Here is a 56,323-nt window from a genome sequence, read left to right on the forward strand (position 1 = left end):
CGCCGAACAGGGCCTCGGCGTGGTCCTGATCAGCCACAACATGGCCGACGTTTTCGAGGTCGCTGACCGGATCGCCACGCTCTACCTGGGCCGGCTGGTCGCCGACCGCCCGGCCCGCGACCTCACCCACAGCCAGGTGGTCGAGCTGATCACCGCCGGTCGCTCCGGCGAGCTCGGCCTGGCCCGACCCGACGCCGTCACGATCTGAAGGGGGCCGCCATGACCGACACCACCCCGGCCACCAACACCAACAGCAGGACGAACGCGAACACCGAGGCGGTCGGCGACTTCGGCATCGACACCACGGCACGCACCACCGCCGAGGCGCTGCGCGACTACGTGGCCAGGGTGCGCGGCGGCGAGCTGGGTTCGCTGCCGGCGCTGCTCGGCCTGGTTGCGCTGGTGGTCCTGTTCTCGCTGGCCTCGGACACCTTCCTGACCCTGGGCAACCTGGCCAACCTGCTGGCCCAGGGCGCGGGCGTGACGTTGATCGCGATGGGCCTGGTGTTCGTGCTGCTGCTCGGCGAGATCGACCTCTCCGCCGGCACCGCGTCCGGAGTGACCGCCGCCGTGCTCGCGCTGCACCTGGTGTCCGGCGGCAACCTGCTCGGCCGGATGGGGCTGTTCGTCTTCCTGACGTTCTGCGTGCTGATGGCGCTGGCCGCCGTGGTCGCTGTCCAGCTGCGGATCTGGCCGGTCGCGGCGGCACCGGTGTTCGCGCTGGTCGTCGCGCTGGCCGGGTTCGGCCCGAACCCGTGGCTGGAGATGCTGCTCGCGGTCTGCGTCGGCGCATCGATCGGCCTGCTCACCGGGTTCCTGGTGTCCCGGATCGGCATCCCGTCCTTCGTCGTGACGCTGGCGCTGTTCCTGGCCTGGCAGGGGGTGATCCTGCAGTTCATCGGCGCCGGCGGGACGCTGGCGCTGCAGGACGAGACGCTGTTCGCGGTGGCCAACGGGAACCTGCCGGCGGTCGGGAGCTGGGTGCTGTTCGTGGTCGCGGCCGGCGGCTACGCGGCGGTGGTGCTCGGCCGGCACTTCCGGCGGATGCGCAAGGGCCTGGTCACCCAGCCCACCCCGCTGGTGCTCACCAAGGTGGGCGTCACGGTGGTGCTGGCCGCGATCGGCACCTACCTGCTCACCCGCAACCGCTCGCAGACCTCGCTGATCGAGATCACCGGCGTGCCGTACGTGGTGCCGATCGTGCTGGTGCTGCTCGTGATCGGCACCTACGTGCTCGACCGGACCAGCTACGGCAGGCACATCTACGCGGTCGGCGGCAACGCCGAGGCGGCGCGGCGGGCCGGCATCAACGTGCCCCGGGTCCGGGGCAGCGTGTTCGTGGTGTCGGCGTCGCTGGCGGCGGTGGGCGCGATCGTCTACTCCTCGAAGGTCGGCTCGGTGGACCCGAACGCCGGCGGCGGCACCACGCTGCTGTTCGCCGTCGGGTCGGCGGTGATCGGCGGGACCTCGCTGTTCGGCGGGCGCGGGCGGGTGAGCAACGCCGTCATCGGCGGCGCGGTGATCGCGATCGTGGGCAACGGACTGGGGCTGCTCAAACAGCCGGCGTCGGTGGTGCTCGTGGTCACCGGCCTGGTGCTGCTGCTCGCGGCCAGCGTGGATGCGCTGTCCCGGCGGCGAGCCAGAACCAGCGGGTGAGGGCCCGCATGCAAGTGTGGTGGCCGTGAGCAGCACGGTCACCGAGGGCGCCAGGCCGGACGACGCCCGTCGGCACAATCGGGGGGCCGTGCTGCGGCGGCTGCACGTGGACGGCCCGTGCACGCGCGCGGTGCTGGCCGCGGAGCTGGGCCTCAACCGCAGCACGATCAAGGCCGTGGTGGACGAGCTGGCCGAGTCCGGGCTGGTCAGCGAGCGGTTGCCGACCCAGCGCTCGGGGGCGGGCCGGCCGTCGCTGCTGGTGCTTCCCCGGGCGGAGGCCGCCGTGGTGCTGGCCGCCGACATCCGGGTGGACCGGGCCGCGATGGCCGTCGTCGGGTTGGGCGGGGAGATCCTCGGGCGGTGCAGCTGGCCGCTGCGGGCGAAGACCTCGAGGCCGGTCGAGGTGGTCACCCGGGTGATCGAGTCGGCCCGGATGCTGGCCGCCGAGCTGGGCTCGCCGCTGGTGGCCGCCGGCGTCTCGGTGCCCGGGGTGATCCGGCAGGAGGACGGGCTGGTCCGCGAGGCGCCGCACCTGGAGTGGACGGACGTGCCGCTGGGGGAGCAGCTCACCGCCGGTCTGCGGATGCCGGTCGCGGTGTCCAACGACGCCGAGCTGGGCGCGCTGGCCGAGCACACCCGCGGCGTCGCGACGGAGGTCTCCGACCTGGTGTTCGTGGCCGGCGACGTCGGGGTGGGCGCCGGGGTGATCTCCGGCGGCGGCGCGCTGCGGGGCGCGGGCGGCTACCTGGGCGAGCTGGGGCACATGGTGGTCCGCCCGGACGGTGCCGAGTGTCACTGTGGCTGCCGGGGCTGCTGGGAGACGCTGGTGGGCGCGGACGCGCTGGGCCGCGCGCTGGGCATCTCCCGGCGGGCCGGGCGCGGCCAGCTCATCGCCGAGCTGCGCGAGCTGGCGGGCGACCCGGCGGCGGCGTGGGACCGGCTCGCGGACTTCGCCGGCTGGCTCGAGCTCGGCCTGATCAACACCGTGAACATGCTCGCGCCCGAGCTGGTCGTGCTGGGTGACCTGCTGGCCTCGGTGCCGCCGGTGATCCTGGACGAGGTGGCCGAGCGGGTACGCACGCGCAGCGTGGTCAGCAGGGCGGTCGGGCACACCAGGGTGGTCCGCTCGGTGCTCGGGCTGGACGCCCACCTGGTCGGCGCCGCCGAGCTGGCGTTCAACCGGGTGCTGGTCTCCGGGGGCTGACGCGCGCGGCGCTACGCCGTTTCGTCGGGCCGGCCGACTAACGTAACGGGCATGGCGGGACGGTCGACCACGGGCAGACGCGGAGCCATACCCCGGGGCCGGCAGGCCTCCTCGGGGGGTGCCGCGCGCCGTTCACCGGCCCGCCGCGCGCCGGCCCGCAGGCCTCCCAAGACGGACATCATCACGGTCATCGGCATGGGCTTCGCGGCGTTGCGCAAGGCCGTCGGCCGCACCCGGGACCTGGATCCGGCCCACCGGCGCGACGGCCTGGGCATCGTGCTGCTGGTGCTCGCGGTGGTGATCGCGGCCGGGGTGTGGTGGAGCGCGGGCGGCCCGGTCGGTGCCTGGGTCACGATCGGGCTGACCACGGTGATGGGGGTCGGCTCGTTGCCGTTGCCGCTGTTGCTGGTGGCGCTCGGGGTGTACCTGATGTGCACGCCGACGCGGCCGGAGGTGCGGCCCCGGCTGGCGTTGGGCGCGCTGCTGCTGGTCGTCGGCGGGCTCGGGCTGGCCCACGTGCTGCTGGGCGCGCCGATGGAGCTGGTCGGCTGGCGCGACGCCGGCGGCGCCCTCGGGTACCTGGCCGGTGCGCCGCTGAAGGCCGGCCTGACCGGCTGGGTGGCGGCCCCGGTGCTCGGCCTGGTCTCGCTGTACGGGTTCCTGGTGCTCACCGGCACGCCGGTGCGCCAGGTGCCGGCGCGGGTGCGCAAGCTGTTCGGCGCCGCCCCGGACGAGGCGGAGCAGCCCGAGTCCGAGGCCGGCAAGCCCGCCGAGGAGAAGCCGGCGGACGTGCGGTTGCGCCGCCCGTCCCGCCGCCGCCAGGCATCCAGCCTCGCCGACGCGGTGGCCGAGGCGTTCGACGACGAGGCCAAGAAGCCGGCGCAGGGTGGCCAGCTGGCCCTGCCGGTCGGCGAGCGCGCCGGCAAGGCGGCCGCCGCGGCGCGCCCGACCACGACCCCGGAGAAGCCGGACAAGGACAAGTCCGCGCCGGCCGGGGACAAGCCGGTGGTCTCCCGCGTGATCGACGGCGACTACGAGCTGCCGCCGGCCGACCTGCTCCCGACCGGCGCCCCGCCCAAGACCCGCAGCGCCGCGAACGACGCCATGATCGAGGCGATCACCGGCGTGCTGGAGCAGTTCAACGTCGACGCCCAGGTCACCGGCTTCACCCGGGGCCCGACGGTGACCCGGTACGAGATCGAGCTCGGCCCCGCCGTGAAGGTCGAGAAGATCACCCAGCTCACCCGCAACATCGCCTACGCGGTGGCCACCGACAACGTCAGGCTGCTCGCCCCGATCCCCGGCAAGTCGGCCGTCGGCATCGAGGTGCCCAACACCGACCGCGAGATGGTCCGCCTCGGCGACGTGCTGCGCTCGTCGAACGCCCTCAAGGAACAGCACCCGATGGTGATCGGGCTGGGCAAGGACATCGAGGGCCACTTCCTCACCGCGAACCTGGCCAAGATGCCGCACCTGCTGGTGGCCGGCTCGACCGGCTCCGGTAAGTCCAGCTTCGTCAACTCGATGCTGGTCTCGCTGCTCTCGCGGGCCACCCCGGACGAGGTCCGGATGATCCTGGTCGACCCGAAGATGGTGGAGCTGACCCCGTACGAGGGCATCCCGCACCTGATCACGCCCATCATCACCCAGCCCAAGAAGGCCGCCGCCGCGCTGGCCTGGCTGGTCGAGGAGATGGAGCAGCGCTACCAGGACATGCAGGCCAGCAAGGTCCGCCACATCGACGACTTCAACCGGAAGGTGAAGTCGGGGGAGATCACCGCGCCGCTGGGCAGCGAGCGCGAGTACCGCCCCTACCCGTACATCCTGGCCATCGTCGACGAGCTGGCCGACCTGATGATGACCGCTCCCCGTGACGTCGAGGACGCCGTGGTGCGGATCACCCAGAAGGCCCGCGCCGCCGGCATCCACCTGGTGCTGGCCACCCAGCGCCCCTCGGTGGACGTGGTCACCGGCCTGATCAAGACCAACGTCCCGTCCCGCCTGGCGTTCGCCACCTCCTCGCTGACCGACAGCCGCGTCATCCTGGACCAGCCCGGCGCCGAGAAGCTGATCGGCATGGGCGACGGGCTGTACCTGCCGATGGGCGCGTCCAAGCCGGTCCGCATGCAGGGCGCTTTCGTCAGCGACGAGGAGATCTCCGCCGTCGTCGGCTTCACCAAGGACCAGGCGCAGCCCGAGTACACCGAGGGCGTCACCGTCCAGAAGGCCGGCGAGCAGCGCGAGATCGACCCCGACATCGGCGACGACCTGGACGTCCTGCTGCAGGCCGCCGAGCTGGTGGTCACCTCCCAGTTCGGCTCCACGTCGATGCTGCAGCGCAAGCTGCGGGTCGGGTTCGCCAAGGCCGGCCGGCTGATGGACCTGCTGGAGAACCGGGGGGTCGTCGGGCCGTCCGAGGGTTCGAAGGCGCGCGACGTGCTGGTCAAGCCCGAGGAGCTGGACGGCCTGCTCTGGTCCCTGCGCGGCGGCGGCCCCGCCGAGGACGACGACGATCCCGAGGAGCCCTAGCGGCCGCCTCCCCCGCCGCCCCAAAACCCCAGGTCACCGCCCGTGAGTGGTTAGGGGTGTCATAGCACCGCTAACCACTCACGGCCTCTGACCAGGCACGATGGTCACCGGTTGGGCGCCGGTCCAGAGGATCAGCGGCGACGCGGGGCAGCCGCGACCGGCGCCACGAACACCGCGCCCCAGCGTGGCGCGCCCGCCCTGCTCAAGGTCATCAGGCCGTCACGGTTGCTATAGCACACTCTGAACAACCGTGAGGACCTGATGATCTACGAAAGCGCGGCGGTTGCACCCCGGCGTGGCACGCACGGCCACAGGGGCGGGACGTGGGAGCTGGTCTCGGTCATGCCGGTAACCGGGTCCGACCCGGGATGGCCATCGTCGTGGAGGCTGGCGAACGTGGGCGTGCCCGTCAGGATGATCAGCGGTGACGCCGGTCAGCCGCGATGCTGGTCAGCCGCGACCGCCGCCGCCAGAACCACCGCCGTGGCCACCGCCACCGCCGCCGCCGGAACCGCCGCCGTGACTGCCTCCACCGCCGCCGGACCCGCCGCCATGGCTGCTGCCGCCGCCGGACCCGCCACCCGAGCCGCCGCCGTGACTGCTTCCACCGCCGCCGCCGGAACCGCCGCTGTGACTGCCGCCGCCGCCCGAGCCGCCGTGATCGCCACCGCTGGAGCCTCGGCCGCTGCTGCTGCCGCCGCCCGAGTTCGATCCGCCGCCGCGGGAACCCGAGCCGGAGCCGTCCGAGCCGGAACCACCGGAACCCGAGCCGCGACCGCTCGTACCCGAACCGCCGTCCGAACCACGCCCCTGACTGGAGCCGCCGGAGCCCGTTCCGCCCGCACCCGGCCCGGGACGGCGCTCGCCGCCCCCACCGCCCGAACCAGGACCGCCGCCCTGCTGTCCCTGCTCACTCCGGCCAGACTGACCGGGCTGACCAGACTGACCGGGCTGACTCGGCTGGCCGGACTGACCCGACTGACCCGACTGACCTGGCTGATTCTCCCGGCCTGGCTGGCCTGACTGACCGGGCTGGCTCGGCTGACCAGGGCGATCTGGCTGACCGGCCTGGTCCGGCTGACCGGACTGACCTGGCCGGCTCGTCTGACCTGGCTGGCTCGGCTGACCGGGCTGGCCTGGCTGATTCGGCTGGCCTGGCTGCCCAGGCTGACCGGATTGGTTCGGCTGACCGGCCTGACCCGGCTGCCCGGGTTGCCGTGGCTGCTCACCAGGGCCGACGTTACGGAGCTGCTCCCAATTGGCAACCGGTTGCGGTGCCCCGTTACCCGGCGCTGGGGCCGGAGCGGGAGCCGGAGCTGGGTTCCCGCCGTTGTTCGGTGGCGGCAGGGGCGGGTCCCACGGCCAGTGCGGCCACGGCCACGAGCCTGGCGGGCTGGGCGGCTCGTGCTGACCGGGATCGGGCCGGCCGGGATGGTGGTCCGACCTGTGACGGTGGGGGTGGCCATGGCCACCCCCACCGTCGTCGTCATCTCCCGAGTCCTCGTCGGACCCTCCGCCGGGATCGTCCGCCTCGGAACGCCCGACACCCGGCGGCACCAGCACCGACGGCTGCGGACCGATCAAAGGCGAGGGCGCCACCACAGACCCCACCGTCTGGTTTCCGGGAACGGCGGCCGGGGGAGTGGGCGGCGGCAGCGCGCCCGGCTCCGGCCCCGCCTGCCCGGATCCGGTGCCCGGCAGCGTCGACGACGGCCGGTTGGTGGACACCGCGGCCTGCCCGCCCCCCGCCGAGCCGATGGACAGCGCGCCCGCGATGGACGCGCCCAACCCTCCGACCAGCACCACGGCGGCCGCCGCCAGGGTGGTCGCGCGCTGGCGCCGCAGCGCCTCGGTGAAGATGACCGAGATCGGCTGGATGTCCGACGCCGGAGTCAGGCCGTACGCGAGATATGCCAGCTCGCGCCCGGCCCACTCCTCGATCCCGCCGCTGGTCCACCGCACGTTGTCCGGGATGCCGTCCATGTCGCCGCGACGGTCCGCCCCGAGCCAGCGGGCCAGCGCCAGGTGCCCGTGCGCCAACCGGGTCCGCACGGTGCCGACCGACACCTGCTCCTCGGCGGCCAGCTCGACAGGGCCGAGGCCGGCCATGTGCCGCAGCACCAGCGTGCGCCGCTGCACCTCGGGGAGCCTGCCCAGAGCGGTGAGCACCGCCAGGTTGGACGGGTTGAGCGCGGGCTGCGGCACGGGTTCGAGGTCGGGGTTGCCGACCCATTCCCGCTGCCGGCGCGGGCTGGCCGCGCGCCTGGCGGCCTGGCGCAGCCAGCTGGTCGGGTCGGGTAGGGAGCGGACGGTCTTCCAGTGCAACCAGGCGCGGGTGAAGGCGTCCAGGGCGGCGAGGTGGGCCTGCTCGCGGCTGCCCAGTACGGCGTGCTGCTGCGCGACCAGCCGGGGATAGGTCGAGCGGTAGTACCTGTCGAACTCCGCCTGCCTGCTCGATCGCGCCATTTTCCGGGATGCCGAATGTGCCGCCGGGTCGGTCGCCGCGTGGCGGTGACCCAGCGGGACGGTGAGACCGTTGCGTTCCAGTCCGTGGAGCATGCCCGGTGACTCTCCTTGCTCCGCCGTATCTCGCCTGGGTGACGAGTTCACACTTCGACCTCTTGCTCACCGGGTCGGTGAGCAAGAGGTCAGGTGCTCGGGCCGGTTGGGTTGGTGCCGGCCCGAGCGCTGCTCAGCCCGCCTCGCGCTGTTCCTGGGGGAGCGACTCTTGTTCGGTGAGGCGGTGTGAGACGGGGTTCCGAGGGTGCGGCCGGGGTTGGGGCCGCGCCTGACCGGACTGTTGCGACTGCGTGCGCATCGGACGCTCGCCGAACTCCCCGGCAAGGGAGTCGAGCAGCCTGGCGAGCTGGCCGCGCACCTCGTCGTGCAGCGAGCGCAGCCGACCGAGCTCCTGCTCGGCGGCCTCGTGGCGCTCGCGGATCGCTTTCTCGGCTTTCAACAGCTCCTGCTCGGCACGTGCCCGAGCATCCTGCCGGAGCTGTTCGGACTGGCGACTGACCTCGGAGAGCATCCGCTCGGCGTCTTCCCGGGCGGCGTCGGCCTGCTCGGCGATCTGGCGCTCGCGCTCGTCCAGCTCGACCTTGCGGTGGGTCGCCTCCTGCTCGAGCATCGCGGTGCGCGCGATCAGCGACTGCTCCACCTCGTGGCGGTGTGCCTCGGCGTCCTCGCGGGCGCGCTCGAGCAGTGCCGTTGCCTCGCGGGTCGCGCTGGAACGGACCTCGGCGGCTTCTTGTTCCGCCGTGCGGAGCAGCTTCTCCACCCGGTATCCGAAGCCCTGCGCGGCACCGCCACCGTCACGACCGTCGGCCAGCTCGGCGCTCTGTTGCTCGAGCTGCGTCTGGACGTTCCTCAGTTCTCCTTCGGCCCAGTCGGCCCGCCGGCGCTCGCGCTGATGCGCGTTCTGCGCGTCGGCGAGCGCGGCGTGCAGGGTCCGTATGTGCTCATCGACCTGCTGGCGGTCGTAACCACGACGCGCGAGGTCGAAGACATTGCCCTGGGGCGGCTCCGCCGGCGACTCAGACACGGCCAGCGGGGTACTGCTGTTGGCGGGACACAAGGACTCCCCTTTGTTCACGGTCCGTAGTAGATGTACGGCTCAGCTTCAGCCCAACGGAGAGTTCGATTCTAACCTCGTTCGAGTGAACCCCCGAGAGCGCCCGCAGACTACCGGTACGTCCACATCACGATGCAATCACGACCACCCGATGGGATGATCTCGGACACTGTGTTGACATTATCACGTTCGGTCTGAGCTGCGAGTTTGCTTCGCTGTACCGCTGGATGAAGTTACCCCTTGACAAATCAGAATCCGTATGCCGAACAGTCGTCAAGAGGCGATGTGTCCATTAAGGAATTTATCGTAAAGTATATCTCATCGCTCATCCGTGTGCGCCTGATAGAGGTAGACGGGCTTCGGTGGACACACGATGCACACGCGAAGAACGAGGCGAATGTGAAAGTCGTGGGCCAGGGCGCGGTCGTGAGGCATCGGCGCGGAGAGCGCCGTCACAGTTCGAGCAGCATCCGCACATTGCCGAGGGTGTTCGGCCGGACGTAGGCGAGGTCGAGGAACTCCGCGACGCCGGCGTCGTAGGAGCGGCGCATCTGCTCGTAGACGCCGGGGGAGACCGGGGTGCCGTCGATCTCCACGAACCCGTGCCGGCCGAAGAAGTTCTTCTCGAAGGTGAGCACGAACACCCGGCGCACGCCGAGCTCGCGCGCGGTCCGCAGCAGCGCCTCCACCAGCCGGTGCCCGATGCCCCGGCCGGCCATGCGCGGGTGCACCGCGATGGTGCGGATCTCGGCCAGGTCCTGCCAGAGCACGTGCAGGGCGCCGCAGCCGACGACTCGCCCGTCGTGCTCGACGACCCAGAACTCCTGCACGTCCTCGTAGAGCGTGATCAGGTCCTTGGCCAGCAGCACGCGCCCGGCGTACTGGTCGACCAGGGCCTTGATGCCCTCCACGTCGGCGGTGCGCGCCCGCCGCGCGACAGTGCTTGCCGGAGTGGCCGTCACGTCGCATCACCTTATGTCATCTGGCGCCGATACCCTGGGTCCGTGCTATCGGGTAGACCAGCGGACGAGACGGAACCGAGCCGGGCGGAGACGCGCCGGGCCGCGCTGGTCACCTTGGGGTGTGCGCGCAACGACCTGGACTCCGAGGAGCTGGCCGGCCGGCTGACCGCGCAGGGCTGGTCGCTGGTCGACACCGAGGGCGGTCCGGCGCCGGACGTCATCGTCGTCAACACCTGCGGTTTCGTCGCCCAGGCGAAGAAGGACTCGATCGACACCCTGCTGGCCGCCTCGGACACCGCGCGCGAGACCGGCGCCAAGGTGGTGGCCGTCGGCTGCCTGGCCGAGCGCTACGGCGCCGAGCTGGCCGACGAGCTGCCCGAGGCCGACGCCGTGCTCGGTTTCGACCAGTACCCCGAGCTGGGGGACCGGCTCGCCGAGGTGGTCGCGGGCAAGCACGTGGAGTCGCACAAGCCGGTGGACCGGCGGACCCTGCTGCCGCTCAGCCCGGTCCAGCGCCCCGCCGCCGCGGCCGAGGTGGCGGTCCCGGGCCACGGCTGGGTGCCCGACATCACCCGCCGCCGGCTGCACGACAGCCCGGTCGCCTCGCTCAAGCTCGCCTCCGGGTGCGACCGGCGCTGCGCGTTCTGCGCGATCCCGTCGTTCCGGGGCGCGTTCGTCTCCCGGCCGCAGGCGGAGATCCTCGGCGAGGCGGCGTGGCTGGCCGGTCAGGGCGTGCGCGAGCTGGTGCTGGTCAGCGAGAACTCGACGTCGTACGGCAAGGACCTCGGCGACCTGCGGGCGCTGGAGGCGCTGCTGCCCCGGCTGGCCGAGGTGGAGGGCATCGAGCGGATCCGGGTCAGCTACCTGCAGCCGGCCGAGACCCGCCCCGGGCTGATCGAGGCGATCGCGCGCACCGACGGCGTGGCGCCGTACTTCGACCTGTCCTTCCAGCACGCCAGCGAGCCGGTGCTGCGCCGGATGCGGCGGTTCGGCTCGACCGAGTCGTTCCTGGACCTGTGCGCCCGGATCCGCGCGCTGGCCCCGGACGCCGGCATCCGCAGCAACGTGATCGTCGGCTTCCCCGGCGAGACCGAGGACGACGTCGCGGAGCTGGAGCGGTTCCTCACCGAGGCGCGGCTGGACGCGGTCGGCGTGTTCGGCTACTCCGACGAGGACGGCACCGAGGCGGCCGGGTACCCGGACAAGGTGCCGGACGCCGAGATCGCCGCGCGGGTGGAGCGCATCTCGACGCTCGCGGAGGAGCTGACCAACCAACGCGCCGAGGACCGGATCGGTTCCCGGGTCCGCGTCCTGGTCGAGGAGCTGGCCGACGGCTGCGACGACAGAGCGGACGAGGGCGAGGCCGTCGGGCTGGGCCGGGCGGCGCACCAGGCCCCGGAGTCCGACGGCGAGTGCGTGCTGACCGGTGGCGGCTGGGTGCGGGGCGAGCTCGTCGACGCGGTGGTGCTGGACACCGAGGGCGTCGACCTGGTGGTGGCGCGCGCGGGGCACACATGAGCACCGAGGAGAAGCCGACCAGGCCCCCGGACGAGCCCGAGCGCAAGCCCGAGCCGTCACTGCTCAACGCCGCGAACTTCCTCACCGTGCTGCGGCTCGCGCTGGTGCCCGTCTTCCTCGGCGCGCTGTTCGTCCAGGAGGGGCAGCACACCGGCTGGCGGCTGGCGGCGACGGCGGTGTTCGTGGTGGCCTCGCTGACCGACCGGTTCGACGGCGAGATCGCCCGCCGCCGAGGCCTGGTGACCCGGTTCGGCATGATCGCCGACCCGATCGCGGACAAGGCGCTCACCGGCGGCGCGCTGGTCGGCCTGAGCGCGCTGGGCCTGCTGCCGTGGTGGGTCACGATCGTGATCGCGGCCCGCGAGGTGGGCGTGACGCTGCTGCGGTTCTGGGTGATTCGTCACGGTGTGATCGCCGCCTCCCGGGGCGGCAAGCTCAAGACGCTGGCGCAGGCGGTGGCGATCGGGCTGTACGTGCTGCCGCTGGCGCAGCTGGGAAACTCGGCGATTCTGGTCGACGCCCGCTGGTGGCTGATGATGCTGGCGGTGGCGTTGACGCTGGTCACGGGCGCGGACTACGTGCTGCGAGCGTTGCGGCTGCGAGCCCGGGGGCTGGCCGCCGCGCGGACGGTCACCGGAGCGGGCTGAGCGCGGTGCCCGCGCGTGTTCGCCGTGAGCGAACAGGCTCCCGGCGGCGCCACCGGCCAAGCACCGGCCGGAATCGGTAACGTGAGGGAACCGAACACGCTGTCACGAAAGTGCTCGCTGCCGCGGGCTGGGGAGGTATAAGGCCGATGACCCTGTTGCTACGTGAGGCCATCGGCGACAGCCTTCGCCGTGCCCGCACCAGCCGCCACCGCACCCTGCGCGAGGTTTCCCACCAGGCGCGGGTCAGCCTGGGCTACCTCTCCGAGGTGGAGCGCGGGCGCAAGGAGGCCTCCAGCGAGCTGCTGGCCGCCATCTGCGAGGCGCTCGACCTGCCGCTGTCGGAGCTGCTCGACGAGGTGGCCGAGTCGATGCGCCCGGTTCCGGCCGCGCAGCCGCTGGTCCCGATCGGCACCCGGCACGCCGACATCCGCCGCGCCGTCGTCACCCGCCAGCCGGCCGGACCCTCGCCGTCGCCCGCCACAGCGCTCGTCCGGATGGCCGCCTGAGCCCCGTTCGTGCCGCCGTCGACATCGCTGCGTGACCGGTACCGTCAGGGTAGGCCCGGGGGAAGCCGGTCAGGGGGTTCCCCGATATCGTTCAAGTTCAGTGGATGCGACGCACCGCAACTGACACCATGGATCCAGGGCCGGTGCATCGCGTGCACCGTTCCCGGCGCAGACTCGGTTCGATGACAGGCAGGCGGAGGAGATGGCCAACGGTTTCGTGAAGGCCTTTAAGTACCTAGGGGCGCTGTTCTCGTCGAAGGTCGACGAATATGCCGATCCGAAGGTCCAGATCCAGCAGGCCATCGAGGACGCTCAGCGGCAGCACCAGTCCCTCTCGCAGCAGGCCGCCGCGGTGATCGGCAACCAGCGGCAGCTGGAGATGAAGCTCAACCGGCAGCTCGGCGAGATCGAGCGGCTGCAGTCCTCGGCCCGCCAGGCCCTGGTGCTCGCCGACGACGCCCGCTCCAAGGGCGACGTGCAGAAGGCCCAGCAGTACGAGCAGGCCGCGCAGGTCACGGCCACCCAGCTGGTCAGCGCGGAGCAGTCCGTCGAGGACCTCAAGGTGCTGCACGACCAGTCGCTGGGCGCGGCCGAGCAGGCCAAGCAGGCGGTCGAGCGCAACTCGATGATGCTCCAGCAGAAGATCGCCGAGCGCACCAAGCTGCTCAGCCAGCTGGAGCAGGCGAAGATGCAGGAGCAGGCCGCCAAGTCGCTGCAGCAGATGACCGAGATCGCCGCCCCCGGTTCCACCCCGTCCCTGGACGAGGTGCGGGACAAGATCGAGAAGCGGTACTCGAACGCGCTCGGCGCCGCCGAGCTGGCGCAGAACTCGGTGCAGGGTCGGATGCTGGAGGTGCAGCAGGCCAGCATCGACATGGCCGGCGCGTCGCGTCTCGAGCAGATCCGGGCGTCCATGGGTGGCGGCGGCACCGGCCAGCAGCAGCTCGGTGCCAACGCGCCCAAGGAGGTCACCTCGGGCAACACCGGGTCGGGCCAGGAGCAGCAGACCGGCCAGCAGGCGCAGCAGCCGAACCAGGGCTGACGGGTCAGCGCGGGGTCGGACCGGGTTGGCAGTGCGGGCAGTAGTACGCGACGCGGGCGTACACGCCGTCGCCCTGCTCGCCGGTCCGGATCGTGGTGCCGCAGCGGCGGCAGGCTCGCCCGGTCCGCTGGTACACCCAGTGCTGGCGGCCCCGGGCGGTTTCACCGGTGGTGGACTGCTCGGGGTGGTCGGCGTTGCGCAGCAGCAGCTTGCGGGCCAGCACGATCGCCCGCTCCGGGTCGGGCACGTCCCGCACCGGGGTCCACGGCGAGAGCCCGAGCAGGAAACACACCTCCGTCTTGTAGAGGTTGCCGATGCCGGCCACCACGCGCTGTTCGAGCAGGGCCAGCCCGAGTTCTGCCCGCGCCCGCGCGGTGAGCCGGCGCACCGCGTCGGCCTGGTGCCGCTCGCCCCACTCCGGGCCGAGTAGGTCCGGGCCGAGGTGGCCGACCAGCTCGTGCTCGTCGTCGGTCGGCAGCAGCGCCAGGTCGTGCAGCCGGAACCCGACGGCCGCCCGCGCCTCGGTGGCCAGCACCGCCCGGGCGTCGTGGCCGGGCAGCCGCCAGCGGTCACCGGGGCGGTACAGGTGCCAGCTGCCGTCCATCCGCAGGTGGCTGTGCATGCTCAGGCCGGCGTCGAACCGGGTGAACAGGTGCTTGCCCACGCTGCGCACCTCGACCACGGTCCGCCCGGCGAGGTCGTGCTCGGCCCAGCGCGGGTGGCGCAGCTCGCCGGTCTCGAGGCGGTGGCCGGCGAGCGCGGCGTGCAGGCGCTTGGCGGTCAGGTAGACGGTGTCGCCTTCGGGCATGGAAGGTTGGTCACGCTCCTGGCACGGGGGCGGGCGGGATGCTCGTCATAGTGCACGATCGTGCCAGGGAAAGAGGGGAGTGCACATTGCTTCGTACGGTGGCCGGGTTCGACCGGCTCGGTGAGGAGAACGCCTTCACCGTCCTGGCCAGGGCGGCCGAGCTGTCCGCCCAGGGCCGCGATGTGATCAACCTGGGCATCGGGCAACCGGACTTCCGCACCCCGGAGCATGTCGTGGAGGCGGCGGTCCAGGCGCTGCGCGACGGCCATCACGGCTACACCGAGACCACCGGCATCCTGCCGCTGCGCGAGACCGTGGCCGGGTACCTGGCCGCCCGCACCGGCGTGACCATCCCGGCCGACCGCGTGATGATCGTGCCGGGCGGCAAGGTGACGATGTTCGCCGCGATCATGATGTTCGGCGAGCCGGGCGCGGAGATCCTCTACCCGGACCCGGGGTTCCCGATCTACCGCTCGATGATCGAGTTCACCGGGGCGCGGCCGGTGCCGGTGCCGATCCGGGAGAGCAACGACTTCGCGTTCTCCGCCGAGGAGCTGCTGTCGCTGATCACCCCGGCGACCCGGTTGGTGATTCTGAACTCACCGGCCAACCCGACTGCGGGGGTGACCCCTCGGCCCGAGGTGAACCGGCTGGTCGCCGGGCTGTTGGAGCATCCGAACGTGGCGGTGCTGTCGGACGAGATCTACGACCGGATCATCTACGGCGGCGCCGAGCACGTGTCGCTGCTCGGGTACCCGGAGATCCGCAACCGGCTGATCCTGCTCAACGGCTGGTCCAAGACGTACGCGATGACGGGGTGGCGGCTGGGCTGGTCGGTGTGGCCGACCACGCTGGTGGAACGGTTCCGGAAGTTCGCGGTGAACGGGTGGAGCTGCGTGAACGCCGCCGCCCAGTACGCGGGGATCGCCGCGCTGGAGGGGCCGCAGGATGCTGTGGACACCATGGTGTCGGAGTTCGACAGCCGCCGGCAGGTGACCGTGGACCTGCTCAACCGGCTGCCCGGGGTGTCCTGTGTGGCGCCTCGGGGTGCGTTCTACGCCTTCCCGAACATTGCCGAGACGGGCTGGGCGGCGAAGTCGCTGGCGTCGGCGTTGTTGGAGCGGGCCGGCGTGGCGCTGATCGGCGGCCCGGATTTTGGCACCCTGGGCGAGGGGTACCTGCGGGTGTCCTACGCGAACTCCGAGGACAACATCCGCAAGGCGCTGGCCAGGGTCGGGGACTTCCTGGCCGAGGCGCGGCCGCGGTAGGAGCGCTCGTCCGCACCCCTTGCCGGGCCGACCTCGCAGGCGGGGCGTGCACCTCGCAGGTGGCGCGGCGTCTGCGAGGTGGTGGTGTGATGTGCGAGGACGGCATCGTCAAGGTCATCAGGTCGTCAGGGCTGTAGCAACCGTGAGTATCTGATGATCGGGCCGGCGGCGGCCCGGTCAACTTGATCGGGTCGGCAGGCCGGCCAACCTGATCGGGTCGGCGGCCCGGCCAAATCCTTGATAGATCGTTCTAGCTCTTGATAGATCGTTCTATTGGCGACGGCGGGCGGCGGGCGGCGGCCACTACGAACGGCCAGACGAGAGCTGGCACGCGGGCCGCCTGCGCGGTGGGATCGGCCGGGCGCGGACGACGGTCGGTTCGGTCCGGGTGTGGACGCGGGCGCGGCTATGCGGTGGTCGTCTCGCCCGGGGGCGGCATCGGCGTCATTGGTCGGGGTCGTCCTGGAAGGCTTCGACGTCGAACTCGCCGTCCTTGGCGCCGAGCACGAACGCGTTCCATTCGGCCTCGGTGAAGATCAGGATGTCGCCGTCGGGGTCCTCGCCGTTGCGCATGCCGATGAGATCGTCGACGAACGCGATCTCGATGGTGGAGCCTTCGGCACGTTGCCAGGTGGCCCGGGACTCGTCGAAGTGACCTTTGAGCGGGTGGTCGGCCATCGGGTCGCCTCAGCTCCCGGGGCGGTCGAACGCGCCGCGCTTCACGGCCGCGACGAACCCGCACCAGGACGCGTTCGAGAACACGAACGCCGGACCGTCGGGGTCCGTGGAATCGCGCACGGCCCGACGGTCACCCAGCCCGGCGGCCTCGACGCAGCCACCGCCGCCGGTCCCACTGCCGCTGCCGCTGTGGCTCGACTTGAACCAGCGGAGCCCGGTCAGCTCCTCCATAGCTCGTTCCTTACTGTCTGTATTCGCTCCAGCGAGCGGGCTGGCGCGTCCGCTTCACCCAAGAGACGATCGTAGACGACCTCCAACTGGTGCAGATCCCACTCGTCCGTGAGGACTCTCGTTCGGATGGTCGATTCCTCATAGGCCACCGTTCGTCCGTTGACGCTGGCCAAGGCGAACGCGCCGCCGACGCCGGGCAGAGCGCCCGTCGGGACTACCTGCACGTGCGCCAGCCCATCGGCCACGACTTGTTCGAGATACTCCAACTGGCCATCCATCGTGCTCGGGTCGCCGACTGGGTGCCGTAGTACGTACTCGTCGATCACGAAGCGAACTACTGGGGGTAGTTCCTTGGTGAGGATCCCCTGCCGGGTGCGTCGGGAGTCAACGGCCTCCGGGCCGTCCACGCGCAGGATCTCCGCCATGTAGCTGGGCGTCTGGAGCAGCCCGGGTACCAACCTCGACTCCCAGCCACGAATCATGGTCGCTTCATGCTCCAGCTTGGACCACTCCTCGAAGCCCGGCATGAAGCCGCTGTGTCCGAGGAACATCGTGAAGAGGATCGTCAGGGTGCCCTCGGCGCCTGTGGCTCTGTCGCAGAGTCGGGCGAGTTCTTCGCTCGGCTTGCGCCGTCCGGTCTCCACCGAAGCGATTTGCGCCGAGCTGTAATTGATTCGCTGCGCGAGCTTCTCCTGGCTGAGACCGATGCGTTCGCGGTAGTGCTTGAGCAGGGCGCCCCACACCGTGGGAGGACTGGACGGCGGCATTGAGTGAACTCCTCTTGTACTTATGCCCGTACAGGTCGGTCCAGGCCGTCGGCCTGGCCGCTGTACGCGGACAGTGACGAATCCCTTCCCGCCGACGTTCCGGCGGACCAGGATCTTTTCCGGGACAGCGATCCGCCACTTCGCGGTCCCTGATGTGGCCCTTCCCCCTGCGAAAGAACCGGGCGCTTACGGCTGGACCCCTCGGCGCCTGGTCCTTCGACGGGTCGCATCGATTCGGCGGCTCAGCCCCCGGGCTTTCTCCCCGCTCCCCCGGGGGCTGAGCCGTCCGCACCAACTCTTCACACCGGGAGAATAGCGATGTCGGCCGCCCGACCACGCGACTACGGTCAACTCAGCTGGCACGATCTCGCCGCCTACTACCTCGCCCGCTGGCGCGGCAGCCGTACCGTCTCGCGCGCACGCCGCAACGCGCTCGACAATCGTTTCCGAAGATCCGACAAGCTCCGGTCGCTGGCCGGATTGCCCGTTCACCGCCCGGCCAGCGACCGGTTCCACCCGCCCGCGAAACGAAAGAGCGGTAATCACTCCGGTGAAATCGCGTCTGGCGACAATGAATCCGCTACTCGCCTCGCGTGAGCGCCATGATCTCGTCAGTGGTCAGGGGGACCTCGCCCTTGCCGGTCAGCGCCTCGACGATCCGTTCGCCTCGGGTGCGGGAGCCCAAGGGCACGATCGTTGCCATGCCGTCATCTCCGACGATGACGTCCACTTCATCGCCCGGCTCCAGGCCGAGCTGTTGACGTACCCGCAGCGGGATGGTGATCTGGCCTTTGCGGGTGATCCGCATGTGATTCTCCTTCCCGCGGTGTGCTGAAATCCGCGACTCACCCTGACAAAATCCCCGACTCGCGGGTGGTTTTAGGCGCGCAGGCGGAGGCCTTTGGGGGTGGCGCGGAAGCCGGCTTCGGTGAGGACTTCGGTGAGGTGGCTGGCCAGGGAGCCGATGCCGTCGGCGCGTTCGACGGCCAGGGTGCCCAGCCAGCCTTCGCGGACGGCGGTGGCCAGGGCTTGGGCGGCGGGGCGGAGGGCGGCGTCGTCCTCGGTGAAGCTGAGGAGCGAGCGGCCGCCGCGTTCTACGTAGAGGGCGGGTGAGCCGTCTACGAGGACGGCCAGTGCGCCTGCTTTGCGGGCGGGGCGGTGTTTGGAGTCGCCGACGGTGGCCGGCCAGGGGAGGGCGGCGCCCCACGGTTGGGCGGGGTCGGCGGCGGCTAGTACGACGGAGGTTGGCGGGCCGGTGGGGTGGTCGTCGCGGGCTAGGGCTCGGAGGCGGTCGATCGCGCCGGGGACGGCGAACTGGGCGGCGCCGAGGCCTTCGACGACGTAGCCGCGGCGGCAGCGGCCGGACTCCTCCATGGCGCGCAGCACGCGGTAGGTCGCGGCGAAGCCGCCGTCGACGCGCTCGGTGGCCAGGGCGCCCCTGGTCAGGACGCCGTGGCGTTCCAGGAAGGCCTCGGCGCGGGCGTGCGCGCGGCGGGTGGTGTCGGGTTCCCGGGGGGCGGCCAGGGACCAGCGGCCGGCGACGGTGGGCGGGCCGGTGCGGGAGGGCATGGCGGGGCGGCCGGCGCGCAGGCGGGCGTATCGGCCTCGGGGTGCCGAGCGGCGGGGTTTGTGCGCGGCGCCCTTGCCGGTGGTGAGGGCGCGGACGGGGCCGAGCGTGTCGTTGGTCAGCAGGCCCGCCCAGGTCAGGTCCCAGAGGGCGGCGATGAGCGCGGAGTCGTCGGGGTTGGGCTGGCCGGCCTCGGTCACGGCGGCACCGAGCTGGCGGAAGAACAGGGCGCCGCCGCCGTCGAGGGTGGCCAGGATGGCGGCGTGCAGGGGGGTGGCGGGCGGTTCGGGGTCGGCGTCGGGGAGGAGCAGGTCGGCGACGTCGGCGGGCGCGAGCGCGAGCCATCCGTCCGAACCGGGCAGCGTGCCGCAGCCGGTCCAGGTGACCTCGCCGGCGGCGGTCAGCTCGTCGAGCAGCGCGGGGTTGTAGCCGGGCAGCCGGGCGGGCAGCACCAGCGACTCCAGCGCGCTGGCCGGGATCGGCGCGCCGGCCAGCTGTTCGACCACGGACAGCACGTCGTCGGGGCCGGGCGCGCGCCGGATGCGGGCACCGATACCGTGCCAGGCCGGCAGGAACCGCCCGAGCGCGGCCGGCTCCACCGGCTCCACCTCGGCGCGCAGCCGGGCCAGCGACGCCCGCCGCAGCCGCCGCAGCACCTCCCCGTCGCAGTACTCGACGCCCCCGGTGTGCTGCTCGCGCACCGGGCGCAGCTCGCCCTTGACCAGCCGTCCGGAGCCCACCAGCCGGTCCAGCACGCCGCGCACCACCGCCACGCCGAGCCCGAACCTGGCCGCCGTGTCGGCCGCGTCGAACGGGCCGTGGGTGCGGGCGTAGCGGACCAGCAGCTCGCCCAGCGGGTCGGCCACCGGCTCGGTGAACACTTCGGGCACCCCGACCGGCAGCGCGGCCCCGAGCGCGTCGCGCACCTTGCCGGCGTCCTCGATGGCCAGCCAGCGCTGTTCGCCCGCGATCCGCACCCGGATCAGCCGCCGGGCCGCCTCCAGCTCGGCCAGCCATTCCTCCTGGACGCCGCGCTGGGCGGCCTCGTCCGTTGTCAGGTCGCCGAGGAAGCGGAGCAGGTCGGCGGCCTGTTCGGCGGTGCGGGCGTGCCGTCCGGGGGCCAGGCGCTGCAGCTCAGACTCCACCTCGGCGAGGACCTCGGGGTCGAGCAGCTCGCGCATCGCCTCGGAGCCGAGCAGCTCGGCGAGCAGCGTGGAGTCCAGCGAGAGCGCGGCGGCGCGGCGTTCGGCCAGCGGGGCGTCCAGCTCGTAGAGGAACATGCCGACGTAGCCGAACAGCAGGCTGCGCGCGAACGGCGACGGGGACGGGGTGGTGACCTCGACGACCTTGACGCGGCGGCCGGCCACGTCGGACATCAGCTCGCGCAGGCCGGGCAGGTCGTAGACGTCCTGCACGCACTCCCGCATGGCCTCCAGGGAGACCGGGAACTGTTCGTAGCGGCTGGCCACGGTGAGCAGCTGGGCGGATCGTTGCCGCTGCTGCCACAGGGGGGTGCGCCGGCGCGGGTCACGGCGGGGCAGCAGCAGCGAGCGGGCGGCGCACTCCCGGAACCGGGCGGCGAACAGCGCGGAGTTGCCGAGCTCGTCGACGACTATGCGCTCCACCTCGTCGGGGTCGAGCAGCACGTCCTCGGCGGTGGGCTGTACCTCGGCGCCGGCCTCGTCCAGGGCGTCGGGCAGCCGCAGCACGATCCCGTCGTCGGCGCTGGCCGCGCTGACCTCCACGCCGCGCCGCTCGCGCAGCCGGGCCGCGATGGCCAGCGCCCACGGGCCGTTGACCTGGGCGCCGAACGGCGAGTGCACCACCAGCCGCCAGTCGCCCAGCTCGTCGCGGAACCGCTCCACCACGACCGTCCGGTCGCTGGGCACGTGCCGGGTCGCGTCGCGCTGTTCGTCCAGGTAGCCGAGCAGGTTGTCGGCCGCCCACTCGTCCAGGCCGGCGGCGGTGATCCGTTGGCGGGCGGCGTCGGCGTCCAGCGCGGACAGCTCGCGCACGAACGCCCCGATGGCCCGCCCCAGCTCCAGCGGCCGGCCCACCGCGTCGCCCTTCCAGAACGGCATCCGGGCGGGCTGGCCGGGCGCGGGGGTGACGATGACCCGGTCGTGCGTGATGTCCTCCACCCGCCACGACGACGTGCCGAGCAGGAAGGTGTCGCCCACCCGGGACTCGTAGACCATCTCCTCGTCCAGCTCGCCGACCCGGGAGCCTCGGCCGTCGGCGCCGCCCGGGGTCATGACGGTGAACAGGCCCCGGTCCGGGATGGTGCCGCCCGAGGTGACCGCCAGCCGCTGCGCACCGGGCCGGCCGCGCAGCTCGTCGGTCACCCGGTCCCAGGTGATGCGGGCGCGCAGCTCGCCGAAGTCCTCGCTGGGGTAGCGGCCGGCCAGCATGTCGAGGGTGGCGTTCAGCGCGGAGTCGGGCAGGGCGGTGAACGGGGCGGCCCTGCGTACCAGGTCGGCGACCTGTTGGACGGTCCACGGCTCCATGGCCACCATGGCGACGACGTGCTGGGCCAGCACGTCCAGCGGGTTGCGGGGGTAGCGCAGCTTCTCGATGGCGCCCTCGGCCATCCGCTCGGCCACCACCGCGCAGGACACCAGGTCGCCCCGGTACTTGGGGAACACCACGCCCCGGGAGATCGCCCCGACCTGGTGGCCGGCCCGGCCCACCCGCTGCAGGCCGGACGCCACGCTGGGCGGCGCCTCCACCTGGACCACCAGGTCGACCGCGCCCATGTCGATGCCCAGCTCCAGGCTGGAGGTGGCCACCACGCAGGGCAGCTTGCCGGCCTTCAGCTCCTCTTCCACCGTCGTGCGCTGCTCGCGGGACATCGAGCCGTGGTGCGCCTTGGCCACCACGGCCGGGACGCCGGTGGTCAGCCCGGACTCGGCGATCAGCTCGGCGGGGTACTGGTCGCCGGGTTCGAGATCGGTCTTCTCCGCGACCAGCTCGTTGAGCCGGGCGGTCAGGCGCTCGGCCAGCCTTCTGGAGTTGGCGAACACGATCGTCGAGCGGTGTGCGGTGATCAGCTCCAGCACCCGGCGTTCCACCGCCGGCCAGATCGAGGGGCGCTGGGCGTGGCCGGCCGCCGAGCCGATGACCTCCTCGTCGGAGCTGCCGGGATCGGGCGTGACGTCCAAAGCGCCCAGGTCGGGGACCGGGACCTCGACCTTCACCTCGATCGTCTTGGGGATCTTGGGGCGGATCACCTCGACCGGGCGGTTGCCGGCGAGGAACGCGCTGACCTCGTCGACCGGGCGGACCGTCGCGGACAGGCCGATGCGCTGGGCGGGGCCGTCGGCGAGGATGTCGTCCAGGCGTTCCAGGGACAGGGCCAGGTGGGCGCCGCGCTTGGTGCCGGCCACGGCGTGCACCTCGTCCACGATGACCGTCCGGACGCCGCGCAGCGAGTCCCGCGCGGACGAGGTGAGCAGCAGGAACAGCGACTCCGGGGTGGTGACCAGGACGTCGGGCGGGGTGCGGCCGAAGCGGCGGCGGTCCTCGGCGGGAGTGTCGCCGGTGCGCATGCCGATGGTGATGTCCGGTTCTGGCCGGCCGAGGCGGTGCGCGGCCTGGCGGATGCCGGCCAGCGGGGAGCGGAGGTTGCGCTCCACGTCGACGGCGAGGGCCTTGAGCGGGGACACGTAGAGCACCCGGCAGCGGCGCTTCGGGTCCTCGGGGGGCGGCTCGGTGGCCAGCCGGTCCAGCGCCCAGAGGAACGCCGCGAGCGTCTTGCCGGAGCCGGTGGGCGCCACGACCAGCGCGTGCTTACCCGCGCGCGCGGCGGCCCACGCCCCGGCCTGTGCGGCGGTGGGCGCGGCGAAGGCGCCGGTGAACCAGCTCCTCGTGGCGGGGGAGAAGCCGGTGAGCGCGCTGTTCTCGTCCACGCCTTCCATCATGGCGCGGCCCACCGACAGTTCTGGTGGCCTGGCTAGCCTTGGCCGACGGCGAAGCCCTCCTCGACGTCCCGGCTGCGGTACGAGCGGAACGCGATGTGGGTGTCGGTCTCCAGGACGCCGGGCACCTTGCTCAGGCCGCCCGCGATGACGTCGGCGAGCTGCTCGTGCTCGCGGACCTTGACCACGGCGATCAGGTCCACGTCGCCGGCGCAGGAGTACACGGCGTCCACCCCGTCCAGGTCGGCGATCGCCTGCGCGGCCTCGGGAATGTGGTCCGCGACGGTGTGGACCATGACGAACGCGGTGATCACGGTAGCTCCTTCGCTGACTAGTGGGCCCCGATCTTAGACGCGGGCGCCGCGCGGGCCTTGGCCAGCCAGCCGCCCCAGCGGCCGGCGCCGAACGCGGGCTCCGCCCAGCCGCCGCTGGCGCGCACCAGCCGGGTGCCCGGGCGCTCCAGCCAGCGCAGCAGCACGCCGATCTCCTCGGCCGGCGCGCCGCGCAGCGGACCCGGGCCGGGGCGGACGGTCTCCGCGCCCGCCCGCAGCGCCTCCACCACCGGCATCGGCGCCACCCCGCGCCTGGCCACCCCGGCCGAGGCCAGCCGTCCGTGCCGCACCACCGCGAACTCCCAGCCGCCCGAGCCGTCCGGGCGGGCCGCCACCAGCTCGGGCAGCGCGGCCAGCGCCGCCAGCCGCTGGCCCGTCCGCAGCGCGGCGATCAGCCCGGCCAGCCGGTCGCGGCGGGTGGCCGCCGACTCGTAGCGCCCGGCCGCGCCCAGCCGGTCCACCTCGGCGGCCAGCGACCGCAGCGGCTGGTCGGCGTGCCCGGCGAGCAGGTCGAGCACGGCGTGGACCGAGGGCGCGTACTCCGCCACGCTCTGCCGGCCGGCGCACGGGGCGCCGCAGCGGCCCAGCTCGGCGAGCACGCACGGGGTGGCCTTCGGGTCGCGCGCCGGGATCCGCTGCGTGCAGCGCCGTACCGGCACCGCGTCCTGCACCGACTCCATCGCGGACACCGCGTCCTGCCGGGACCGGAACGGGCCGAACGCGCCGTCCCGCGCGGTCCGGACCACCGACAGCCGGGGGAACGGCTCGTCGGTCAGGGTCAGCCACCAGGCCAGGTACGGGGTGCGCGAGCGGCGGTTGAACCGGGGGCGGTGCGCGCCGAGCAGCCGCAGCTCGCGGACCTGCGCTTCCAGGGCGTGCGCGCACTCCACCACGTCGACCCGCTGGGCCAGGGCGACCATGTCCCGCACCCGGCGCCTGCGCTCGGCGGCCGTGAAGTAGGAACGGACACGTTTGCGCAGGTCGCCGCTGGTTCCGACGTAGAGCACCTCGTCGCGGGCGCCTCGGAACAGGTAGACGCCCGGAGTGTTCGGCAGCCGCTCGGCCAGGCCGCGCTTGCGCCGCTGCGCGTCGGTGGGGCGGGTGCCGGCGGCGCTGGCGGCCAGCGCGAGCAGCTCCTCCAGGCTCTGCACGCCCAGGTTCCCGACCCGTTCCAGGAGCCTGTGCAGCACCTCCACGGTGGCGCGCGCGTCGTCCAGTGCGCGGTGCGTGGGACGTACCGAGGTGCCGAACAGCTCGGCCAGCGCGCCCAGCCGCACCGACGGCGCCTCGTCTCGGCTCAGGACCGCTCTTGCTAGCCGCGCGGTGCACAGCACGGCCGGGCGCGGCCAGGCCAGGCCCTGGTCGCGGCAGGCGGCGCGCAGGAACCCGGTGTCGAACGGCGCGTTGTGCGCGACCAGCACGGCGCCGGCGCAGAACTCCAGCACGCTGGGCAGCACGGTGGCGATCCGGGGCGCGCTGGTGACCATGGCCTGGGTGATGCCGGTCAGCGCCACCACGGCCGGCGCGATCGGTCCGCCCGGATCGACCAGCGTGGCCAGCTCGCCCAGCCGTTCGCCGCCGCGCACCTTCACCGCGCCGACCTCGGTGATCGCGTCGGCGCCCGCGCTGCCACCGGTGGTCTCCAGGTCGAGCACCACGAAGGTCACCTCGCGCAGCGGCGTTCCGAGCTCGTCGAATGACAACTGTGGCATTTTGGGGACGGTAGGGCCCGGGACCGACGATTTCGGATGACAGGGCCGGCCCGCCGGCGACTTGACTACTAGCCTGTATTAATGGGTGACCAGGGCTGGGCCGCGCTACCGGAGCCGGTGCGCGTACGGCTCGCCGAGATCGCGTCGGTCGCGGTCGGCGAGCTGCCGCCCTCGGACGTGCCCTCCGCGCTGCGCCGGCTGGCGCGGTTCACCCCCGGCAAGCGGGCACGGTTGGGCGCTCGGGCGCTGCTCGGCGAGCTGCGCGAGTCGTCGGCGTTCCGGTCCGCGGTGGTCGCCTGGTGGACCGAGCACCGCGCCGGCGACGAACCCGGGACGGACCGGGTCACGGCGGCCGCCGTCGCGGTGCTGACCGGCGCCGAGGACGCCACCGAGCTGGTCGCCTCGGTGGCCGAACGGGTGGACGTGGGGGCGCTGCGCGCCGAACGGGACGCCGCGCTGGCCAGGGTCGACAAGCTCACCGCCGAGCTGGAGCGGCTGCGAGCCGAGCTGGCCGAGGCGCGTTCCGGCGCCCGCCAGGTGGTGCCGGAGATGGAGCGGGAGCTGGAGAAGCTGCGGCGCCGGATCCGCGAGCAGGGCATGCGGGTGCGCGCCGCGGAGGACCGCACCCGGGCCGCCGAGAGCGAGCTGGCCGAGCTGCGCCGGACCAGCGCCGAGGAGCTGGCGGTGGCGGTGTCGGAGCGGGACAGGGCGCGGGAGCGGGCCAACGCCGAGCGGGCGCGCGCGGCGCGGGCCGGTGAGCAGGCCAGCGGCGCGCGGGCGGCCGCCAGGGAGGCGCGCAAGGCCGACGAGGCACGGCTGGAGCTGCTGCTGGACACGCTCGCCGGGGCGGTGGCCGGCATCCGGGGGGAGCTGGCGCTGGGTGGCGGCGGCCGTGGCGGTCCGCGCCCGGCCGACCTGGTGCGCGGCGCCCGGCCGCTGCGGCCCGAGGCGGCCAGGGTGAGCGACCCGTCCGGGCTGGACCGGCTGCTCGCGCTGCCGTCCGTACACCTGATCGTGGACGGCTACAACGTGAGCAAGACCGGCTACCCCGAGCTGACCCTGTTCGACCAGCGGACCCGGCTGGTCGGCGCGCTGGGAGCGCTGGCCGCGCGGACCGGCGCCGAGATCACCGTGGTGTTCGACGGGGCGGCGGTGGCGGGCGGGCCGAGCCGGCAGCCCCGTGGCGTGCGGGTGCTGTTCAGCGACCCCGGGGTGACGGCCGACGACGTGATCCGGGAGCTGGTCGGGTCCGAGCCGTTCGGGCGGCCGGTCCTGGTGGTCAGCTCGGACCGGGCGGTGGCGGAGTCGGTGCACCGGGGCGGGGCGCACCCGCTGGCGTCCTCGGTGCTGTTGGACCTGTTGTCCCGGGGCTGAGCCCGTTCCCGCCCGAAGATTGTCGGGGGGTCGCCCTACCGTCCGTCGTGTCGCTACCGAACCGACAGACGGGAGACCACGAAATGATCATCGACTGCGACGGATGCGCGGTGCGAGGGGACGCCTGCGAGGACTGCGTGGTGGGGGTGTTCCTCGGCATGCCGGGTGCCGCCGACGAACCGAACCTGCCGTCCGGCGCTCGAACACTGCAGCTCGACGCACCGGAGTGCCGCGCGCTCAGCGTGCTCGCGGACCAGGGGTTGGTTCCGAGGTTGCGACTGGTGGCCACCGACCTGCGGCGAGCATCACCCACGTCGCCTACGAACGACGATTTGAGCAACGCAGGGTAACCAGATGCTGTTACAAAACGACGATCGGACACCTCCAGTGACGATTGAGTTTTCGTTGTGACCGCGCCACGCCGGAGGGGGGTGCTTCTGGACCTTGCCGCCCCACCTCCGTAATCTCCCCGAGACCTTGCGGGGCGTCTGCCTTTCGCTCCCCGATTGGCGCCGTGAGGTCGCCGCCATACGGCGGCCGCGCGAGTCGAGTCGGGTGCGTCCAGTCCGGCTCCGCACCCTGGCTGCGCGCGCCGCCCTGGACGGTCTCAGGGAAGGAGATTGGTGTCGTGGCGTCCAGAGGACACCTGCGTTCGTTCGTAGGCGCACTCTCCGCGACCGTGATGGCACTGATCCTCGGCGTCGTACTGGTGGGCCCCGCATACGCCGACCCGCCGCCGCCTCCCGGCGCTCCGAAGCCCTCGGACGCCGCCGCCCAGCTCGCGTCCGCGCAGCACGAGGCGGAAGCGCTCACCGAGCAGTGGCACGCCGCCAAGGACCAGCTGGATGCGCGCAACGAGCAGGCGCAGCGGGCACAGGCCGCCGTCGAGCCGTCGCGCCAGGCCGCCGAGCGCGCGCAGGCCGCCGAGGAGAAGTTCCGCGTCCAGGTCGTCGACAAGGTCACCAGCGAGGCCATGGAGAGCGGCCGGCTGGACGAGCTCAACGCGCTGGTGCTCAGCGACTCGCCGAGCGACTTCCTGGACCAGATGACGACGCTCGAGTCGTTCACGTCCGACCAGAAGGCGATGTTGGACCAGGCGCAGGCCCTGGTGGCCGCCGCGACCGAGGCCCGGACCGAGGCCGGCAACGCCGTCACCCGCGCCCAGGAGGCCGCCGCGCAGGCGCGCACGGCGCTGGACGAGATCGGCGTGCGCAAGCAGCAGGCCGACACCCGCATCGCACAGGCGCAGCAGCTGCTCGGCCGGCTCAGCCCCGCCGAGAAGGCCGCGCGGACCGCCGACGAGGGTTCGCCCCTCGGCGTCGTGCTGGGCACCAGCAAGGGCGCGCTGGCCCTCAAGGCGGCCATGAGCCGGATGGGCGGCCCCTACGTCTGGGGCGGCACCGGGCCGAGAGGCTTCGACTGCTCCGGCCTGGTCTACTGGGCGTTCAAGCGGGTCGGGATCACCATGCCGAGATCGGCGGCCTCGCAGGCCAGCGTCGGCAAGCCGGTGCAGAAGAGCGACCTACAGCCCGGTGACCTGATCTTCTTCTACAGCCCGATCACGCACGTCGGCATCTACGCCGGCAACGGCAAGGTGCTCAACGCGGTCCAGACCGGCGACACGGTGCGGTACTCGGACCTGTCCAGGATGAAGAGTTACGCCGGCGCCCGGCGACTCTAGCTGCCCTCGGATTTCTCCGCTCCCCAGCAGCGGGCGGCGGCCGGTGTTGTTCGAACCCGGCCGCCGCCTTTTCTGTCTCCGGGCTGGGTTAGCCTGACCGGGCGATGCCGACCCTGCTGGTGACCAACGACTTCCCGCCTCGGGTAGGAGGGATCCAGGGGTATCTGGCCGAGCTGGTGGCGCGGCTTCCGGCCGGCGAGGTCGTGGTCTATGCGCCGGCGTGGCCGGGGGCGGAGGAGTTCGACGCCGCGGCGCCGTTCCCGGTGCACCGGCATCCCGGTTCGCTGATGCTGCCGGTGCCCGCCGTCGCGCGCCGGGCGGCGGAGCTGGCCGGGTATTACGGGTGTGACGCGGTGTGGTTCGGCGCGGCCGCCCCGCTGGCGTTGCTCGGGCGGGGGTTGCGGGCGGACCGGGTGGTGGCCAGCACGCACGGTCACGAGGTCGGGTGGTCGATGCTGCCGGGGGCTCGGCAGGCGCTGCGGCGGATCGGTGCGGACGCGGACGTGGTCACGGTGGTGTCGCGGTACACCAGGCGCCGGCTCGCCGCCGCGTTCGGGCCGATGGCCGCGCTCGAACACCTGCCGCCCGGGATCGACAGCGACCGCTTCCGCCCGGATCCGGGTGCGCGCGCCGAGCTGCGTGCTCGGTATCGGCTGGGGGGACGGCCGGTGATCAGCTGCGTGTCTCGGCTGGTCGCTCGTAAGGGGCAGGATGCGTTGGTCGCCGCGCTGCCGTTGGTTCGGCGGGAGGTGCCGGGGGCGGCGTTGGTGCTGGTCGGGGACGGGCCGGATGCCGGGCGGTTGCGGCGGCTGGCGGCTTCGTACGGGGTGGGTGAGGACGTCGTGTTCACCGGGGCGGTGCGGTGGGGCGAGTTGCCTGCGCACCATGCGGTTGGGGATGTGTTCGCGATGCCTTGTCGCACCCGGGGGCGGGGGCTGGATGTGGAGGGACTTGGCATCGCGCTGTTGGAGGCGGCGGCGTGCGGGCTGCCGGTGGTGGCCGGCGGGTCTGGAGGGGCGCCGGAGACGGTTCGTCCCGGGGAGACCGGTGAGGTGGTCGACGGGCGGGATGTGGCCGGGGTGGCCGGGGTGCTGGCGGGGCTGTTGGGGGATGGGGATCGCGCGCGGGCGATGGGTGCGGCCGGGCGTGCGTGGATGCGCCGGGAGTGGGGGTGGGAGCGGTCCGCCGGGCGGCTCGCCGGGTTTTTGTCCGGGGGTGCGTGGCCGACCGTTCCGAGACAGACCGACCGTCGGTCTGTTTAGTTCGTGGGTGCGGCGCCGGTCCGTAGTGGGCGGGCGGTTTGTCTAGTTCGTGTGCGGCACCGGCGGGGACCGACCGACGGTCGGTCTAGTTCGTGTGCGGCGTCGGCGCGAACCGACCGACGGTCGGTCTAGCTCGTGTCCGGCGTCGATGCGAACCGACCGACGGTCGGTCTAGCTCGCGGCCGGGGCGTAACCCCGTGTGACCGTTCACCACGGCGTTGCCCGCCCGCCGGCCGCACCCGGCCCATGGAGATCGACAGGAGCGGCGGTGTCCAGCCGCTATACCACCACCGGCGTCGATGTCGACGAAACGGCCGCAACCTCCGAAGTCACACTCCGTAAACGACCCCGCACCAACCGCCAACCACGACCAAAACCGACCGACCGTCGGTCTAGCTCCGGCCGGCGGCCGCGTCCCGGTACAACGCGTCGATCTGGTCGGCGTATGACTTGGCCACCACGCCGCGCTTGAGCTTGAGCGTCGGCGTGAGCTCCCCACCCGCCTCGGTGAAGTCCACCGTCAGCACCCGGTACTTCTTGATCGCCTCCGCGTGCGAGACCGCCTGGTTCGCCTCCGCCACAGCCTGGTCGATCTCCGCGAGCAGCTCCGGATCGTTCACCACGTCGGACGGATCGGCCGGATCGGCGGGCACCGGCTTGCCGTGACGTTCCCGCCAGCCAGGCAACGCCTCCGGATCAAGCGTGATGAGCGCCCCGATGAACGGCTGCCGGTCCCCGACCACCATGCACTGGCTGATCAGCGGATGCGCCCGCAGCCGATCCTCCAGCGCGGCCGGGGCGACGTTCTTGCCGGCCGCAGTGACGATCAGCTCCTTCTTCCGGCCGGTAATCCGCAAGAACCCGGCATCGTCCAGCTCACCGAGATCACCCGTGTGGAACCAGCCGTCCGCGATGGCGTCCTCGGTGGCCTCCCGGTTGTGCCAGTACCCGCGGAACACCACGTCGCCCCGGATCAGCACCTCCCCGTCGTCGCCGATCCGCACCCCCGTGCCGGCGATCGGCCGCCCGACGGTGCCGATGCGCTGCGCGGCCGGGGTGTTCAGCGTGGCCGCCGCCGTCGTCTCGGTCAGCCCGTACCCCTCGTACACCGGCAGCCCGACACCCCGGAAGAAGTGCCCCAGCCGCTCGCCCAGCGGCGCGCCGCCCGACACCGCGGCCACGCACCGCCCACCCAGCGCGGCACGCAGCTTCCCGTACACGAGCTTGTCGAACAACGCGTGCCGCAGCCGTAACGGCAGCCCGGGCGACGGCTGCGCCCGGCTCCACTCCTCGGCCGTCGCGGCGGCCGCGTCGAAGATGGCCCCCTTCCCCGACGAGTGCGCGCGCTGCTGCGCGCCGTTGAAGACCTTCTCGAAGACCCTGGGCACGGACAGCACGAACGTCGGCTGGAACGAGGCCAGCTCGTCGACCAGGTTCGATGTGTCGGCGACGTGCCCGATGGTGGTCCGGCTGTACACCCCGCCGCACTGGATGATCTTGGCGAGCACGTGCGCGAGCGGCAGGAACAGCAGCACCGAGCCGTCCGAGGCGAGCAGCTCGGGGAACGCGCGGGTGGCCGCCTTCAGCTCGGCGAGCAGGTTGCGGTGCGTCACCTCGCAGCCCTTCGGGCGCCCGGTCGTGCCCGAGGTGTAGATGAGCGTGGACAGGTCGTCGGCCCGTATCCCGGCGCGTCGCTCGTCCAGCTGCGAGGCCGTCACCGACGCGCTGTCGGCGGCCAGCCGCTCGACGTCCGGCTCGATCTGCCAGACGTGGCGCAGCGCCGGCAGCCGGTCGCGCAGCTCGGCCACGGACGCGCCGTTCGCCTCGGACTCCACGAAGACGGCGACCGCCCCGGAGTCGGACAGGATCCAGGAGATCTGCTCGTCGGAGGAGCTGTGGTAGATCGGCACGGTGGTGGCGCCGACCGCCGCGATGGCGTAGTCCACCAGCGTCCACTCGAACCGGGTGCGGGACAGGATCGCCACCCGGTCGCCCGGCTCGATGCCCGAGGCGATCAGGCCCCGGGCCACCTCGCCGACCTGGTCGGCGAATTCCTTGGCGGTGACGTCCACCCAGCCGTCGCCGACCTTGCGGCGGAAACTGACCGCCTCGGGGAAGCGGTCGGCGTTGTCGAAGACGGTGTCGGCAAGGCTCTCGTTGTCGGACACCTCCTCCACCGTCGGCACCACGTACTCCCGCATCCGAAGCCTCCCGACCCCTGTGTCCGTCATCGCGTGGCGCCCAACCTATAACGGCTACCCGCCAGTAGGGGAGGGCTTGATCACAGATCGACGGGCGAGCCGCCGCACCGCGCCGCGCCGGGCCCGGATACGGTCGGGGCCGTGGGCACGGTGGACGTGGTGGACGAGACGTTCCTCGCCGTCCCGCCGCCCCGGGTGGCGGCCGAGTTCGCCGACCCGGCGAGCTGGCGGCGGTACTGGCCCGACCTGCGGTTGAGCGTGGTCACCGACCGGGGCGAGCGGGGCTTTCGGTGGACGGTGCACGGCGCGCTGGTCGGCAGCATGGAGGTCTGGCTGGAGCCGGTGCTGGACGGCACGGTGCTGCACTACTACCTGCGCGCCGACCCGCCCGACCAGGCCGGGCGCCCCAGCCCGCTGCGCCCCCGGCGGGCGATGGCCGAGATCTCCCGGCGCCAGCGCGCGGCCAAGTCGATAGCGCTCGGCCTGAAGGACCTGCTGGAGCAGGGCCGCCCCGCCGGCGAGCCGCCGCCGTGACGCGGGTCCACGTGGTGGCGGACGTGCATGGCAACAGCGCCGCGCTGGCGCGGGCCGGGGAAGGGGCGGACGCCCTGCTCGTGCTCGGCGACCTGCTCAACTTCGTGGACTACGACGACCACTCGAAGGGCATCCTCGCGCAGGTGTTCGGGCCGGAGGCGGTGGCCCGGTTCGCCTGGCTGCGGATCAACGGGGAGCCCGGCGAGCTGGGCGCCTACGCCCAGTCGCTGTGGGCCGGCCTGCCCGACCCGAAGGCCACCCTGGAGGACGCCGCCCGCGAGCAGTACCGGCGGCTGTTCGACGCGCTGCCGGTGCCGACGTTCCTGACCCCGGGCAACGTCGACCTGCCGCACCTGTGGCCGGAGTTCCTCAGGCCCGGCGTGCGGGTGCTGGACGGCGACGTGGTCGAGCTGGACGGGCTGCGGTTCGGCTTCGTCGGCGGGCTGCCGTGGGCGCGGCCGAGGGACTCCGCGCGCGGCGGTCCCTGGCGGCCGTACGTGCGCCACCAGGACGAGTACGACGCCGCCTGCGCCGCGCTGGGCAGCGTGGACGTGCTGTGCAGCCACGTGCCGCCCCGGGTGCCCGAGCTGGCCTACGACGTCGTCTCCCGGCGCACCGAGGTGGGCAGCGACGCGCTGCTGGGCGTGATCGAGCGCGAGCGGCCACGGGCCGCGCTGTTCGGGCACGTGCACCAGCCGATGGCCGCCAGGGCGCGGGTGGGACGGACCGAGTGCGTGAACGTCGGCCACTTCCGCCGCACCGAGCGCCCGTACGTGCTCACCTGGTGAGCGAGCCGGGCTTGCCGCGCCGGTAACCTGCCGCCATGGCCGACTCCACGACGCAGTCCATCACGATCGACGCCGCGCCGGAGCGGATCATGGCGGTGATCGCGGACTTCCCGGCCTACCCGGAGTGGGCGGGGGCGGTGCAGAGCGTCGAGGTGGTCGCCGAGGGGCCGGGTGGCAGGGCGGCCGAGGTGCGGTTCGGCCTGGACGCCGGTGTGTTCAAGGACACCTACACGCTGGCCTACGACTGGGCGGAAGATGGGTTGTCGGTGCGCTGGCGGCTCACCAAGGGACAGATCCAACGGGCTCAGCAGGGCTCCTACGTGTTGGAACCGTCGGGCGTGGGTACCAGGGTGACTTACTCGCTGAGCGTCGAGCTGAGCATTCCGATGATCGGCATGCTTCGCCGGAAGGCCGAGAAGATCATCATCGACACCGCGCTGAAGGAGTTGAAGCGTCGGGTCGAGGGCTGACCGGCGCGCGGGGGTCTTTCGTCGAAACACAGCGAAGGTGGGGACGCGGTGCGCATCCTGCTGTTCACCGGAAAGGGCGGCGTCGGTAAGACCACGCTGGCCGCCGCCACCGCCGCCAGGGTGGCCCGCGCCGGCCGCAAGGCGCTGGTGGTCTCCGCCGACCCCGCGCACTCGCTCGGCGACGCCCTGGACGCCCCGCTGGACGCCGAGCCGACCGAGGTGGGGCCGGGCCTGTTCGCCGCGCACCTGGACAACCGGGCGCTGCTGGAAGGCGCCTGGGGCGAGCTGCGCGGGCACCTACGGACCGTGCTGGCCGGCGCCGGGGTGGACGAGCTGGTGGCCGACGAGCTGACCTGGCTGCCCGGCGTGGAGGAGCTGCTCGCGCTCGGCGAGGTGCAGCGGCTGGCCGGCACCGGCCTGTGGGACGTGGTGATCGTGGACTGCGGGCCGACGGCTGAGACGCTGCGGCTGCTCGGCCTGCCGGAGGCGATCGGCGGGTACCTGGAGCGGCTGTACCCGGCGCATCGGCGCGCGGTGCGCGGGCTGCTGGCGGGCATTGCGTCCGGTAAGACGGGCGCCCCCAACGGGTCGCTGGACTGGGACGGCGCCGCCGATGCGCTGGGACGGCTGGCCGAGCAGGTGGCCGCGCTGCGCGCCATGCTCGCCGACCACGACAGCACCAGCATCCGCCTGGTGTTGACGCCGGAGCGGCTGGTCGCCGCCGAGAGCAGGCGGACCATGACCGCGCTGGCGCTGCACGGGCTGCGGGTGGACGGGATCATCGCCAACCGAATGGTGCCGCCCATCGCGCCGTCCACCTGGGGGCCGGCCGCCCGCTGGGTGCGCGCCCGGCACGCCGAGCAGCAGGAGGTGCTGGGCGAGCTGTCCGCGCTGTGGAGCGGTTGTGACGGTGGTGCCGTTCGGGTGGTGCCGTACACCGCCGCCGAGCCGATCGGGCTGACCGCCCTGGCCGAGCTGGGCGACGAAGTGTACGGCGAGGACGAGCCGCTGGCCGGGGCGGACGCGCCGCCGTTGCTGTCCGTGCGCCGGACCGGCGGTGACGGTATCGCGCTGGACTCGGAGTTCGAGCTGGCGCTGCGACTGCCAGGGCTGGACCGGCGCACGCCGCTGGAGCTGACCCGCATCGACGACGACCTGGCGGTCACCGTCGGCGGGGTGCGCCGGCTGGTCGCGCTGCCCTCGGTGCTGTGCCGCTGCGAGGTGCTCGGCGCCCGGGTCGGCACCGACCGGCTCGCGGTGATGTTCCGTCCGGACCCCTCGGTCTGGAAAACGCGCGGCGCGACCCGCACCGGACCGAAAGCAACCCCGTGAAGAGCGCCTGTCCAGCCCGCCGGCGAGTGAGGCGAGAGCGATGACGGACTGTTCCGGGCACGCCACGCTGGCCGACGAGTGGCGCGGCTACGCCGGTGACGCGCTGCGGCTGCTGGAGCCGCTGGTCGAACGCGTCCGCACCCAGCCGCCCGACCCGGACCACCCGGAGCCGAGCAGCTGCGCGGACTGCCCGGTGTGCGCGGTGATCACGGTGCTGCGCGGCGGGCGCTCCGAGCTGGCGGTGCGGCTGGCCGACCAGGCGGCCGAGCTGCTCGCGGTGCTGCGCACGGCGCTGGACGAGGGCGTCGGGGCGCCCGAGCGCGAGCCCCGCCCGCCCGGCACCTCCCACCCGCCGAGGGTGCAGCGGATAGCGGTGGCCCGCGACGACCAGCCGGTCGGGCCGCGCACCGGCCCGTGCTGACCGTCGGGGTCGACGTCGGTGGGACCAGCGTGCGGGCCGGAGTGGTGGACGCCGACGGCACCGTGCTGGACACCGCGCGAGCGGCCACCCCCGGCCAGGACACCGCCCTGGAGTCCGCGATCGTCGGCGTGATCGCCGAACTGGCCGCCCGCCACCCCGTCTGCGCCGTCGGCCTCGCGCTGGCCGGGTTCGTCACCCCGGACCGGCGGGTGGTCAGGTTCGCCCCGCACCTGCCCTGGCGCGGCGTCCCGGTGGCCGACCGCATCGCCGAGCGCTGCGCCCTGCCCGTGGTAATCGAGCACGACGCCAACGCCGCCGCCCTGGCCGAGCGCCGGTTCGGCGCCGCGTCCGGCTCCGGCGCCCGGGCCCGCTCCATCCTGTTCATCGCGCTCGGCACCGGCATCGGCGCCGCGCTGCTGATCGACGGCCGCCTCTACCGGGGCGCGCACGGCGTGGCGCCCGAGCTGGGGCACCTGCGGGTCGTCCCCGACGGGCGGCCCTGCCCGTGCGGCAAGCGCGGCTGCTGGGAGCGCTACTGCAGCGGCACCGCGCTGGTCACCACGCTGGTCGAGCTGCTCGCCGCCGACCCGTCCGCGTCCCCGACGCTGGCCCGGATGGCCAAGCTGGAGGCGCGCGGCATCACCGGCCGGCAGGTGGCCACCGCCGCGCGGGACGGCGACCCGCTGGGCCGGCGCGCGATGGCCGAGCTGGCCCGCTGGCTCGGCGAGGGGCTGGCGCTGGTCGCGGACGTCTACGACCCGGAGCTGGTGGTGATCGGCGGCGGGGTGTCCGGCTCCGCGACGCTGTTCCTGGACGACGCCCGCGAGCACTACGCCCGCGTGGTCACCGGGGGACAACACCGCCCGCTGGCCCGCATCCGCACCGCGCAGCTCGGCGAGGAGGGCGGCGTGATCGGTGCCGCCGAACTGGCCAGGGAAGCCCGCTCCCGCCGCTAGCGGTTACAGCACGGCGCCGTCGTCGTGGCCGTCGTCGTCGGGTTTGGACGGCCAGGCGCGCAGGACCAGCCAGCCCAGGCCCATGGCCAGGGACACCAGGCCCAGGGGGAAGGCCAGGGACGCGCTGCTGCCGAGCAGGCCGGGCACGACCAGCAGCACCAGGCCCAGCCCGAGCAGCGCAAGGCCGATCGAGGTGCTGGCGCGCAGGCGGGGCAGCGGGGGCGGCTCGGGCGGGACGTAGTGCTCCTCGTCGTCCGCCCCGGCGCCTCGGTCTCGGTCGACCGCGGCCAGCGGCTCGGTCGGCGCGGGCCGTTGGGCGGGGGCGGCGGGAGCCGCGTCGTCGTCGGTCAGCCCGTCCGGCCACTTCGGCACCGATCCCTCGGCCACCCACCCGGCGACGATCTCGTCGAAGGCGGTCGCGCGTGCGGACGAGTCGGCCGCCCGGCCGTCGTCCTCGTGGTCCGCCTGGCTCACGACGCCCATCGTGACATGAACGACCCCCCGAGCGGGAGTGGTGACCTTCCCGCGATCTGTTTGTCCCGCGTTGTCCGGGGTATGGACGGCTCCGTAGGCTTGGGACGCGGTCTGCGGAGGAGAGGCGGCTTCCACGTGCTCTACTGGGTGCTCAAGTTCGTGCTGCTGGGGCCACTGATGCGGATGTGGTGCCGGCCGACGATCGAGGGCGAGGAGAACATCCCCGAGCGGGGTGGCGCCTTGCTGGCCAGTAACCACGTCGCCGTGGCCGACTCGTTCTTCCTGCCGCTGCTGGTGCGCCGCCGGATCGCGTTCATGGCCAAGCGGGAGTACTTCACCCAGCCCGGCTTCGTCGGCTGGTGCAAGAAGCAGTTCTTCACCGCGGTCGGGCAGGTGCCGATCGACAGGGGCAGCGGCTCGGCGGCCAGGGCCGCGCTGGACACCGGCAACCGGCTGCTCGGCGAGGGCTGGCTGGTCGGGATCTACCCGGAGGGCACCCGCTCGCCGGACGGGCGGCTGTACAAGGGCAAGACGGGCGTGGCCCGGATGGCGCTGGAGTCCGAGGTCAAGGTCATCCCGGTGGTCATGATCGGCACGCTCAAGGTCAACCCGATCGGCTCCCGGATGTGGCGCCCCGCCAAGGTCCGGATCAAGATCGGTGCACCCATCGACTTCTCCCGCTACTACGGGATGGCCAACGACAGGTTCATCCAGCGCTCGATGACCGACGAGATCATGTACGCGCTGATGGAGCTGTCCGGGCAGGAGTACGTCGACGTCTACGCGGCCAAGGTCAAGGAGGACATGGCCTCGGCGGCGCGGTCCGGTGACGGCCGGCCGGCGGCCCGGATCCCGTCGGCCAAGGCAAGCTGACCAGTGCCCGCGCGCTTCTTCTACGACTGCGAGTTCATCGAGGACGGCACCACGATCGACCTGGTCTCGATCGGCGTGGTCGACCTGGACGGCCGCGAGTTCTACGCCGTGTCCACCGAGTTCGACGACCGCCGCGCCGGGCCGTGGGTGCGCGCCAACGTGCTGCCCAAGCTGCCGTCCCCGGCCGACCCGGCGTGGCGCTCGCGCCGGGCGATCCGCGACGAGCTGCTCGACTTCCTGACCGCCCCCGGCGAGGAGATCGAGCTGTGGGCCTGGATCGCGGCGTACGACCACGTGGCGCTGTGCCAGCTGTGGGGCGCGATGCCGGCGCTGCCCCGGCCGCTGCCCCGGTTCACCCGGGAGCTGCGCCAGCGCTGGGAGGACGCCGGCCGCCCGCCGCTGCCCGCGCCCCCTGAGGACGCCCACGACGCCCTCGCCGACGCCCGCCACAACGCCTCCCGCTGGCGCGCGATCGAGGCGCATCTGGCGAGACGGGGCGGCTTGGTGCACCGATTCAGTCCGTGAGAACCTTCAGGCCGTGCGAATCGGAGTGCTGACCGGCGGTGGTGACTGTCCAGGGCTGAACGCCGTGATCCGGGCCATCGTGCGCAAGGGGATACCGGAGTACAACTACCAGTTCGTCGGGTTCCGGGACGGCTGGCGCGGCCCCCTGGAGGGCCACACCAGGACGCTGGACATCCCGGCCGTGCGGGGCATCCTGCCCCGGGGAGGGACCATCCTCGGTTCGTCCCGAACCAACCCGTTCAAGATCGATAACGGCGTCGAGCGGATCCGCCAGACGCTGATGAACCTCGGGGTCGACGCGCTCATCGCGATCGGCGGCGAGGACACCCTCGGGGTGGCCACCAAGCTGCACGAGCTGGGCGTGCAGGTGATCGGCGTCCCAAAGACGATCGACAACGACCTGTCCGGCACCGACTACACGTTCGGGTTCGACACCGCCGTGGGCATCGCCACCGAGGCGATCGACCGGCTGCACACCACCGCGGAGTCGCACCACCGGGCGCTGATCGTGGAGGTGATGGGCCGGCACGCCGGCTGGATCGCGCTGCACTCCGGGTTGGCCGGCGGCGCGAACGTCATCCTCATCCCGGAGATCCCGTTCAGCATCGAGAAGGTCTGCGACTGGGTGAACAGCCGGTTCCGCACCCAGTACTCGCCGATCATCGTGGTGGCCGAGGGCGCGACCCCGATCAACGGCACCATGGAGCTGGTCACCAGGGAGACCGACGCGTTCGGCCACCCCCGGCTGGGTGGCATCGGCGAGTCCATCGCCCGCGAGATCGAGCAGCGCACCGGCAAGGAGGCGCGCACCACAGTCCTCGGCCATGTCCAGCGCGGCGGCACCCCCAGCAGCCGGGACCGCTGGCTGGCCACCCGCTTCGGCCTGCACGCCATCGACGCCGTGCACGACGCCGCCTGGGGCTCGATGGTGGCCCTGCGCGGCACCGACATCGTCCGCGTGCCGCTGTCCGAGGCCACCGAGAAGATCAAGACCGTGGACCCGTCCCTCTACGCCGAGGCCGAAGTCTTCTTCGGCTGACCAGACCCGTGAGTGGTTAGCGTTGTTATGGCAACGCTAACCACTCACGGGCACTGCTCTACCCTTGGCGATCGTGAACTGGTCAGTGGACGCACCGCTGGACGACCTGCCCGAACTGCCGCCGCTGCCGCCCGAGCTGCGCTCCCGGCTGGACGCCGCGCTGGCGCTGCCCGCCGCGCAACAGCCCGAGTGGCCCGACCAGGCGGTGGTGCGCCAGGTACGGACGGTGCTGGAGAGCGTGCCGCCGGTCACCGTGCCCGAGGAGGTGGACCGGCTGCGCGGGCGGCTGGCCGCCGTGGCCCGCGGGGAGGCGTTCCTGCTGCAGGGCGGGGACTGCGCGGAGACGTTCGCGGACAACACCGAGCCGCACATCAGGGGCAACATCCGCACGCTGCTGCAGATGGCCGTGGTGCTGACCTACGCGGCGAGCATGCCGGTGGTCAAGCTCGGCCGGATCGCCGGGCAGTACGCCAAGCCGCGCTCGTCGCCACTCGACGCGCTCGGGCTGCCGTCCTACCGGGGCGACATCGTCAACTCGATCAAGGCCACGCCGGAGGCCCGCGTCCCCGACCCGACCAGGATGATCCGCGCCTACGCCAACGCCAGCGCGGCGATGAACATGGTCAGGGCGCTGACCGCGGCCGGGATGGCCGGGCTGTCCTCTGTGCACGACTGGAACAAGGACTTCATCCGCAACTCCCGGGCCGCCGAGCGGTACGAGGCGCTGGCCACCGAGATCGACAGGGGCATGCGCTTCATGGAGGCCTGCGGGGTGGACGACCCCAGCCTGCACAGCGTGGAGTTCTACGCCAGCCACGAGGCGCTGCTGCTGGACTACGAGCGGTCCATGCTCCGGCTGGACACCCGCGACCCGGCCGAGCCCAAGCTCTACGACCTGTCCTCGCACTTCCTGTGGGTGGGGGAGCGGACCCGCCAGCTCGACGGCGCGCACATCGCGTTCGCCGAAGGGCTGGCCAACCCGATCGGCCTGAAGATCGGCCCGGGCACCAGCCCCGAGCTGGCGGTGGAGTACGTCGAGCGGCTCGACCCGCACGGCGTGCCGGGGCGGCTCACGCTGGTCAGCCGGATGGGCAACGGCAAGGTGCGCGACGTGCTGCCGCCGATCGTGGAGAAGGTCACCGCGTCCGGGCACAAGGTGGTCTGGCAGTGCGACCCGATGCACGGCAATACCCACGAGTCCACCACCGGCTACAAGACCCGCCACTTCGACCGGATCGTGGACGAGGTGCAGGGCTTCTTCGAGGTGCACCACGCGCTGGGCACCCACCCCGGCGGGCTGCACGTGGAGATCACCGGTGAGGACGTCACGGAGTGCCTGGGCGGCTCCCAGGAGATCTCCGACGCCGACCTGCACGGCCGCTACGAGACGGCCTGCGACCCCCGGCTGAACACCCAGCAGTCCCTGGAGCTGGCGTTCCTGATCGCGGAGATGCTGCGCGACTGATACCTTTCCGCCAGGCCGTGCGAGGCAACGAGGAGGTGGTACCCGTGAACGTTTCGACATGGGTGCTCCCCTCAGGGGTCACGGTCGGACGATAGGTCGTCCGGGAGCGCCGTTCACGAGCACTCCCGAAAGGCACGACCCATGCGCTTCACGTCCGAACGGCGCCTCGACGACGGCGTACTCGAACGCAAGTTCACCCTCGGCGAGATCCCCGGGATCCTCTGGACGCCCGGCGCCGCGCCCGCCCCGCTGATCCTGCTCGGCCACCCCGGCGGGCTGACCACGATGTACGCCCGCGTGGAGGCCCGTGCCCGGCATGCGGCGGCGGACGGCTACGCCTCGGCCACCATCGAGCTCCCCGGGTGTGGTGACCGGCCCCGTTCGGCGGCCGCCGAGGAGGCACGCGCCGACCTGCGCCGGGCGGTGGCGGCCGGTGAGCCGGTCGACGGCGAGATCGTCGACCGGCTGGTCCTCCCGCTGGTCGAGCGGGCGGTCCCGGAATGGCGGGCCACCCTGGACGCCCTGCTGTCGCTGCCCGAGATCGGCGGCCCGGTCGGGTACTCGGGCGGGGTGATCGCCATCGGGGTCCGGCTGGCGGTGTTCGAGCCGCGCATCGCGGCCGCCATCCTGTTCGCCGGGAGCTTCGTGCCCCGCGCCCTGTTCGAGGAGGCCCGGCGGGTCGCCATCCCGCTGCTGGTCCTGCTGCAGTGGGACGACGAAGGCAACGACCGGCAGTCCGCCCTGGACCTGTTCGACGCCTTCGGCTCCACGGAGAAGACGCTGCACGCCAACATGGGCGGGCACACCGGCGTCCCTCGGTTCGAGGGCGACGACGCGGCCCGGTTCCTCTCCCGGCACCTGACGTGAGTCACTGGCCGTAGGAGAACCGGAGGTCGGCAAAGAGCAGTTGGTTGAGCCGCCGCCGCAGGTGTCCGGTCTTGCTCTGGTCGGGGGCCTCATCGGGAGTGAGCAAGGTGAACCTCAGCGAGGTCTCCCCGCGCTGGCCCTCGGTCAGCTCGAAGTGCACCTGGTCATGGGGTCTGCTCGGCCACAGCGATGACCACACGACTCGATGGGGCTGCTCTGCCTCCAGGACCTCGGGTTCGACCTCGTCGGATAGCAGCTTCAGCCAAGGCCGTGCCCCCGGTCGACGAGGTTGCGTGAGCGACTCCCAGACAACGAACGGGGGCGCGGGCAACGTGCGTGCCCGCGAACCGATCTCGATCACGGCGGCGGCCCGGTCAGCCGGGGAGGCCGCCGAGGACGTCCTCGAGCTGGCGCTCGATCTCGTCCGCCCAGCCCCGGCCGATGTCGCGCGGGTTGAACTCGCGGCGCGGCGGCGGGCCGGAGCTGATCACCACGGTCACGGTGCTGCCCGAGGCCAGCTCGGTGCCGGCGGCCGGGCTGGTGCCGATCACCGCGCCGGCCGGCACGGTCGGGTGGTACCTGCGGGTGGAGCCGCTGGACCGGGGCACCAGCTCGGCCGCCCTGATCAGCCGCTCGGCCTCCGGCACCGTCGTGCCGGGCTGGATGAACGGCACCCGGGGCCGGCCGGTGGAGACCATCAGCGTGACGGTGCTGCCGCGCTTGACCTCCGAGCCCGCCTTCGGCACGGAGTCGATCACGGTGCCGACCGGGACCGTGTCGTTGGGCAGCTCCCTGGCGGCCGGGACCAGGCCCGCGTCGGTGACCGCCCGCTCCGCGGCCGCCCGCTTCAGCCCGGCCAGGGCGGGCGTCGCGGTCCAGGCCTTCGCGCCGGCCGTCCAGGCCAGGATCCCCACCAGCACGCCCAGCAGCAGCACGCCGGTGATCCAGGCGGCCAGCACCCGGCGGCCCCGGCGGCGGCGCAGCTGGTGGTCGGCCGGGCCGGTGTCCGGCGCCCAGGCCTCGTCCTCGTCGAGGGGGGTCATGGCGGTCAGCGCCCGGGTCGGGCGGTGGCCGGGGCGGTGCTGGGGCCGCGCCGAGACGGGCTCGGTGGCCTCGAGGTCCCGGGCGGCGACCGGGACGGTGGCGGCGTCCCCGTAGTGCGGCAGCGGAACGGCCACCCTCGGTATGCCGAGCGCGGCGCGCACGCCCCGCACCGCGTGCAGCAGGGTCTCGGCGTCGCGGGGGCGGGCGTCGCGGTCCCGCCGGGTCGCGGAGGCCACCAGCGCGTCCAGGTCCGGCGGCAGGCCGGGGACCAGCTCGGACGGGGGTGGCACGTCCTCGTTCACGTGCTGGTAGGCCACGGACAGGGCGTGCTCGCCGCCGTACGGCGGCCGGCCGGTGAGCAGTTCGTAGAGCAGCACGCCGGCCGCGTAGACGTCGCTGCGGGCGTCCACCGAGGACCCGGTGACCTGCTCGGGGGACAGGTAGGCGACCGTCCCCAGGATCACCCCCGCCGCGCTCGCCCGCGAGTGCGCGACCGCCGTGACCAGCCCGAAGTCGGCCACCTTGACCGCCCCGGAGTCGCTGATCAGCACGTTCTCCGGCTTGACGTCGCGGTGGGTCAGCCCCTGCGAGTGGGCCGCCGCCAGCGCGCCGAGCACCGGTTCGAGCACGGCCAGCGCCGAGGGGACGTCCAGGGCGCCGCGCTCCACCAGCACGTCGCGCAGCGTCCCGCCGGTGACCAGCTCCATCACCAGGAACACCAGCGGCTCGGGCGGCTCGCCGTGCTCGCCCTGGTCGTAGACCCCGATCACGCCCGGGTGGTCGATGCGCGCGATCGCCCGCGCCTCGCGCTCGAACCGGCCCCGGAAGGACGGGTCGGAGGCGAGCTGGGCGTCCATCACCTTGATCGCGACAGCCCTGTCCAGCCGGGTGTCGGTGCCCCGGTAGACCTTGGACATGCCGCCGATGGCGAGCAGCTCGTCGATGCGGTAACGCCCCTCCAGGAGCGTCCCGGTCAGCTCATGCTCCGCGGCGACCACGCGGGCGATGGTACGAGGTGAGTGTCAGCCGGTTAGTTTGAGCCACGACGAAGGCTGCCATTTCATGGGTGAGCTGTGGCATGGTGTGCCGCGTGAGCGAAAGAAGCGTCGCGCCCGTGATGCTGGCCGACGATGTGAAGGCGTTGTCCATCCCGGAGGTCGCCCAGCGGTTGGGGGTGCCGGTCAGCCGGGTCCACCAGCTGGTCAGGGACGGTCACCTGCTGGCGATGTCGCGGGACGGCGCGCTGGCCGTCCCGGAGGACTTCCTCGTCGACAAGGCCGTGGTGAAGGGCCTGCCCGGCACGATCACCGTGCTGCGGGACGGTGGGTACGCCGACGAGGAGATCCTGCGCTGGCTGTTCGCCGAGGACTCCTCGCTGCCCGGCACGCCGATCGCCGCGCTGCGGTCGAACCGGGGCCGCGAGGTGAAGCGGCGCGCCCAAGCGATGGCGTTCTAGGCGGCCTGAGAGCGTCCTCGGGCCGTTCCGTGGCGGCCGTGCCGTCGCTGGGCCGTGTACGCGGCGGGTAGCGCGCGCAGCGCCACGGCGGCCCGCCGGCGGGGCGGCACCGTCACCCGGCGATACAGCACGTCGTAGTCGGCGTCCGCGATCCGGTCCAGGATGGCGGCGTAGAGGGCGTACGCGGTGGCGATGCACGGCCGGGAGACCGGCGCCAGCAGCTCGATGCCGGGCGCCGCGCGGCGGTAGACCGCACAGGTGCGCGCCACCAGATGGGCCAATGCCCGGCGCACCCGGGAGTCCTGGCGGCGGCGCCGGCGGCACCAGCGCAGCAGCTCGCGGTCCACGCCGAACGCGGACAGCTCGTCGGCGGGCAGGTACAGCCGGCCCCGGTCCAGGTCCTCGCCGACGTCGCGCAGGAAGTTCGTGAGCTGGAACGCGACGCCCAGCGCGGCGGCGGTGGGCTCGGCGGTCGCCGGGGGACCGACGGTGCCCAGCACGGGCAGCATCTGCAGCCCGATGACGGCCGCCGAGCCGTGCATGTACCCGTCCAGGTCGGCGAACGTGGCGTACTCGGTGACGTGGGTGTCCATCCGCATGGACGTCAGGAACGCGGTGAACAGCCCCGGGTCCAGCCGGTAGCGCCGCGCGGTGTCGGCCACCGCGAGCAGCACCGGGTTCGGCTCCGGCTCGCCGGCCAGCGCGCGCTTGAGGCCCGTCTCCAGCTCGTCCAGCGCCGCCGCCTTCTCGGCGGGGGAGCGGCCGTCGGTGACCGAGTCGACGATCTCGTCGGCGTGCCGGGCGAAGCCGTACAGGGCGTGCACGGCCGGGCGCTGGGCCGGCGCCAGCAGTCCGGTCGCCCGGAAGTAGCTGCGCCCGTGCGCGGCGTGCAGCGTCCGGACCTGGGTGTAGGCGTCCCGCAGCGAGGGATCGTCGACGCCGGCGGCGTCGAGCTCGCGGGACGCCCGGTCAGCCACCGGCCGTGGGCACCCGTCGGGTCCGCCACAGCGAACGCAGCCGCAGCGGGTCCGGCGAGCGCAGCGACTTGGCGGCCACCGCCGCGCCGGCCATCACGATGATCAGGTAGCCGAACGCGTACAGCGACACCTCGCCGGACGGGAAGGCCGCGATGATCAGGAAGATCGAGTAGAAGATCGCCCTGGTCATGCCCTTCTCGGACCAGGTGGTGGCGGCCAGGATCGCCATGCCCCAGGTGAAGTACCAGGGCAGCACCGCCGGCGAGAGCAGCACGAACACCATCAGCACCACGCCGCCCCGGCGCACCGCGTCCGGCCCACCGCCGCGGGCGGCCAGCCACTGCTTCACCGCGACCGTCAGGAAGATGATCACGCCGATGGCCCGCGCGACGCTGATGAACACCGTCATGTTCCCGGCGCCGAACATCCAGCTCCACACCGTGTAGGTGAGCTGGCCGACCCCGGTCGGCAGCGACAGCCAGTTGACGATGTTGGTCGGCGCCAGCACGGCCGGAATCCAGCCCAGCCCGACGCCGGCCACCACCGAGGTGACCGCGAACGTGGCCAGGAAGGCCGCGATGCCGGCGGTGGCCGCCTTGACGATCCGGGCGCGCTCGGTGCCGCTGAGCCGGGCCGCCCACACCAGCACCAGGAACGGCAGCGCGATGCCGGCCGTCGCCTTGACCGCCGCCGCGCACGTGACCAGCGCGATCCCGGCGGCGTGCCGGCGGTTGAGCACCAGCAGGCTGCCCATCGCGATGCAGCCGACCACCAACAGGTCGTTGTGCGGACCGCCGATCATGAGCACGACCATCACCGGGTTGGCCACCGCCAGCCACAGCGCCACCGGCATCCGTCCGCCCAGGTGGCGGCACAGCCCGGGCAGCGCGGCGACGAACAGCACCAGCCCGGCCAGCATGGCCAGCCGGATCAGGATCACGCCGACGATCAGGTTCTCGCCGGTGACCGAGACGACCGCCTTGGCGAGCGCGACGAACAGCGGCCCGTACGGCGCCGGGGTGTCCTGCCAGAACCAGTGCACGTTGTCCGGGATCGGCCCGGTCAGCACGTTGGGGCCGGCCGCGTACGGGTCGATCCCGCGCAGCGCCATGGCGCCGTCGGCGAGGTAGCTGTACGGGTCGCGGCTGAACAGCGGCGGCGCGACCAGCATCGGCAGCATCCACAGCACGGCGCTGCTCAACACCGCCCGCCCGCCGGCGCGGCGCGCCAGCACGTCGCGGCCGAGCAGCACCCAGGCCCAGACGGCCAGCGCCAGTCCGATGTAGGTGACCGTCACCGCGAGGTCGTAGCCGTGCCCGAACCGCCACGCGACCAGCGGCGTCCCCTCCAGGACCGGGTCGTGGATCAGCACCCCGCCGGCCCCGAGGCCGCCGACGGCCATCACCACGCTGCCGAGGAACCCCAGCAGCAGCGGCTTGCGCGCGGGCCTGCCCAGCCGCGGCCACCAGCCCGGCGGGGCGGGCTCTGACGGCGGCGTAGCGGTGAGCTCGCGCTCGATCAGGTCGGTCGTGGTGCCGACCCCACTGTCCTGGACGGGAGTAGCGCGAAGCGCCGCCTCCGTATCCTCGGCGGTGGCTGGTGTCGACAGCTGCGGCTGGGACGTCATCTTGAGCCCTATGCTCGCACGGGGCGTTTCGGCGGGTTGTGCCAGGGGCACCCGCGAGATCGTTCGGTTACCGACCGGTGATGCGCTGCGCGGCCAGCCGCCCGGAGATGAGCACCGGGGGGATCCCGACGCCCGGGGTGGTGCCGCAGCCGGCGAGCACCACGTTCGACCAGCCCCGGACCAGGTTGGCCGGACGGAACGGGCCGGTTTGGGCGAAGGTGTGCGCGGCGGAGAACGGGGTGCCGGCGGCCATGCCCTGCTCGGTCCAGTCGGCCGGGGTGGACAGCCGGGCGGCCTCGGCGCGGCCGTCGAAGCCGTTGATCCCGCGCGCGGCCAGCACCGTCAGCAGCTCCTCGACGTAGGCGGGACCCAGCCGGGGCCAGTCGAACGCGGCGCGGGTGGTGTTCGGGCAGGGTGCGAGCAGGTAGTTCAGGTCGTGGCCGGGCGGCGCGAGCGAGGCGTCGGTGGCGGTCGGGCGGGTGAGCAGGACGGACGGGTCGGACATCAGCTGGCCCCGGCGTTGGATCTGGTCGAACGTGGAGCGCCAGGCGGTGCCGAAGGACAGGGTGTGGTGCGCTTTGTCGTCGGTCTTGACGGCGCCGTGCGGGCCGCCGGCGTGGTAGACCAGCGCGGACGGCGCCCAGCGCAGCCGCACCGGCCGCCGGGGGGTGCGCCGCAGCAGGGCGTACGCGGCGGGCAGGTCGGTGGTCAGGACCACGGCGTCGGCGTCCAGCCTGGCCGGTTCGCCGGCGGCGTCGAGGTAGCGCACGGCGACCGCCCGGTCGCCCCGGCGGGCCAGGCCGGTGACCCGGGAGTTGTAGTGGATCCTCGCGCCGGCCTCGGTGGCCGCGTCGGCCAGCGCGGTGGGCAGCGCGCGCATGCCGCCGCGCGGGAAGTACACCCCGGCCACGGTGTCCATGTACGCGATGACCCCGTACGCGGCCAGCGCGCGGTGCGGGGCGACGCCGGCGTAGAGCGCCTGGAAGGAGAACAGCCGCCGCAGCCTCGGGTCGCGCACGAACCGCCCGATCCGCCGGCCCCAGCGGCCGAACCCGCCCAGCGCGGCGAGCCGGGCCAGGTCGGGCGTGAGCAGCCCGAGCGGGGAGTCGAAGTTCGAGCCGATGAAGGTGTCGATCTCGGCGCGGTACAGGGCGGTGAGCCAGTGCCGCAGCCGCTGGTAGCCGGCCGCGTCGCGGGGGCCGACCTTGTCCGCGATCTCGGCCTCCATCGCGTCCGGGTCGGTGTGCACGTCGATCGTGGAGCCGTCGGCGAAGCTCGCCCGGTAGGCGGGGTCCAGCCTGACCAGCTCGACGCGGTCGGCCAGCTTCTCGCCGACCGGCGCCAGCGTGGCGTCCACCAGGTCGGGCATGGTCAGCACGGTCGGGCCGGTGTCGGCCAGGTAGCGGCCGGCGGGTCCGTGCAGGTCCAGCCGGCCGGCGCGGCCGCCGGGGTGGTCGGCGCGCTCCAGCACGGTCACCGAGCGGCCGGCGCCGAGCAGGTGCAGCGTGGTGGCCAGCCCGGCCAACCCGGCGCCGACCACCACCACATGGTTGGCAGGTCCCCGGATCGTCCGCATGGCGGGATTGTGACCCATGCTGTCACACGCGCCTCACTCCGCTCGGCTTGACGCGCGTTCGCGCTGGTCGTGCTGGGTGCTTCTCGTTGTGGGCTCACTCACGACAAGCGTCTTGCGGCCGCCCTGGCCAGCTCGGGCAGCCGGGTGTCCGAGGGCGGGGTCAGCTCGACGGCGTCCAGGGCGGCCAGCGCCGAGTCGGTGAGCCGCTCGATCCGCCGCTCCAGCTCCTCCGGGGTGCCCAGCTCGTGCAGCACCTCGCGGACCCGCGCCACGCCCGACTCGTCCAGCTCCGGGTCGCCGAGGGCGCGCTCCAGGGTGGCCGCCGCCGTCTGGTTGCGCCGCTCGCGCGCGGCCTGCCCGGCCAGCGCCATCAGCACCGTCCGCTTGCCCTCCCGCAGGTCGTCGCCGGCCGGCTTGCCGGTGACGGCCGGGTCGCCGAGCACGCCGAGCAGGTCGTCGCGGAGCTGGAACGCGATGCCGATGTCCGAGCCGAACCGCCGGTACGCCGCGACCAGCTCGGGGCCGGCGCCGGCCAGCGCGGCGCCCAGCTCCAGCGGGCGCTCGACCGTGTAGGCGGCCGTCTTGAAACGGTTCACCCGCAGCGCCGCCTCGGCCGATCCGTTCCCGGTGGCCTGGCCCCACACGTCCAGGAACTGGCCGCCGATCATCTCGGTGCGCATGCCGGCCCACACCGGACGGGCCCTGCGCAGCGCCCGCTCGGGCAGCGCCGCCGAGTCGAACATGTCGTCGGCCCAGGCCAGCGCGAGGTCGCCGAGCAGGATCGCGGCGGCCGCGCCGAACCGCTCGGGGTCCCCGAGCCAGCCGTGCTCGCGGTGCCGCCCGGCGAAGTCCACGTGCACGGTCGGCCGGCCCCGGCGGGTGGCGGAGGCGTCCATCAGGTCGTCGTGGATGAGCGCGTTGGCCTGCACCAGCTCCAGCGGGCTGATCGCGGTGAGCACGGCCTCGGCTCGCTGCCCGCCGGGGTCGCCGCCGGCGCCGCGCCAGCCCCACCAGGCGAACGTGGGCCTGACCCGCTTGCCGCCTTTGACGAACCCGGCGAGCGTGGCGGCGGCGTCGTCGACGACCGGGTGGATCGCCTCGGTCAGCTCGCGGCGGCGGGCGAGGTAGTCGGCCAGCGTGGCGTCCACCCGCTCGACGAGGTGATCGTCGATCGGCCCGGTGTTCATGTCGTCGCTCCTCGGTCGGGGGCTCAGGGTCCCCGTCCGTTGGAGCGTACGGGTGGGTTCCGATGCGCCTTCGCGAGCAGCACGACGCCGACCGCGGCGGCGGCCACCACGGCGCCGAGCAGCAGCGTCCAGCGACCCACCGACGGCGTGTTCGGATCGTTGGCGTTGACCACCGCGTGGAACTCGCTGACCTCGCCGGGGGAGAACACCCAGCTCACCGCGTCGGAGTCCAGCTCGCCGTCCGAGCTGGTCACCTCGCCGGGGAAGGCGATCTTGAGCTGGATGTCGGCCCGGTCGACCGGGAGCGCGGTGAGGTCCACGTGCCCGTTCAGCATCACCGTGTTGCCGGACCGGCGCAGGTTGAACTTGAACCTGCCCTTGGCCTGCGGCGCCACCGAGGCCAGCGCGTTCACCTCGTCGAACCGCAGCCCGCTGAACTGCAGCTGCGAACCCTGGTAGCCCTCGGCGTGGTAGGGGGTGACGGTGACCCTGCTGGCCATCTGCGGGGGGATCGTGACGGTCGGCGGTGGCGCGTCGGCGGTGGCGATCACGATCTCGCCGGCCACCGTGTCGTCGCCCTGAACGGCCAGCGCGGTCCGCACCCGGGTGCAACCGCCGAGCACCATCAGCACCCCGAGCACCATGAGTATCAGCGCGGCCGCCGTCCGGCGCGGACGGTTTCGGGGCGGGAGCGGCACCCCGTCATCCTGCCAGCAGCCGGCCCGAGGTCGTGTCGCGGCACGCGGGGGTGGGTTGCCTCAGGGGTGGCCGAGCGGGGGGAGGTCGGGTCCGGGCAGCGGCAGCGACCTGCCGAGCACCGCGAACGGACGGGGGTCGCCGGCGAACCGGTGCTCGCGCAGCACGTCGACGAAGCCCAGCCTGCGGTAGAGCCGCCAGGCGCGGGCCGGGCGCGCCGGGTCCAGCTCGGGGGTGGAGAGCAGCACCGAGGCCTGCTCGCAGCCGGCGAGCAGGGTGCGCAACAGCTGCTCGCCGAGGCCGGCGCCCTGCGAGCGGGGGAGTACGTGCAGCTCGGTGAGCTCGAAGTAGTCGGCCAGCCAGGGCAGGCCGTTGGGGCTGGCGTCGAGCAGCCCGCGCCTGACCTCCTCGTGCCACCACTGGCCGCGCGCGCCCCGGTAGCCGTACCCGAGCCCGACCAGGACATTGCGCTCGTCCAGCGCGCCGACCGCGCGCCAGCCGGGGCGGAAGGTGTGCTCGCGCCACAGCGGGGCACGCTGGCGGATCGCCGAGCGCGGGTAGCGCATCGCCGTGACGTACACGCCGAGCGCCTCGGCGAGCCGGTCGACGAGCTCGCTGGGGGTGAACCGGACGACCCGGATCCTCGGTGGCGCGGCGGTCATCCGGCGGCCGCCGGATGGCACCTCTGGGCGCTCCGGTGTGGAGCGTCCGGTGGCTGGGCGGGCGCTGCGGTGAGCGCGGCGGGCATGCCACCATGACATCACATTCGTGCCGATCGCGAGCAGTCCGCTCGGCGCTCCAGCCGGCCGCACGAAGATCGGCTGGCGGTCCCCGCTGCTACTCGGCGGGCGCGGCCGCTCGGATCTTCCCGGCGAGGTGGGTCGGGTCGTAGTCCTCGGCCACGCCTTCGACCAGGATGATGTCGCCCTCGATGTGCCGGGAGCGCAGCGGCGCGATCTCCTGGTAGGCGGGCGAGTCCCACCAGGCCCGCGCCTCGGCCAGCCCGGGGAAGCCGATCATGACGATGTCCCCGGTCCAGCCGCCCTCCTTCACCTCGTGCCGCCCGGGGCCGTGCACCAGGAAGCGGCCGCCGTACGGCTCGAAGGTGGCCGTGATGCGCTCCATGTACTCGGCGATCTCCGGGTGCGGGTCGGCCGCTTGCAGGTTGGCGATGACGTAGGCGGGCATGGCGTCCTTCTGGTCGGTCCGGTTCGTGGTCTTGCTCGATGTCCTGCTCGATGTCTTGCTCGATCGTGGCAGGTCGGCGCGGTGGGGTCGATGACGTGACAGGTAAGCGGGTCGTCCGCGCGGCGCCGTCTGATGTGGGGCCGTCTGATGTGGGGATGCGCGTGACATTCGGCGGGCCGCGCTGGTATCGTCGAACATGTGTTCGATGTCGGTGGGTCTGGCCGGGTGGCGGACCAGGCGTACCGGAGCCGGAGGAGGTGTGGCGTCTGTGGGTGTGCTGACTCGCGGCTTCAGTTCGAGGCATCCGACGCCGGTGCAGGTGCGGTGGCAGGACGGGGAGCCCGTGGAGTTCCAGCGGCGTCCGGTGCGCGGCAGCGTCCGGTTCCTGGTGACCGACGTGCGGGAGCGGTGGATCGAGGAGTCGCCGTGGCCGTTCCCGTCGCCGATGCCGGTGGGCGGGGATCGGCTGCGCTGCTGGCGGGTGCTGGCCCAGTCGGCGACGGACCCTCGACGCCCCGCCCAGGAGTTCGTGCTGCGCATGCGCGCCGGCCCCGGCGTGTGGGACCTGATCCGAGTCGCCGACTAGGGAGGGCTAGATGACTGCGACGTTGCCGCTACGGATGCCGACGATGGCCCATCCACCCCCGCCCCCCGCCGCGCTGGCGCTGCTGCGCCATGCCGAGGCGGGGCTGGCCGAGGCGGAGCGGCTGGCCGACCCGTCCCGGCGCTACGCGGAGGCGCACCTGGCGGCGCTGCGGGCCGGCGCGGCGGTGCTGGCGGTGCGGGCACAGCCCGACGGTGGTCGCCGCCGGGGCGGGCGCAGCGTGTGGCACCTGCTGACCGGGGTGGCGCCGGAGCTGGCCGAGTGGGCGGCCTTCTTCGCGGCCGGCTCGGCGACCAGGGCCGCCGCCGAGGCCGGCATCACCCGCCTGGTGACCGAGCGGTCGGCGGACGACCTGGTCCGGCAGGCCGGCCAGTTCATCGAGGTCAGCCGTTCGCTTGTCTGCCCCCGCTGACCGCGGCCCGGTCGGCCGGGTCGGCCGGGTCGGCGATGTCGGCGTCCGGGCCGGGTCGGTGAGCGGTGCGGATGATGCGCCCGAGCAGCGTGTTGAACACGGCGGAGACCTCCCGGGCGCCCGGGGTGTCCCAGTGCTGGATGGGCACGCAGGCCCCCTGGGCCTGCTGTATCGCGGAGCGGTCCGGCACCGCTCCCGGTAACACCAGCGGGCCGAACAGCTCGCGCAGCTCGGCGATGCGGAAGGCGTGCTCGGCCGAGCGGGAACGGACCCGGTTGATGAGCACGCCGAGCGGCTGCAGCCGAGGGTTGTGCTGCACCCGCTCGGTCTGGACGGCCTCGAAGGCGCGCTGCACGCCCGCCACGGCGAAGATCGTCGGATCGGTGACCAACACCGCCCGGTCGGCCGCGACCAGCGCGGATCGGGTCAGCTGGCCCAGGGAGGGAGGGCAGTCGATGATGACCAGGCCGTAGTCGTCCTCGACCGGGTAGTCGCCGGTGTCGTCCTGCTGGGCCAGCCTGCTCAGCGCCCGGTCCAGGCGGAGCAGCTGCTTGGCGGTCGGGCTCGGGTTGTTGTGCCGCTCGTTGCCCTCCGAACCGACCAGGACGTCCAGGTCGTCGCCCCAGGTGCTGGCGGTGATGGCGCGGCGCAGGACCAGCCTGCGGGGCTCGTCGAGCAGCTCGGCGATGGTGGTCGAGGTGGGGCCGGGTTGCAGCGCGACCGTGGCGTTGGCCTGCGGGTCGAGGTCGACGACGAGGGTCCGCAGCCCGCGCTGCATGGCGGCGCCGGCCAGGCCGAGCGCCACCGTCGTCTTGCCCACGCCCCCCTTGAGGCTGAGCACGGCGATCACCTGCACGGTGGACAACCTACCGTGGGTGTGACCGGTGGGACCGCCAGATCCGGCCACGGCCGACATCTACCCGACATCCCATCGCCGGATCACGATCGCCGGATCACTGGAGCGATTCCACCGGACACGCTCTAAGCTGCGGCCGTGCTTGGCCCGCCGCGTGACGGCCCGATGAGAACGGCCCATGCCGATGACGGCGATGTCGCCGGCATGTCGACCGAGTCCGGCCTGCCGGCGTCGAGCAGCGCCGTCCGGTCGGCGTTGCGCGCCGAGCTGGCCAGGGCTCGGGAGCGGCGAGGTGACCGACCCGTGCGGGTGCTCGACGCCGGCGGCGGGAGCGGCGCATGGGCGGTCCCGATGGCGGTCGCCGGCTGCCAGGTCACCGTGGTCGACACCAGCCCGAACGCGCTGGCCGCGCTGCGCGGCCGGGCCAGGGACGCCGGCGTCGAGGACCGGGTGACCGCGGTCCAGGGGGACGTCCAGGCCCTCACCGACGCCGTCCCGGCCGGGGGCGCCGAGCTGGTGCTCGGGCACGGGCTGCTCGAGGTGGTGGACGACCTGGCCGCGACGGTGCGCCAGCTCGCCGAGGCCACGGCGCCCGGCGGCGCGGTGTCGGTGCTGGTCTCCGGCCGGTACGGGGCGGCGCTCGGGCAGGTGCACGCCGGCCGGCTGGCGCAGGCCAGGGCGATGCTCACCGACCCGGCGGGGCGGTCCGGGCCCACGGACGCGTTGCAGCGCCGGCTGGACCTGTCCGCGCTGCGCGGGCTGCTGGAGTACGAGGGCCGGCTGACGGTCGAGCTGGTGCAGGGCGACGGCGTGTTCGAGGGCTGGCCGCCGGCCGCGGTGTCGGATGCCGAGTCGGGCGGGCCGGACGGCCTCGGCGAGCTGGAGGAGCTGGCGGCCGGGATCCCCGAGCTGCTGGTGCTGGCCGCGCGGCTGCACGTGCTGGCCCGCGCGCCGGGGGCCTGACCCGTCACCGGTCACGGGTTTGGGCGCTCCCGTTCGGCTGTCACACGATCCGGCGACTTTGTGCTGTGCCGGTTCGCCGGTGGCGGGGGGTGCGGACGGAGCGGACGCGCGTTGTTGAGCTGGACTTGGCGCCGGTCGGCGGGGTTCTGGCACAGGTCGGGGCGGGTCGTCGATCCGGGCGGGCGCCGCGTCGGGCCGAGCACCTTGTGGCGTATCTTCGACGGCACTTTGCCGGTCCGGGTAGTACCAACTTGCCGAGGCTCGTATCCTCGACAGTACCGCCCGCTTCTGGGCGCTCGTTGGGTGCTGCTGGCACGGGGTGGCACCCGACGCCCGACCCTGTGCCGGAGGCGAAGACATGCCCCTCTCCGAGCACGAGCAGCGGCTGCTCGACCAGATTGAGCGCGCGCTCATCGCGGAGGACCCCAAGTTCGCGTCGACCGTGCGCGCGGGCCGGCTGCGTCGGCCGACCCGGCGGCGTCGCCTGCAGGGCTTGGTGCTGTTCCTGCTTGGCTTGGTGCTGCTGGTCGTGGGCGTGGCCATCCGCTCCATCTGGCTGCAGAACGTGCCGGTGGTCAGCGTGGTCGGCTTCATGGTCATGCTGACCGGCGCGGTGCTGGCCATCACCTCGATCGGGGCCAGCAAGAAGACCCAGGGCGGCAAGGCCGCCGAGCCGGAGCGCAACAAGTTCGGCGGCAAGATGGAAGAGCGCTTCCGCCGCCGCTTCGACCAGGAGTAGTTCCCGCGAGTCGGGCGTTTCAGCACATCGAGTCGCGCGTTTCGGCACACCCCGTCGCGGGCGGCGAGGCGGGTAGCGCGGCGCTCACGGACGCCGGAACCGCCGCCGGGATCACCTCGGTGAGCCGGTCCGTTTCGGGCGGACCGAGCGGGGCCAGAGCCGTCCCGACATCGTCAGCGGCGTGCTGCGGTCCAGGCCGGCGCGGACCGATGCGACCGCCTTGACCAGCGTCGGCCCCAGCCGGGGATCGGCGCGGGGGGCGTACCAGCCGTGTTCGACGGCGCCGACCACCGTGCGCATCCCGGTGACGGCCTCGGAGTCGAGCCGGTGTGTCCGCGCGAGCCGGCGGGCGGTGCGGCGGACCGTGGAGTTCTTGGGCGGGGTGCCGCCCCGGTCCTGGAACTCGGCGAGCAGCTCCCGCCAGGCGGCATCGGCACCGCCCGCGCCACCGGCCGCCGCCTTGGCGAGCCGCCGCCGGCGGGCCAGCGAGCGGAGCCCGGCGGGCGTGGCCAGCAGTCCCACCAGCACCAGCAGCCCGAGCATCATCCACAGCAGGATCCAGAGCGCGGTGCTGAGCCGCAGGCCGAGCGGGTTGCCAGGGCCGTCCTTGTCGCCGGAACCACCGCCACCGGAACCGTCGGACCCGTCCTTGCCGCCGCCGGTGCCGTCGTTGCCGCCGCTCGAGCCGCCGCCGGCCTGGTCGCCGCCGGGCCCGGCGGCCGCACCGGACTGGTTGCCGCCGGCTCCGGGGCCGGACTGGTTGCCCCCGGGGCCGGCGCCGGCCTGGTCGTTCGGGCGGTTGCCCTGACCCGACTGGTTCGGCCCGCCGGTGCCGTCCGAGTGCGGCGCCTCGGGTCCGTTCGGCGAGGGCTTGGGCTGGTCCTGGGGCTGCGGGCCCTGGCCGGGCGCGGGCGGCGGCGGGATGCTTCCGTTGGGCGAGGGCGGCGGGGGCTGCTGCGCGGAGCCCGGCCCCGGGGCGGCGGCCAGCAGCGAGGGCGGCGTCGGGCCCTGCGGCACGTTCGGCGCGTCGGCCACGTAGTTCGGCGTGATGTTGCGGCCGTCGCGCAGCGGCGTGGGGTCGAACGTGAGCCAGCCCAGGCCGGTGAAGTTGGCCTCCACCCAGGCGTGCGCGTCGGCGGTGCCCACCGAGCGGTAGTCCTCGACCTGCACGCCGCCGGTGAACCCGACGGCCACCCGGGACGGCACGCCCACCGCCCGCAGCATCACCGCCATCGCCGACGCGTACTGCTCGCAGTATCCGGCCTTCCCCCTGGTCAGGAAGTCCAGCAGCAGGTCACCGGTGTTCCCTGGCCGGGTCCGGGTGTCGTAGCGGAAGCCGTTGGCCGGGTCCAGGAAGTAGCGGTTGAGCACGACCGCGCGCTCGAACGGCGTGCGGGCGTTGCGGGTGATCGCCTGGGCCAGCGCCACGATCCGCTGGTCCACGCCGCCGGTGCTCAGGTAGGTCGGGTTGACGTCGCTGTTCGGGCCGGTGTCCTGCAGGGTGCGCACGGAGGGGTCGGGCAGCGCGGCGCGCTCGGTCCAGCCCGGTTCGGACACCAGGCCGTCGGCGTAGGCGGTGCCGCTGCTCACGTCGTAGCGCCAGCGGCCGGGCAGCACGCCGGTCACGCCCATCGGCTGGCCGATCAGCGGCAGCCACTTGTCCCGGTACTTGATGTTCTCCACCTGCACGGTGGCGGTGGGGTTGCGCACCGGCTGCGGCAGCCCGGACGGCACGGTCTTGTCCAGGTTGACGCCGCTGTAGCGCTCGGGCAGCTCCCAGCCCCGCTGCGGCACGAACCGGCTCAGGGTGAGCGCGCG

At 73.1% G+C, this 56,323-nt stretch carries 54 protein-coding genes and 1 pseudogene (2 of these 55 running past the window's edge); 30 read left to right on the forward strand and 25 right to left on the reverse strand.

Features of this window, described 5'->3' with window-relative positions; genetic code table 11:
- The 4 genes in view from N912_RS0132365 to N912_RS0132380 are tightly spaced (at most 51 nt apart) and all read left to right on the forward strand, a layout consistent with a single transcriptional unit that may run on beyond the window.
- A protein-coding gene (locus N912_RS0132365) for an ATP-binding cassette domain-containing protein (protein WP_028925665.1) crosses the window boundary here: on the forward strand, positions 1–208 show its 3' end. Its footprint begins 566 nt before the window's first position; 208 of the gene's 774 nt are visible here — the last part of the coding sequence; its start codon lies off the left edge, out of view; the stop codon is at positions 206–208.
- A gap of 11 nt (positions 209–219) precedes the next feature.
- Positions 220–1,656, forward strand: coding sequence for a sugar ABC transporter permease (locus N912_RS0132370; protein WP_028925666.1), 1,437 nt, complete (start codon positions 220–222; stop codon positions 1,654–1,656).
- Positions 1,657–1,681: 25 nt separating this feature from the next.
- Positions 1,682–2,860 (forward strand): ROK family transcriptional regulator, encoded by a 1,179-nt coding sequence (locus N912_RS0132375; RefSeq protein WP_028925667.1) that lies wholly within the window; start codon positions 1,682–1,684, stop codon positions 2,858–2,860.
- Positions 2,861–2,911: 51 nt separating this feature from the next.
- On the forward strand, positions 2,912–5,389 hold the full coding sequence (locus tag N912_RS0132380) for a DNA translocase FtsK (RefSeq protein WP_037067816.1): 2,478 nt from the start codon (positions 2,912–2,914) through the stop codon (positions 5,387–5,389).
- Positions 5,390–5,823: 434 nt separating this feature from the next.
- Here the strand turns inward: N912_RS0132380 and N912_RS65315 are convergent, their stop codons facing one another.
- The 4 genes and pseudogenes from N912_RS65315 to N912_RS0132400 all read right to left on the reverse strand — a co-directional run bounded on the left by N912_RS65315 (position 5,824) and on the right by N912_RS0132400 (position 9,925).
- Positions 5,824–6,057 (reverse strand): hypothetical protein, encoded by a 234-nt coding sequence (locus N912_RS65315; RefSeq protein ID WP_211261505.1) that lies wholly within the window; start codon positions 6,055–6,057, stop codon positions 5,824–5,826.
- A 1,420-nt stretch (positions 6,058–7,477) separates the two neighbouring features.
- Positions 7,478–7,948 (reverse strand): annotated as a pseudogene (locus tag N912_RS67120) (SigE family RNA polymerase sigma factor); the annotation flags it as partial.
- Between the two features lie 133 nt (positions 7,949–8,081).
- A complete protein-coding gene (locus N912_RS0132395) occupies positions 8,082–8,984 on the reverse strand; it encodes a coiled-coil domain-containing protein (protein ID WP_037067820.1) in 903 nt (300 codons plus the stop codon).
- 431 nt (positions 8,985–9,415) lie between these two features.
- On the reverse strand, positions 9,416–9,925 hold the full coding sequence (locus tag N912_RS0132400) for an amino-acid N-acetyltransferase (protein ID WP_028925671.1): 510 nt from the start codon (positions 9,923–9,925) through the stop codon (positions 9,416–9,418).
- Between the two features lie 42 nt (positions 9,926–9,967).
- Between N912_RS0132400 and rimO the strand changes: the two genes are divergently transcribed.
- From rimO to N912_RS56085, 4 genes are all read left to right on the forward strand, one after another.
- Entirely contained in the window at positions 9,968–11,443 is a 1,476-nt protein-coding gene (gene rimO / locus N912_RS0132405) for a 30S ribosomal protein S12 methylthiotransferase RimO (RefSeq protein ID WP_051581123.1), read from the forward strand.
- Positions 11,440–12,090, forward strand: coding sequence for a CDP-diacylglycerol--glycerol-3-phosphate 3-phosphatidyltransferase (gene pgsA / locus N912_RS0132410; RefSeq protein ID WP_028925673.1), 651 nt, complete (start codon positions 11,440–11,442; stop codon positions 12,088–12,090). Before rimO ends, pgsA begins: the two co-directional genes overlap by 4 nt.
- A 146-nt stretch (positions 12,091–12,236) precedes the next feature.
- Complete coding sequence (locus tag N912_RS56080; protein ID WP_037067822.1) at positions 12,237–12,596, forward strand: helix-turn-helix domain-containing protein; 360 nt, start codon at positions 12,237–12,239, stop codon at positions 12,594–12,596.
- A 202-nt stretch (positions 12,597–12,798) separates the two neighbouring features.
- A complete protein-coding gene (locus N912_RS56085; RefSeq protein ID WP_037067824.1) occupies positions 12,799–13,638 on the forward strand; it encodes a PspA/IM30 family protein in 840 nt (279 codons plus the stop codon).
- A gap of 4 nt (positions 13,639–13,642) precedes the next feature.
- Here N912_RS56085 and N912_RS0132425 read toward each other — a convergent pair whose 3' ends face one another.
- On the reverse strand, positions 13,643–14,446 hold the full coding sequence (locus tag N912_RS0132425) for a DNA-formamidopyrimidine glycosylase family protein (protein ID WP_028925674.1): 804 nt from the start codon (positions 14,444–14,446) through the stop codon (positions 13,643–13,645).
- An 86-nt stretch (positions 14,447–14,532) separates the two neighbouring features.
- On the opposite strand from N912_RS0132425, the gene N912_RS0132430 reads away from it, so the two are divergent.
- The gene (locus N912_RS0132430; protein WP_028925675.1) at positions 14,533–15,714 is read left to right on the forward strand and encodes a pyridoxal phosphate-dependent aminotransferase; all 1,182 of its coding nucleotides are present in this window, start codon (positions 14,533–14,535) and stop codon (positions 15,712–15,714) included.
- 444 nt (positions 15,715–16,158) lie between these two features.
- Here the strand turns inward: N912_RS0132430 and N912_RS0132435 are convergent, their stop codons facing one another.
- Genes N912_RS0132435 through N912_RS0132445 form a run of 3 tightly spaced genes read right to left on the reverse strand, consistent with a single transcriptional unit; the run spans position 16,159 to position 17,390 of the window.
- Positions 16,159–16,392 (reverse strand): DUF397 domain-containing protein, encoded by a 234-nt coding sequence (locus N912_RS0132435; protein WP_028925676.1) that lies wholly within the window; start codon positions 16,390–16,392, stop codon positions 16,159–16,161.
- Positions 16,393–16,401: 9 nt separating this feature from the next.
- Positions 16,402–16,623 (reverse strand): DUF397 domain-containing protein, encoded by a 222-nt coding sequence (locus tag N912_RS0132440; protein ID WP_028925677.1) that lies wholly within the window; start codon positions 16,621–16,623, stop codon positions 16,402–16,404.
- Positions 16,611–17,390, reverse strand: a complete 780-nt coding sequence (locus N912_RS0132445) for a helix-turn-helix domain-containing protein (RefSeq protein ID WP_084211412.1) — start codon at positions 17,388–17,390, stop codon at positions 16,611–16,613. Before N912_RS0132445 ends, N912_RS0132440 begins: the two co-directional genes overlap by 13 nt.
- Positions 17,391–17,708: 318 nt before the next feature.
- On the opposite strand from N912_RS0132445, the gene N912_RS63955 reads away from it, so the two are divergent.
- Positions 17,709–17,987, forward strand: a complete 279-nt coding sequence (locus N912_RS63955; RefSeq protein WP_156994195.1) for a hypothetical protein — start codon at positions 17,709–17,711, stop codon at positions 17,985–17,987.
- On the opposite strand, the gene N912_RS0132450 is transcribed toward N912_RS63955, so the two are convergent.
- The 4 genes from N912_RS0132450 to N912_RS0132465 all read right to left on the reverse strand — a co-directional run bounded on the left by N912_RS0132450 (position 17,971) and on the right by N912_RS0132465 (position 24,918).
- Positions 17,971–18,198, reverse strand: a complete 228-nt coding sequence (locus tag N912_RS0132450; RefSeq protein ID WP_028925679.1) for an AbrB/MazE/SpoVT family DNA-binding domain-containing protein — start codon at positions 18,196–18,198, stop codon at positions 17,971–17,973. The two genes, N912_RS63955 and N912_RS0132450, sit on opposite strands and share 17 nt — an antisense overlap.
- A gap of 71 nt (positions 18,199–18,269) precedes the next feature.
- Positions 18,270–22,877 (reverse strand): ATP-dependent helicase, encoded by a 4,608-nt coding sequence (locus N912_RS0132455; RefSeq protein ID WP_051581169.1) that lies wholly within the window; start codon positions 22,875–22,877, stop codon positions 18,270–18,272.
- 32 nt (positions 22,878–22,909) lie between these two features.
- Positions 22,910–23,188, reverse strand: a complete 279-nt coding sequence (locus N912_RS0132460) for an Lrp/AsnC family transcriptional regulator (protein ID WP_028925681.1) — start codon at positions 23,186–23,188, stop codon at positions 22,910–22,912.
- Between the two features lie 17 nt (positions 23,189–23,205).
- Positions 23,206–24,918 carry a DEDD exonuclease domain-containing protein gene (locus tag N912_RS0132465; RefSeq protein ID WP_028925682.1) on the reverse strand — a complete coding sequence of 571 codons (1,713 nt, stop codon included), beginning with the start codon at positions 24,916–24,918 and terminating at the stop codon, positions 23,206–23,208.
- Between the two features lie 81 nt (positions 24,919–24,999).
- On the opposite strand from N912_RS0132465, the gene N912_RS56090 reads away from it, so the two are divergent.
- The 4 genes from N912_RS56090 to N912_RS56100 all read left to right on the forward strand — a co-directional run bounded on the left by N912_RS56090 (position 25,000) and on the right by N912_RS56100 (position 29,235).
- Positions 25,000–26,292 carry an NYN domain-containing protein gene (locus N912_RS56090; RefSeq protein ID WP_037067827.1) on the forward strand — a complete coding sequence of 431 codons (1,293 nt, stop codon included), beginning with the start codon at positions 25,000–25,002 and terminating at the stop codon, positions 26,290–26,292.
- An 83-nt stretch (positions 26,293–26,375) separates the two neighbouring features.
- A complete protein-coding gene (locus N912_RS56095) occupies positions 26,376–26,642 on the forward strand; it encodes a hypothetical protein (RefSeq protein ID WP_051581124.1) in 267 nt (88 codons plus the stop codon).
- 332 nt (positions 26,643–26,974) lie between these two features.
- A complete protein-coding gene (locus N912_RS0132480; RefSeq protein WP_051581125.1) occupies positions 26,975–27,973 on the forward strand; it encodes a C40 family peptidase in 999 nt (332 codons plus the stop codon).
- Between the two features lie 104 nt (positions 27,974–28,077).
- A complete protein-coding gene (locus N912_RS56100; protein ID WP_037067830.1) occupies positions 28,078–29,235 on the forward strand; it encodes a glycosyltransferase family 4 protein in 1,158 nt (385 codons plus the stop codon).
- A 392-nt stretch (positions 29,236–29,627) separates the two neighbouring features.
- Here the strand turns inward: N912_RS56100 and N912_RS0132490 are convergent, their stop codons facing one another.
- Positions 29,628–31,436, reverse strand: a complete 1,809-nt coding sequence (locus tag N912_RS0132490) for an AMP-dependent synthetase/ligase (protein WP_028925684.1) — start codon at positions 31,434–31,436, stop codon at positions 29,628–29,630.
- A gap of 141 nt (positions 31,437–31,577) precedes the next feature.
- Here N912_RS0132490 and N912_RS0132495 point away from each other — a divergent pair, with 141 nt between their 5' ends.
- Genes N912_RS0132495 through N912_RS0132520 form a run of 6 tightly spaced genes read left to right on the forward strand, consistent with a single transcriptional unit; the run spans position 31,578 to position 35,937 of the window.
- The gene (locus N912_RS0132495; RefSeq protein ID WP_028925685.1) at positions 31,578–31,970 is read left to right on the forward strand and encodes a hypothetical protein; all 393 of its coding nucleotides are present in this window, start codon (positions 31,578–31,580) and stop codon (positions 31,968–31,970) included.
- Positions 31,967–32,758, forward strand: a complete 792-nt coding sequence (locus tag N912_RS0132500; RefSeq protein WP_028925686.1) for a metallophosphoesterase family protein — start codon at positions 31,967–31,969, stop codon at positions 32,756–32,758. Before N912_RS0132495 ends, N912_RS0132500 begins: the two co-directional genes overlap by 4 nt.
- A 35-nt stretch (positions 32,759–32,793) precedes the next feature.
- The gene (locus tag N912_RS0132505) at positions 32,794–33,228 is read left to right on the forward strand and encodes an SRPBCC family protein (RefSeq protein ID WP_028925687.1); all 435 of its coding nucleotides are present in this window, start codon (positions 32,794–32,796) and stop codon (positions 33,226–33,228) included.
- Positions 33,229–33,276: 48 nt separating this feature from the next.
- Complete coding sequence (locus tag N912_RS56105; protein ID WP_051581126.1) at positions 33,277–34,560, forward strand: ArsA family ATPase; 1,284 nt, start codon at positions 33,277–33,279, stop codon at positions 34,558–34,560.
- Positions 34,561–34,600: 40 nt separating this feature from the next.
- Entirely contained in the window at positions 34,601–34,981 is a 381-nt protein-coding gene (locus N912_RS56110; protein ID WP_051581127.1) for a hypothetical protein, read from the forward strand.
- Positions 34,975–35,937, forward strand: coding sequence for an ROK family protein (locus N912_RS0132520; RefSeq protein ID WP_028925688.1), 963 nt, complete (start codon positions 34,975–34,977; stop codon positions 35,935–35,937). The genes N912_RS56110 and N912_RS0132520 overlap by 7 nt, the downstream gene beginning before the upstream one ends.
- A 3-nt stretch (positions 35,938–35,940) precedes the next feature.
- Here the strand turns inward: N912_RS0132520 and N912_RS56115 are convergent, their stop codons facing one another.
- On the reverse strand, positions 35,941–36,411 hold the full coding sequence (locus N912_RS56115; RefSeq protein ID WP_064745469.1) for a hypothetical protein: 471 nt from the start codon (positions 36,409–36,411) through the stop codon (positions 35,941–35,943).
- A 135-nt stretch (positions 36,412–36,546) separates the two neighbouring features.
- Between N912_RS56115 and N912_RS0132530 the strand changes: the two genes are divergently transcribed.
- The 5 genes from N912_RS0132530 to N912_RS0132550 all read left to right on the forward strand — a co-directional run bounded on the left by N912_RS0132530 (position 36,547) and on the right by N912_RS0132550 (position 41,180).
- Positions 36,547–37,284 (forward strand): lysophospholipid acyltransferase family protein, encoded by a 738-nt coding sequence (locus N912_RS0132530; protein ID WP_028925689.1) that lies wholly within the window; start codon positions 36,547–36,549, stop codon positions 37,282–37,284.
- Between the two features lie 3 nt (positions 37,285–37,287).
- A complete protein-coding gene (locus tag N912_RS0132535; RefSeq protein WP_028925690.1) occupies positions 37,288–37,809 on the forward strand; it encodes a polyadenylate-specific 3'-exoribonuclease AS in 522 nt (173 codons plus the stop codon).
- A gap of 13 nt (positions 37,810–37,822) precedes the next feature.
- Positions 37,823–38,848: a 6-phosphofructokinase gene (locus N912_RS0132540; protein ID WP_028925691.1), complete on the forward strand. Its 1,026-nt coding sequence runs from the start codon at positions 37,823–37,825 to the stop codon at positions 38,846–38,848.
- A 73-nt stretch (positions 38,849–38,921) separates the two neighbouring features.
- Entirely contained in the window at positions 38,922–40,313 is a 1,392-nt protein-coding gene (locus N912_RS0132545) for a class II 3-deoxy-7-phosphoheptulonate synthase (protein WP_028925692.1), read from the forward strand.
- 141 nt (positions 40,314–40,454) lie between these two features.
- Positions 40,455–41,180, forward strand: a complete 726-nt coding sequence (locus tag N912_RS0132550) for a dienelactone hydrolase family protein (protein WP_028925693.1) — start codon at positions 40,455–40,457, stop codon at positions 41,178–41,180.
- A gap of 1 nt (position 41,181) precedes the next feature.
- On the opposite strand, the gene N912_RS65990 is transcribed toward N912_RS0132550, so the two are convergent.
- Both N912_RS65990 and pknB read right to left on the reverse strand, forming a co-directional pair.
- Positions 41,182–41,340 carry a hypothetical protein gene (locus N912_RS65990; protein ID WP_245645576.1) on the reverse strand — a complete coding sequence of 53 codons (159 nt, stop codon included), beginning with the start codon at positions 41,338–41,340 and terminating at the stop codon, positions 41,182–41,184.
- A 214-nt stretch (positions 41,341–41,554) separates the two neighbouring features.
- Positions 41,555–43,222: a Stk1 family PASTA domain-containing Ser/Thr kinase gene (pknB, locus tag N912_RS56120; protein WP_051581129.1), complete on the reverse strand. Its 1,668-nt coding sequence runs from the start codon at positions 43,220–43,222 to the stop codon at positions 41,555–41,557.
- A gap of 92 nt (positions 43,223–43,314) precedes the next feature.
- Here pknB and N912_RS0132565 point away from each other — a divergent pair, with 92 nt between their 5' ends.
- Positions 43,315–43,680 (forward strand): Rv2175c family DNA-binding protein, encoded by a 366-nt coding sequence (locus tag N912_RS0132565; RefSeq protein WP_245645578.1) that lies wholly within the window; start codon positions 43,315–43,317, stop codon positions 43,678–43,680.
- On the opposite strand, the gene N912_RS56125 is transcribed toward N912_RS0132565, so the two are convergent.
- From N912_RS56125 to N912_RS56135, 7 genes are all read right to left on the reverse strand, one after another.
- Positions 43,677–44,657, reverse strand: a complete 981-nt coding sequence (locus tag N912_RS56125; RefSeq protein ID WP_051581130.1) for a phytoene/squalene synthase family protein — start codon at positions 44,655–44,657, stop codon at positions 43,677–43,679. The genes N912_RS0132565 and N912_RS56125 overlap by 4 nt on opposite strands.
- Positions 44,650–46,284: a polyprenol phosphomannose-dependent alpha 1,6 mannosyltransferase MptB gene (gene mptB, locus N912_RS56130; RefSeq protein WP_084211413.1), complete on the reverse strand. Its 1,635-nt coding sequence runs from the start codon at positions 46,282–46,284 to the stop codon at positions 44,650–44,652. Before mptB ends, N912_RS56125 begins: the two co-directional genes overlap by 8 nt.
- A gap of 67 nt (positions 46,285–46,351) precedes the next feature.
- A complete protein-coding gene (crtI, locus tag N912_RS0132580; protein ID WP_028925696.1) occupies positions 46,352–47,860 on the reverse strand; it encodes a phytoene desaturase family protein in 1,509 nt (502 codons plus the stop codon).
- A gap of 98 nt (positions 47,861–47,958) precedes the next feature.
- Positions 47,959–49,047 carry a polyprenyl synthetase family protein gene (locus N912_RS0132585; RefSeq protein ID WP_028925697.1) on the reverse strand — a complete coding sequence of 363 codons (1,089 nt, stop codon included), beginning with the start codon at positions 49,045–49,047 and terminating at the stop codon, positions 47,959–47,961.
- Between the two features lie 23 nt (positions 49,048–49,070).
- Positions 49,071–49,745 carry an LppM family (lipo)protein gene (locus N912_RS0132590; RefSeq protein WP_028925698.1) on the reverse strand — a complete coding sequence of 225 codons (675 nt, stop codon included), beginning with the start codon at positions 49,743–49,745 and terminating at the stop codon, positions 49,071–49,073.
- A 60-nt stretch (positions 49,746–49,805) separates the two neighbouring features.
- On the reverse strand, positions 49,806–50,405 hold the full coding sequence (locus tag N912_RS0132595) for a GNAT family N-acetyltransferase (RefSeq protein WP_028925699.1): 600 nt from the start codon (positions 50,403–50,405) through the stop codon (positions 49,806–49,808).
- A gap of 175 nt (positions 50,406–50,580) precedes the next feature.
- The gene (locus N912_RS56135; protein ID WP_037067833.1) at positions 50,581–50,931 is read right to left on the reverse strand and encodes a DUF1330 domain-containing protein; all 351 of its coding nucleotides are present in this window, start codon (positions 50,929–50,931) and stop codon (positions 50,581–50,583) included.
- A 268-nt stretch (positions 50,932–51,199) separates the two neighbouring features.
- Here N912_RS56135 and N912_RS0132605 point away from each other — a divergent pair, with 268 nt between their 5' ends.
- Both N912_RS0132605 and N912_RS56140 read left to right on the forward strand, forming a co-directional pair.
- Complete coding sequence (locus N912_RS0132605; RefSeq protein ID WP_028925700.1) at positions 51,200–51,517, forward strand: hypothetical protein; 318 nt, start codon at positions 51,200–51,202, stop codon at positions 51,515–51,517.
- A 10-nt stretch (positions 51,518–51,527) separates the two neighbouring features.
- On the forward strand, positions 51,528–51,947 hold the full coding sequence (locus N912_RS56140; protein ID WP_169747998.1) for an SAV_6107 family HEPN domain-containing protein: 420 nt from the start codon (positions 51,528–51,530) through the stop codon (positions 51,945–51,947).
- Here N912_RS56140 and N912_RS0132615 read toward each other — a convergent pair.
- On the reverse strand, positions 51,919–52,803 hold the full coding sequence (locus tag N912_RS0132615; RefSeq protein ID WP_051581170.1) for a ParA family protein: 885 nt from the start codon (positions 52,801–52,803) through the stop codon (positions 51,919–51,921). The two genes, N912_RS56140 and N912_RS0132615, sit on opposite strands and share 29 nt — an antisense overlap.
- Before the next feature lie 204 nt (positions 52,804–53,007).
- On the opposite strand from N912_RS0132615, the gene N912_RS0132620 reads away from it, so the two are divergent.
- Positions 53,008–53,766: a class I SAM-dependent methyltransferase gene (locus tag N912_RS0132620; RefSeq protein ID WP_028925702.1), complete on the forward strand. Its 759-nt coding sequence runs from the start codon at positions 53,008–53,010 to the stop codon at positions 53,764–53,766.
- Between the two features lie 358 nt (positions 53,767–54,124).
- Positions 54,125–54,505 (forward strand): DUF3040 domain-containing protein, encoded by a 381-nt coding sequence (locus N912_RS0132625; protein WP_028925703.1) that lies wholly within the window; start codon positions 54,125–54,127, stop codon positions 54,503–54,505.
- A gap of 111 nt (positions 54,506–54,616) precedes the next feature.
- Here N912_RS0132625 and N912_RS0132630 read toward each other — a convergent pair whose 3' ends face one another.
- Positions 54,617–56,323: the 3' portion of a transglutaminase TgpA family protein gene (locus tag N912_RS0132630; RefSeq protein ID WP_156994197.1), read on the reverse strand. 996 nt of this gene lie beyond the right edge of the window; the window shows 1,707 of its 2,703 coding nt (coding positions 997–2,703); the start codon falls outside the window, past its right edge; the stop codon is at positions 54,617–54,619.

The sequence above is a fragment of the Actinospineispora acaciae DSM 45401 genome, assembly GCF_000620785.1.
GTDB classification, from domain to species: Bacteria; Actinomycetota; Actinomycetes; order Mycobacteriales; family Pseudonocardiaceae; genus Pseudonocardia; species Pseudonocardia acaciae.

Excerpts from the sequence above, each read along its gene's own strand:
- N912_RS0132370 (WP_028925666.1), top strand. The coding sequence starts at position 220 with ATGACCGACACCACCCCGGCCACCAACACCAACAGCAGGACGAACGCG.
- N912_RS0132380 (WP_037067816.1), top strand. The coding sequence starts at position 2,912 with ATGGCGGGACGGTCGACCACGGGCAGACGCGGAGCCATACCCCGGGGC.
- pgsA (WP_028925673.1), top strand. The coding sequence starts at position 11,440 with ATGAGCACCGAGGAGAAGCCGACCAGGCCCCCGGACGAGCCCGAGCGC.
- N912_RS56080 (WP_037067822.1), top strand. The coding sequence starts at position 12,237 with ATGACCCTGTTGCTACGTGAGGCCATCGGCGACAGCCTTCGCCGTGCC.
- N912_RS56085 (WP_037067824.1), top strand. The coding sequence starts at position 12,799 with ATGGCCAACGGTTTCGTGAAGGCCTTTAAGTACCTAGGGGCGCTGTTC.
- N912_RS0132425 (WP_028925674.1), bottom strand. The coding sequence starts at position 14,446 with ATGCCCGAAGGCGACACCGTCTACCTGACCGCCAAGCGCCTGCACGCC.
- N912_RS0132435 (WP_028925676.1), bottom strand. The coding sequence starts at position 16,392 with ATGGCCGACCACCCGCTCAAAGGTCACTTCGACGAGTCCCGGGCCACC.
- N912_RS0132440 (WP_028925677.1), bottom strand. The coding sequence starts at position 16,623 with ATGGAGGAGCTGACCGGGCTCCGCTGGTTCAAGTCGAGCCACAGCGGC.
- N912_RS0132445 (WP_084211412.1), bottom strand. The coding sequence starts at position 17,390 with ATGCCGCCGTCCAGTCCTCCCACGGTGTGGGGCGCCCTGCTCAAGCAC.
- N912_RS63955 (WP_156994195.1), top strand. The coding sequence starts at position 17,709 with ATGTCGGCCGCCCGACCACGCGACTACGGTCAACTCAGCTGGCACGAT.
- N912_RS0132450 (WP_028925679.1), bottom strand. The coding sequence starts at position 18,198 with ATGCGGATCACCCGCAAAGGCCAGATCACCATCCCGCTGCGGGTACGT.
- N912_RS0132455 (WP_051581169.1), bottom strand. The coding sequence starts at position 22,877 with ATGATGGAAGGCGTGGACGAGAACAGCGCGCTCACCGGCTTCTCCCCC.
- N912_RS0132465 (WP_028925682.1), bottom strand. The coding sequence starts at position 24,918 with ATGCCACAGTTGTCATTCGACGAGCTCGGAACGCCGCTGCGCGAGGTG.
- N912_RS56090 (WP_037067827.1), top strand. The coding sequence starts at position 25,000 with ATGGGTGACCAGGGCTGGGCCGCGCTACCGGAGCCGGTGCGCGTACGG.
- N912_RS56095 (WP_051581124.1), top strand. The coding sequence starts at position 26,376 with ATGATCATCGACTGCGACGGATGCGCGGTGCGAGGGGACGCCTGCGAG.
- N912_RS0132480 (WP_051581125.1), top strand. The coding sequence starts at position 26,975 with ATGGCACTGATCCTCGGCGTCGTACTGGTGGGCCCCGCATACGCCGAC.
- N912_RS56100 (WP_037067830.1), top strand. The coding sequence starts at position 28,078 with ATGCCGACCCTGCTGGTGACCAACGACTTCCCGCCTCGGGTAGGAGGG.
- N912_RS0132490 (WP_028925684.1), bottom strand. The coding sequence starts at position 31,436 with ATGCGGGAGTACGTGGTGCCGACGGTGGAGGAGGTGTCCGACAACGAG.
- N912_RS0132505 (WP_028925687.1), top strand. The coding sequence starts at position 32,794 with ATGGCCGACTCCACGACGCAGTCCATCACGATCGACGCCGCGCCGGAG.
- N912_RS56110 (WP_051581127.1), top strand. The coding sequence starts at position 34,601 with ATGACGGACTGTTCCGGGCACGCCACGCTGGCCGACGAGTGGCGCGGC.
- N912_RS0132550 (WP_028925693.1), top strand. The coding sequence starts at position 40,455 with ATGCGCTTCACGTCCGAACGGCGCCTCGACGACGGCGTACTCGAACGC.
- mptB (WP_084211413.1), bottom strand. The coding sequence starts at position 46,284 with ATGACGTCCCAGCCGCAGCTGTCGACACCAGCCACCGCCGAGGATACG.
- crtI (WP_028925696.1), bottom strand. The coding sequence starts at position 47,860 with ATGCGGACGATCCGGGGACCTGCCAACCATGTGGTGGTGGTCGGCGCC.
- N912_RS0132585 (WP_028925697.1), bottom strand. The coding sequence starts at position 49,047 with ATGAACACCGGGCCGATCGACGATCACCTCGTCGAGCGGGTGGACGCC.
- N912_RS0132595 (WP_028925699.1), bottom strand. The coding sequence starts at position 50,405 with ATGACCGCCGCGCCACCGAGGATCCGGGTCGTCCGGTTCACCCCCAGC.
- N912_RS56135 (WP_037067833.1), bottom strand. The coding sequence starts at position 50,931 with ATGCCCGCCTACGTCATCGCCAACCTGCAAGCGGCCGACCCGCACCCG.
- N912_RS56140 (WP_169747998.1), top strand. The coding sequence starts at position 51,528 with ATGACTGCGACGTTGCCGCTACGGATGCCGACGATGGCCCATCCACCC.
- N912_RS0132620 (WP_028925702.1), top strand. The coding sequence starts at position 53,008 with ATGTCGACCGAGTCCGGCCTGCCGGCGTCGAGCAGCGCCGTCCGGTCG.
- N912_RS0132625 (WP_028925703.1), top strand. The coding sequence starts at position 54,125 with ATGCCCCTCTCCGAGCACGAGCAGCGGCTGCTCGACCAGATTGAGCGC.